The sequence below is a fragment of the Collimonas sp. OK607 genome, assembly GCF_900111995.1.
Taxonomy (GTDB): Bacteria; Pseudomonadota; Gammaproteobacteria; order Burkholderiales; family Burkholderiaceae_D; genus Collimonas.
The window spans coordinates 1-45010 of sequence record NZ_FOKF01000038.1 but is presented as its reverse complement, the minus strand read 5'-3'; the positions used below and the strand labels follow the sequence as shown (position 1 = coordinate 45010).

The following is a 45010-nucleotide window of genomic DNA, read 5'->3' as shown; positions in this document are numbered from 1 at the left end:
ACGAAAGGCACCTGAGAGTCCGGCAACGCCAAGCCGAGATCATCGAGTACTTCACTGATGGACTTGTGACGATATAGCGCCAATGCCACCATGAGCCAGACCACTTGCTCGGCAGGCAGGCGGCGATGGCGGATGCTCGTTGCGTCGGTGCGCTGCACGGCCTGTTCAATCCATTCGACAGGCAAATGCTCTCCTAGCCGACGCCAGTCAGGCGCTTCGAGGTGGTTTGCAAGGAAATGGAGAGTGTCATCGAGCATCGACACGCAGGTTAACAGCTGGCCCGAACGTTTACAAGCCCAAAATAAAAATGCCGTCCAGTCTTAACTGAACGGCATTAGCTATTACGCGCCTTTTTAATAATGCCATATTGATATCCAATCCAACGCAAGAAGCGGCAAGAATCACCTATATCCAGCAATATTCAAATCCGCTTGTACATGAAACTGGTATCGGCCAACTTACCGGCCGTCGAACGGGCATAGGCGGGAATGATGCCGGCCAATTCGAAGCCGAGCGAGCCGTACAAGGATTCTGCGGCATCGCCGGTACGCGTATCCAGAACCAGCAAAGAGCGGCCGTCGGCGCGCGCGATAGCCTCAGCCCGTTGCATCAGTATCCGCGCGACGCCTTTGCGTCGGACGTCGGGGTGTACCAGCAGTTTTGAAATTTCGGCGCGATGACGGCCATTGGCCGGCGCCGCCAGCACCAGTTGCACGGTGCCGACGATCTGACCGGCGAAGCGCGCCACCAGCAGGCGACGGCCGCCGCTCACCAGCGAGCCGCTGACGCCGTACCAGAAAGAAAATGCATCTTCCGCATCCGGCTTATCCAAAAAACCGACACTGGCGCCCTGCTCTACGCAAGCCATCAGAATCTCGGCCAGCGGGCCTACTACCTGATCGAACTGATCCGCCCTGACGTCTTCGACCGTGCATGCGGTCAGGCGTTGCGGAGTAATGGTCGGGTCCAAACTGAAATCTCCTGAAACGGATATGGCAGAAAACGAAAATCCCGGGCCATCGATAACGACCCGGGATTACGTGGAACATCGCACCGGATAGCCTTGCTGCAGCTATCCGGCGCCTTTCGGTAAAACTTAATCGTGATAAGCAGATTCGCCATGGCTGGAGATGTCCAGGCCTTCGCGCTCTTCTTCTTCCGTGACACGCAAGCCCATGACGATGTCGACCAGCTTGAATGCGATCAGCGAAACCACACCGGACCAGATCAGGGTGGTCATCACGCCTTCGAACTGAATCCACAGTTGGCCAGGGATCGAGTAGTCAGGAGCCACGGCATTGGCGACGTAGTCGTAGATGCCGGTGCCGCCGAGGCTAGGCGCAGCGAACACGCCAGTCAGCAACGCACCCATGATACCGCCGACGCCATGCACGCCGAATACGTCCAGCGCATCGTCCGCACCTAGCAATTTCTTCAGACCGGTAACACCCCACAGGCAGACGAAGCCAGCCAGCAAGCCCATGATCAAGGCGCCCATCGGGCCGACAAAACCGGCGGCAGGTGTAATCGCCACCAGGCCGGCGACAGCGCCGGAAGCACCACCCAGCATGGAAGGCTTACCTTTACCGATCCATTCACCGGCGCTCCAGCTCAGTACAGCAGCAGCAGTCGCTAACAATGTATTGATGAATGCGAGTGCGGCGCTGCCGTTGGCTTCCAGGGCGGAACCGGCGTTGAAACCGAACCAGCCGAACCACAGCAGCGATGCGCCGACCATGGTCAGGGTCAGGCTATGCGGCTTGAATGCTTCCTTGCCGTAGCCGACACGCTTGCCGATGACATACGAACCAACCAGGCCAGCGATAGCAGCGTTGATATGCACCACGGTGCCGCCGGCGAAATCCAGCGCGCCCTTTTGGAACAGCCAGCCGCTTGCAGCCGTCACTTTTTCAGCAGCGGCAGCATCGGTAAAGCCATCCGGACCAGGCCAGAACCAGACCATGTGCGCCATCGGCAGGTAGGCGAAAGTGAACCACAGCACGGTGAATACCAGGATCGCGGAGAACTTGGCGCGCTCGGCGAATGCACCGATGATCAGAGCACAGGTAATCGCAGCAAATGCGCCTTGGAACACGACATAAGCAAACTCAGGCACAACCACACCCTTGCTGAAAGTGGCCGCAACCGAATCCGGTGTCATGCCATGTAAGAACAGTCGGCTGAAACCACCGAAGAAAGCATTACCCTCCGTGAACGCAATGCTGTAACCGTAGAGTATCCACAGCACGATGATCAGCGAGAACACAGTGAAACACTGCATCAGCACCGACAGCATGTTTTTGCTGCGCACCAGGCCGCCGTAGAACAAACCCAGGCCAGGCAAAGTCATCAAGATCACAAACGCGGTACACACCAGCAACCAGGCTGTGTCGCCTTTGTTTGGCACCAGTGCAGCAGGTGCTGCTGCGGCTGGAGCGCTGGCGGCAGCGGCGGCCGCTGCAGGAGCTGCAGCTGCAGTTGGTGCAGCAACCGCTGGTGCGGCCGGAGCCGGTGCAGCAGCTGAAGCATCTGCACTGGCCGACGTTGCTACGCTGGCGCTGGCAGACGCCTCGTCGGCGGCTGACGCCGGCAACATCGAAGTTGCCGCGATCAGCGCACAAGCCGCTAAAATCGTAGTAAGCATTCTGTTCATTTTTTTTATCCCCTTAGATTGCATCTTTGCCGGTTTCACCGGTACGAATACGAATAACTTCCTGTAGATCAAACACAAAGATCTTGCCGTCGCCGATCTTGCCGGTACGGGCTGCCGTTTCAATCGCCTCTACGGCCTGTTCCAGAATGCTGTCATCCACCGCCGCTTCGATTTTCGTTTTCGGCAAAAAGTCGACCACATACTCGGCGCCGCGGTACAGCTCAGTATGGCCTTTTTGACGGCCGAAACCCTTGACCTCGGTCACGGTTATGCCTTGTACGCCAATCGCCGAAAGTGCTTCACGCACTTCGTCGAGCTTAAATGGTTTGATGATCGCTGTAATCAGTTTCATGTCGGCCTCATTTATTTTGAGTGGCGGCTCGCATAGATTGCCTGGATTGCCCTAGCTCGCCGCCGTGGATACTACTGTTTTGTGTCGATTAGAAGGTCTTCGCTACAGAAAACACTACGCCGTTGCGGCCCAGGTTCTTGCCGCTCGGGCTAACGTACGCACCATCCTTGGCGTCGGTGCCGACATAGGCCAGCCCCAACGTGATACCTGCGAGTTGATCAAAGGTCTTGGTGGCACCGATTTTCCAGTCGGTGTAACTGGCAAAACTGGTGTTCTCCACTGTTTGATGGCCGAGATGCAGCCCCAGCGTGACGCCTGCACCGACATCGATATTAGCGCCGGCATCGTAGTAAGCGCTGTTCTTGCTGTTAACGGTGCCGAACAGGTTCGTCATCGCATGCGAATATTTGAAATAGGCCGGGCCGTAGCCGATCTGGCCGTACAGCTCGAAGGTATTGGCGTTTCTACCGATCTGGCTGTAGTTATTAGTTGGGTAGTAGTAGTACAGACCGCCCACGTCATACGTGAAACCGCCAGGCAGATCGCCGCGTTTGCCGCCATAGATATCCCACTCCACCGGGCCTTTGCCGCCAGTGCCGGTATTGGCGCTGTCGACCGCATCCTTGATCCACTTAATGTTGGACAACCAGGTTCCTGCATACAGGCCGGTCGGATTATTGGTGTAGTCCGCGCCACCTTGCACTGCGGGGTCGAAACGCGTTTGCGAGATACCGCGGAAGCGATAGTCGTTAACGGCGCCGATGTTGTAACTGATTTCGTTATCCGGCTTGGCTTCTTCGGGCTTGGCATCTTCTGCATAGACCAGGCTTGCTGTAAAACATGAGGCTATTGCTACGGCTAAAATCAGCTTTTTCATGGTTGTCCCTGTTGGTATGTTGAAATGAAAAACCGCTAAATCACTACTCTTCAGACTTTCCATAGCAGAACCCATGCCAACTGGTCTGGTTGCCCTTTTTCACCCGTAGCAGCCTCTTTCCGGCGCATTTTCCCGGTGCTTTTTACCGATTGTTGGCGAGTCGATAATGAAAACACGTTCCCCCACGGAAAATTCGGGCAAACGAATGCACCACAATAAAGCGAGCATTTAAATCGGCTCTAGTTTGGTGCAAAAAATGCCAGGAGAAACTACATGACAGCCTGTAGTCAACTACAAACCAGCTCCAGGCAAGGCCTTTGCCTCAGTCGAGTGCAATGCCGGCAAGACCCGGATTTATCGAAAGTGGCGGCACGAGCGTCACAGTGGACCTATAAATTTAATCAATACTGGATCTTTGGCGATACCAGCTTATAGCGCTACGATCGCGACGATATACGCTGCTTTCGTCTCTCCCCCGCCTATCGTCGCCGTACTCTCACAGGAGGCTATCTTGGTTTCAGAATCAACATCACACCCGCAAACGCATATCAAACCGCTCAGCGAGCAGGGTTTTGCCGTTTGGCAACAGCAATGGCAGGGCTATCAGGACTTTTATGAAGTTGACATTCCGCAGGCCACACGCCTGGTAACCTGGCAGCGCTTGCTGGATCCCAAGGAACCGATATTCGGCGCACTGGCGCTGGTAGATGGCGAGGCGGTCGGCCTGGTCCACTGGATTTTCCACCGCTCTTGCTGGACGGTGGAAAACTCCTGCTACCTGCAAGACTTGTACGTCTCGCCGCAACAGCGCGGCACCGGCGCCGGCCGGCAACTGATCGAACACGTGTACAAAGAAGCCAAAGCCGCCGGCAGCACCCGCGTGCACTGGCTGACGCATGAGACCAACGAGACCGCCATGCAACTGTACGATCGCATCGCGGTGCGTTCAGGCTTCGTGCAATACCGCAAACAACTCGATTAAGAACGCGTTGAATTGTCTTCGGCATGCGGGAAATTCCGGCAAAGCAGTAATGGCTTAATTTACCGCGCCGAATCGCGATTTCAATGCCGGATTTGCTTGTATCGGTTATCATTTTTTTTATTTACTGCAAAAGGGCGACCGACCATGAACAAACCCAACTTTTTTGACGACATCCAAGCCAAAATCAATCAGGCTATCGAAAATTCACCTGCCAAAGATATCGAAAAAAACGTCAAGGCAATGCTGGGCCAGGGTTTCTCCAAGCTGGATCTGGTCACACGCGAAGAATTTGACGTGCAAGCGCAGGTATTGGCCAACACACGTGAAAAACTCGAAGCACTGGAAGCCCGCGTGACCGAGCTTGAAGCACAACTGAAGCGCCCATGATGCCGCGCCGGTGACGCTGGCAGTCCTCAAAAGCCGGGCGCTGGCAGGTATGCAAGCGCCCGCCGTCACAGTTGAAGTCCACCTGGCCAACGGCCTCCCATCATTTACTATCGTCGGCCTGCCCGAAACCGAGGTCAAGGAATCCAAAGACCGGGTCCGCGCAGCGCTGCAAAATGCCCGTTTTGAATTTCCCTCGCGTCCACGGTCAATCTGGCGCCGGCCGATTTGCCGAAAGAGTCGGGCCGCTTCGATTTGCCGATCGCGCTTGGCATCCTGGCGGCATCTGGACAAATGCCAGCCAACGAACTCGATCAATACGAATTTGCCGGCGAGTTGTCTCTGTCGGGCGAATTAAGGCCGATACGTGGCGCACTGGCGATGACTTTCGCCATGACCGCAAATTGCGATGAGCGCCATGCTTTCATCCTGCCGCGTGGCAATGCCGACGAAGCTGCATTGGTCAGCGAGGCCTGCATTTTTCCCGCAGACAGCTTATTGCAAGTGTGTGCCCACTTTTCATCCAGGCAACAAGAAACCAGGCTGGTGCGCCACACTGCGGAACCATTACGGCAGCCGCCTCCCTACCGCGATTTCAACGACGTCAAGGGACAAGTGCAGGCCAAACGCGCACTGGAAGTGGCTGCTGCCGGCTCGCATAGTGTGTTGCTGGTGGGTCCTCCAGGCACCGGGAAATCCATGCTGGCGGCACGTTTTCCGGGAATCCTGCCGCCCATGAGCGACCGCGAGGCACTCAAATCGGCGGCGGTGCAGTCGCTCACCAGCGGCTTCTCCAGTGCGCGCTGGAAGGTCAGGTCGTATCGGTCACCGCATCACACTGCATCTGGCGTAGCGCTGGTTGGTGGCGGCAGCCCGCCGCGCCCCGGCGAGATTTCGCTGGCGCACCGAGGCGTCTTGTTCCTGGACGAACTTCCGGAATTTGACCGGCGCGTGCTGGAAGCATTGCGTGAACCACTGGAATCCGGCCACATCACGATTTCGCGGGCGGCGCGTCAGGCTGATTTTCCAGCCCAATTCCAGTTAATCGCAGCGATGAACCCCTGCCCTTGCGGCTACCTTGGACATGCCACCAAGCAATGTCGCTGCACACCCGATTATCTTGCGCTATCAAAACAAAATCTCCGGCCCGCTGCTGGATCGTATCGACATGCAGATCCAGGTGGCGGCAGTCCCTCACGATCAATTGCTCAAGCACGCCGACGGCGAATCGTCAGCCACCATAGCGGCCAGGGTGGCGCAAGTCCACGCGGTACAGCTGGCTCGTCAAGGCAAGGAAAACAACGGCTTGTCCGCCAATGAAATCGACCAGTACTGCAAACCTGACAGTGCTGGCGAAAAGCTGTTGAGCGGCGCTATGGCGCATCTGCACTGGTCCGCGCGCGCCTATCATCGAGTGCTGAAAGTGGCGCGCACGATTGCCGATCTGGGCGCGGCCGATACTATCGGCGCGGTACATGTGGCGGAAGCAATTCAATATCGACGGGCGCTGCAGAATCCATGATCTTGCCCATTAAAAACACATTGAAACTCGCGGCGCCTTTGGCAGTCCAAAAATTAACAGGACTGGAGGTCATATGTTTGCCAAACAGAAAGGCTATAGAGCCGGTCATGATGGCTACGTCTCGGAAATCACTCAGTTCCTGGACAAGTTTCTCGAGGAACATCCAGAAGTAATCGACGAACAAAACCGGGGCTGGCACATATTCTGGGATCGTGACGTCGACCTGGGCGAATTGAAAAAGGCTGACGAGGACAGCGTGCCCGCCAAACCTTACTACTACAGCTAACTCGGCCAGAAGTAAATCCGTCATACCGTTTAGCCCAACCGGTTTAAGCTTATTTTAATTTGTGGCCGCTAAGATGGATTCCGTAGGCGCCCCAAATTTCTTCACAGTCGCGCCAACTTGCATTGTGCAATGTCGTATTTTTCCCCATTCAGCTCTTCTCCCATTGTGGGAGATGCAATTTTGGAGGAGGCATCATGAACAAGCGCACTCTTTTTGCCCTATCAATATTGATGTCGGCAAACCTGGCATTTGCTGCCGATGCTACGCAAAGTCGGCTGCAGCCAACCACCAGCGGTGTCGCCACCTATGTTTCCGGCGGTATCGGGCAAGACGAATCAACTGCCATACAGCAAGCAGCAAAAGACTATTCCCTGACCCTTGAATTTGTCATCAAGGCCGCGCCCAAGGATGAATTTACTTCTGATGTACAAGTGAAAGTGATCGACGCCAAGCAGAACAGCGTCCTGGACACCGTATCAAAGGGCCCTTTCCTTCTGGCGCAACTGCCAGCCGGGCGTTATCACATCGATGCAATCAAAAACGGCCAAACCAAGGCCCATGATGTGACAATCAAACCGGGATCGCATCAACACATCATGTTTGAATGGTCCGAGTAGCGGATCTGCAACATTATTAGCAAGAATTGGTAACAACGATTCGAGCAGGCAGTGCCTACGGAATAGATGGGCTCTGAAGGACTGGCAGGAAAAACCTTTAACCTTCATCAACATTTAGTTCGTGACAAATATCAACGCTGGCGTAGTATATAAATGAAAGAAATATTTAAATTCTTCACAAGATAAATATGTCTCATTTGAAACATGTCTCTCGGAAAAGGAGTTAAAAAATAATATTTTCATTTGCTGGCTTGAAAACTGCTTACTCGATCATTACCTTCTGTCTTAACTACCGGGAGCGCATATGAACCTGATTTATAACAGTGACCAATACAGCGTCGTCGAATTTGGTGCCGATGAACAACGCGAAGCTTTACGTTTCGGCGGCTACGAAATCGTCGATAAATCATTCAAGCGCGAGATTTTCATTGCTGGTGCTTTGGCTGAATTTTTCCGTAAAGGGGTCGAAGATTTGATTGCGACCGAGCCGAGCATCGAAGATATCGATGCCTTTTTAGGCAATTATGACTCGATGATGAGTCAGCCGGTAACATTGCAGTAACTTCCTTTCCGATCCACTTCGTTTCAGTCAACCTGCTGTTGCCGACGCCGTCGACAGCCGTCAGGAAGACTGGGACGGCTTAAGCATTGTTGCCGTAGCTTCGCTTGCGGCGCATTTCCCACGTCTTCCCCCATGTACGCCAATTCCAGCCCGATTCACAGTGCCCAAAGCGGCGTTCATGACCAGCTTGCAGCGACCGTCGCCAAACACGCGGCGCACACTTTTCAAAAACCGGTCAGCGCTTATAACCAGCGCGCGTTTGACGACAGCATTGCCGCCTGGCGCACCGCCGGCAGCCCGCCTTTGATTTTGGATGCGGGTTGCGGCGTTGGCTTGTCGACCATGCATCTGGCAGCGCAGTATCCTGATCATTTCGTGATTGGAGTCGATCAGTCTGCAGACCGGGTTGGCCGCAATACCCTATGGCCGGGCGCGACGCCGCTGCCGGAAAATTTCCTGCGGATTCGTGCCGATCTGGTGGATTACTGGCGGCTACTGCTGGCTGCCCGGATTTTCCCGGCACGGCACTATCTGCTGTACCCGAACCCGTGGCCGAAAATTGGCCAGCTGAGCCGCCGCTGGCATGGCCATCCGGTGTTTCCTGATATCGTCGCCCTCGGGGGAATTCTGGAATGCCGCAGTAACTGGCAGATCTATGTTGAGGAATGCGCCAGCGCCTTGGGCCAGCTAAGTGGCAAGGAGATTGGCTGCGAAGCGTATCAGCCAACACTGCCGATCACTCCGTTTGAGAGTAAATACCTGGCTTCCGGCCATCATTTGTGGCGCTGCCAGGTTAACCTCGGCCAGCCATGAATTCCAGAAATCCCGCAAACCGGAACGGTCTGCGGGAATATTCCGGATAACTTAAATTTCGACCTTGGTACCCAGTTCAACCACCCGATTCACCGGGATATGGAAAAAGTCAGAAGGCTTGGCTGCATTCTGATACATCCAGGCAAAGAGCTTTTCACGCCATAACCGCATACCGGGGATCTTGCTCGGTATCACAGTATCGCGTGCCAGGAAGAAGGACGTATCCATTACGTCGAATTCAAGGCCGAACTGGCTGGTGGTCAACGCCATCACGGCCTGCACGTCCGGCGCTTCCTTGAAGCCGAACGCTGCACGCAGGATATACACGTCGTTGCCCAATTCCTTCAAGGTCAACCGCTTGCTGTCTTCGACGAAAGGCACGTCCCAGATACTGATTTTCAAGAAGAACACGCGCTTGTGCAAAATGCGGTTGTGCTTCAGGTTATGCAGCAACGCTACCGGCACGGTCGCCACATTGCCGGTCATGAACACCGCGGTGCCTTCCACCCGATGCGGCGGATGGGCCAGCAAACCTTCGACGAAAGGTTCCAGCGGAATGCCTTCGTCCTTGCTGCGCTCACGCAACAGCATGCGGCCGGCGTACCAGGTCATCAACAGGAAGAATGCAAAGCCGCCGAGCAGCAGCGGGAACCAGCCGCCGTCGACAATCTTCAGCAGATTGGCGGCGAAGAAGGCGAAGTCGACAACGAAGAAGGCGCTGATGACCAACGCCACCAGGAAGGGATTCCACTTCCATACGGTACGCATGACCACCGCTGCCAGCACGGTCGTAATCAGCATGGTGGTGGTAACGGCGACGCCGTATGCAGCAGCCAGGTTGTCGGATTTCTTAAAGGCCAGCACCACTGCCACCACCAGTATCAGCAACATCCAATTGATTACCGGCACATAGATCTGGCCACGTTCATCTTCGGAAGTATGCAGAATCCGCATGCGCGGCACGAAGCCCAGCAAGATGGCCTGGCTGGTCAACGAGAACGCACCCGAAATCACCGCTTGCGATGCGATCACGGTGGCGGCGGTCGCCAGCAGCACCATCGGCAGCAGCAAGGCGTCCGGCACCATCAGGTAAAACGGATTCTGGATCGCACTCGGATTGGTCAGCAAGTTTGCGCCCTGGCCGAAATAATTCAACATCAGGCAAGGCATGACAGTAAACAACCAGGCAAAGCGGATAGGCCGGATGCCAAAATGTCCCATGTCAGCGTACAGCGCCTCGGCGCCGGTCAGCACCAGCACTACCGAACCCAACACGACGAAAGCCTGCAGAGCATGCTGTTGCATGAATGCGAAAGCATAATAAGGATTAATCGCTACCAGGATCTCCGGAGCTTTGATGACGTTGTAGACACCTAGTACGCCCAGCGACAAGAACCAGACGAACATCACCGGACCGAATAATTTCCCCACCACCGTGGTGCCGTGTTTCTGGATCAGGAACAAGGCAATCAGGATCACCAGTGATAACGGCAACACGTAGCGCGACAGTCCCGGCGTGGCGATTTCCAGCCCCTCAACCGCCGACAGCACCGAAATGGCCGGAGTAATCACGACGTCGCCGTAAAACATGCAAGCTCCGAATACACCCAGCATCATCAACAGCTTGGCGCGGCTCGAACCGGCTTTGGCGGTACGTAGCGACAAAGCCATCAACGCCAGTACCCCGCCTTCGCCGTTATTGTCGGCACGCATCACGAACAATACGTATTTCAGCGAAACCACGATCGTGATCGCCCAGAACAGCATCGAGATAATCCCCAGCACCGCTGCCGGTGTAAACGGGATACCGTGCTCCGCGCTAAAACATTCCTTCAACGCATACAGCGGGCTGGTGCCGATATCGCCGAACACGATGCCCAACGCAGCCAGCGTAATGATGTGTAGACGGGATGACTTGAATCCGGGGCTGTTGCTGGTTTGCGTATTACTCATGTTCTCTCTCTTATTGGTAAGGGCAAGTCTGGCATACATGGCCCACTTACTTCAATTTGATAACTGCCTGAATCTTTTGCCGCATTGCACAAGGAGGCGGATTTTACTATTGAACCCCAGGCCGGAACTAATTGGGAATGTTATTGCCGTTGCTAAAATACATCGCTGCGCGCTGCAATTTGTGCCTATTCATGAATAAGTTCAGGCGGTCAGGACGATACTTACCAATGACAAAAGATTATCATATCTACCCAGTCCGGTGCCTTCAGTGTCTCTCCAGATCCTTCTCAGCGTCCATCAGTGTCTCTCAGTGTCTTTTAGTGCCAACGCTCGTTCATACAGGGCATTTTTCTTTTGCCCGGTAATTTGCGCCGCCAGGGCCGAAGCTTGCTTAATCGACAACTCCGCCAACAATATCTGCAACACCCGCTCTCCTTCAGCGCTGTCGTCGAGCGCTACCGGCGCGGCTTCGATCAGCAACACGAACTCGCCCTTCTGCCGATTGCCGTCGGCCGCCAACCAGGCTGGCGCTTCGCCCAACGGGCAACGATGCACGCTCTCGAACAGTTTGGTCAACTCGCGCGCCAGCACGATTTGGCGACTGGCCCCGAAGGCCTGCAACAAGGCATCAACGGTTTCCACGATCCGATGCGGCGCCTCATACAACACCAATGTCGCAGTGGCGCCGGCCAGGCCGGCCAGCACGATCTCGCGCTGCCTGGCTTTGCTCGGCAGGAATCCGACGAACTGAAACTGATCGTTCACCAGCCCGCTGACCGACAGCGCGGTAACCGCGGCCGATGGCCCGGGCAACGGCAAGGCGCGCAGACCGGCGCGCAGCACGGCGTCGACAATCCGCGCCCCGGGGTCCGACACTGCCGGCGTACCCGCATCGGACACCAGCGCGATGCGTTCGCCAGCCTGCAGACGCGCGACGATCTTGTCGGCTACTTCCCGTTCGTTATGCTCGTGCGCCGCCACCAGAGGCTTGGATAAACCATAGCGATTCAGCAAATGGGCGGTATTCCGGGTGTCCTCGCAAGCCACCGCATCGACCAGAGACAATACGTGCAAGGCCCGCAAGCTGATATCGCAGACATTCCCGATCGGTGTGGCCAACACATATAATGTGGAAGCGGGATACGCTTGCTGCGCCACCTCATCCAAAATCGCTGGGTTGATGAGGTTGCTGGCAGATTGATGAGTCATTGGGAGTTATGAATGTTATATAAATGGGCCAAGCTAACGCTAGCGGCGGGTATCCTGTTGAACGGATTGTGCCCGCCTGCGCTGGCAAACACAACCACAGCCGGAGCGGCCAGCCTGGATGGCGGCGCCGATACCATCCCGCTGGCTAGCATCGCCCTGTTGCTGCCCTTGCGTTCCGGCCCGCTGGGGGCCGCTGCCGACGCCGTGCGCGGGGGCTTTTTAAACGCTTACGAACGCGACAAGAGCGGCCTCGCCGTCACCGTGATCGAAGCCGCCGATACGCCTGGCGACATGCTGGCCGCCTATCTCACTGCCAGCAAGAAGTACGATATCCTGGTCGGCCCGCTGTCGCGCACCGGCCTGACCGCCATCATCCAGAGCGGAAAGGTGGAAAAACCGACGATTGCCCTGACCCAGCCGGATTTTGCCGCCAGCAAGGAAATGGCCCTGCCGGCGCAGTTGCTGCCCATCGGCTTGTCGATTGAAGCCGAGGCGCGGCAAGTCGGCAGTTGGGTCGGCTCCGACTACTCGCCTGGCACGGTATTTGTCCTGAGCACCAATGCAGCCTGGCAAAAGCGCGTCGCCAACGCCTTCATACAGCAAGTGCAAGGCAGTGGACTGCACGCCAACCTGATGACGTTAAGCCTGGAAGACGGCACCTTCAACGCCGGCGCACTGACACAATTGCAGCAACGCATACAAAGTGAAAAGCCGCGTTTGCTGTTTGCCGCGCTGAACGCCGACCAGACCAAGCAGATACGCAGCGCGATTGGCGAGGACACGCCGATTTTCGGCATTTCCCAAATGAATCCGCTGATCTCGAACGATAATAATCCGGAACATCAAATCCCTGAACTGAACGGCGTGCGGCTGCTGGATATTCCCTGGCAGGTAGAACCCGATCACCCGGCCGTCATGGCATATCCGCACCAGCCGGTGGCCGCCGACCACCGCCCTAATGCCGATCTGGAGCGCCTGTATGCGCTGGGCATCGATGCTTTTCGCATCGCCCACGAAATCGCCGCGCGCAATACCGTATTCCAGATCGACGGCGTGACCGGCCAGCTGAATATCAGTTTCGGTGCAGGCACGCCGAGCTTTGAACGCATAGAGCCGGCCGCGGCTTACCAAAATGGCATAGTCATGCCGCTTGGCGCTCCCTGATTCCGCCCGGCGCCGTGATCAAATTCCCGAAAGTGCAATCGCCGCGCCAGGTCAGCGGCCAGATTGCGGAAGACCGCGCGCTGGCTTATTTACAGCAACGCGGCTTGAAGCTGATCGAAAGGAATTTTCGGTGCAAAGGCGGCGAAATCGATTTGATCCTGGCCGAACCGGCGTCGAACCTGCTGGTTTTTGTCGAAGTCAGGCAGCGCAGCAGCCAACGCTACGGCGGCGCCGCGGCTAGCGTAACACGCGGCAAACAAGCCAAACTCATCATTGCCGCCCAGGTCTTCCTGCAGCGTTATGCCGATCTGCCGGCCTGTCGTTTCGACGTGATTGCCATCGAAGACGATGCCGTCGAATGGATCAGGCAAGCTTTCGAGGTTTGATTGATCTACCGGCCGCGGCGGCAACGCCGCTATAATCCGGTCACCATGGTCACAGTACGAGTCACAGCAAGAGTCACAGCAAGAATTCCGACACACTTATCAATCAGAAAACAATTCTGCCAATCAAACCTATATCGCTCAATAGGCTGAAGTGCAGCATTTCACACTCCATACCGACATCATGATAAATCAACGCATCCTGGCGCACTTCAACGAAAGCGCCGAACTCAAGGCCCGCGCAGCAGAGGTTCTGGCAGGGCCGATTGCCAGCGCAGTTGAACTTATGTTCTCTGCGCTGTCCAATGGCAACAAGATTCTTGCTTGCGGCAACGGCGGTTCTGCCGCCGACTGCCAGCATTTTGCTGCTGAACTGGTGGGACGCTTTGAACGTGAGCGCCTGCCGTTGCCCGCATTGGCGCTGACTACCGATACCTCGATTATCACGGCGATCGGCAACGACTACAGTTACAACGAAATCTTTTCCAAACAGGTACAAGCGTTTGGGCAAGCCGGCGATGTACTGTTGGCGTTCTCGACGTCGGGCAATTCAGCCAACGTGCTGGCCGCCATCGATGTCGCGCTGGAGCGTGACATGCGCGTCGTTGCCATGACCGGCAAAGGCGGCGGCGCCATCGGCAAGAAACTGACTGAAGCAGATGTGCATATCTGTGTGCCGCATGACCGTACCGCGCGCATCCAGGAAGTCCATCTGCTAACGATTCACTGCTTATGCGACGGCATCGATGTCGCTTTATTTGGAGGAGATGCGAATGATTGATCGGCAAAACCGGTGGCAGGCAGGTTGGAGCAACTGGCAACGTCCGTTGGCTGCAATAGCATTGTGCGGCACGGTGGTAATTGGCTTGCAAGGTTGCGTAGCGGTAGCGCTGGGCGGCGCTGCTGTCGCCGGCGGCTTTGCCGCGACGGATCGCCGCACGCTGGGCGCGCAGACCGAAGACAAGTCCATCATCGTCAAAGCCGAGACGCGGATTCCAGGCGTCGTCGGTCAGGATGGCCATGTCAACATCACCAGCTACAACCGTAAGGTGTTGCTGACCGGGGAAGTACGTGACGATGCGGCCAAGGCAGCGGCGGAACGCGAAGCGCAATCCATCGAAAACGTGCATTCCGTGGTCAATGAACTGGCAATCGGTGCGCCGTCGACTTTCTCCGCACGCTCCAATGATACGTTCATCACCAGTAAAATCATCGCCTCGCTGGTGGATGCCAAGGATGTGTTCGGCAACTCGATCAAGGTGGTGACCGAACGCGGCAATGTCTACCTGATGGGACGCGTCACCGAACGGGAAGGCAAACGTGCCGGTGAAATCGCTGCGGGTGTCAGCGGTGTACAGAAAGTGGTCAAGGTATTTGAATACATCACCGAAGACGAATTGACGAAAATGTCGTCGGCACCGAGAGAAGAAAGCAAGTAAGCCGATTTTGTCTTGAAACGCCGGAATGAGCCGGCTTGCTTTTCTGCCACTTGTCATATAACGTTGCCGCTGGACAAATTGTCCGGCGGCTTTTTTTTGGGGAAAACAATGATCGGTTTCATCATTTTTCTGGCAATTGTGCTTGGCATCGTATTTTGGGTGGTCGGTATTTATAACCGCCTGGTGAGTTTCCGCAATCGCTTCAAGAACGCATTCGCCCAGATCGACGTGCAACTGAAACGCCGCTACGACCTGATTCCGAACCTGGTGGAAACCGCCAAGGGTTACATGAAGCATGAGCGCGAAACGCTGGAAGCGGTGATCTCGGCGCGCAACCAGGCCGTCAGCGCCAATGCCAAGGTCGGCGGCAACGCTACCGATGCCGCGGCTGTGCAGCAAATGGCGGCCAGCGAAGGCGCTCTCAGCGCCAGCCTCGGAAAACTGTTTGCCTTGTCGGAAGCCTACCCCGATCTGAAGGCTAATCAAAACATGATGCAACTCACCGAAGAGTTGACCGGCACGGAAAATAAAATCGGCTTCTCACGCCAGGCCTATAACGACAGCGTGATGGAATACAACACCGCTATCGAGCAATTCCCGGGTTCGATATTCGCCAACATGTTTGCTTTCAAGCCGGCAGAATTACTGCAGGCGACCGAAGCGCCGGAAGAGCGCAAGGCAGTCAAGGTCACGTTTTGATCAAGTTCGGATTCAGCTCCCAATCCGTCTTGAACTGAACCGGCACGCATGACTTTCTTTGAACAGCAGCATCAGGCGCGGCAGGAAACCAGGAAACTGGTGCTCCTGTTCGTGTTGGCGGTGATCGCGATCGTGGTCGCCGTCAATCTGGCGATGGCGCTGGTATGGACCTTCAAGTTCGGCAGCCATCACGGCTTCCTGCGCCAGTATCCCAAAGGTTTTTTCGAGATCAATACCTTGATCACGCTGCTGCTGATTGGCGGCGGCACCCTGATCCAGACCTTCAACCTGCGCGATGGCGGCGATGCCGTCGCGCTGATGGCCGGCGGCCGCATAGTTTCGCCATCCAGTGGCGATTTGCAAGAGCGGCGGCTGTTGAACGTGGTGGAAGAAATGGCGCTGGCTTCCGGTATTGCGTGTCCCAAGGTCTACCTGCTGGAACGTGAGGATGCGATCAATGCCTTTGCCGCCGGCTACAACCAGAATGAAGCCGTAGTGGCCGTCACGCGCGGCACCCTGAACCGGCTCACGCGCGACGAATTGCAGGGCGTGGTCGGCCACGAGTTCAGCCATATCCTGAACGGCGACATGCGCTTGAATATCCATCTGATCGGCGTCTTGTTCGGTATCCAGATGATTGCCGGCTTCGGCCAGCAACTGATGAATGCCGGCCGCTACTGGGGTGGCCGCGATGACAAGGGGCCACCTTGGCAACTGGTGCTGTTCGTGGCCGGCCTGGTGCTGTTCGCGGTTGGCTACATCGGCATCTTCTTTGGCCGCCTGATCAAATCCGCGGTGTCGCGCCAGCGTGAATTCCTGGCCGACGCCAGCGCCGTCCAGTTCACCCGCAATCCTGAAGGCATTGGCGGCGCCTTGCGCAAAATCGGCGGCCTCACCGACGGCAAAAAAATCGGCTCGCAAATCAATCATCCTAAGGCGGAACAACTCTCGCACCTGTTCCTCGGCAGCGTCCGCGCCAATTTACTGGATGGCTGGTTTGCCACGCACCCGCCGCTGGCAGAGCGCTTGAAGCGTATCTACGGCCGTAACATGACGCCGCTCGATGCACCTGAATTGGCGGTACCGTATGGCTCGAACGTTGAACGCATGCCGGATCTGCCATTCGTCACTGCCGGTTTCGCGGGCGCCACGGCTGCGCCGGCGTCCTCACCGATAGCCGGCGGATTATCGACGCCGTCGCTTGAATTCGGCAATAGCAGCGGCAGATCGCCGCTGTCGCCGCAGCTCGAAAACGCGGTGCACGACCCTGTCGCGGCTTGTGCAGTGGTCTATGCGCTATTGTTGGGTGACGGCGCGGAGCGCTCCGCGGAGCGCGATGTGCAACTCTCCTTGCTCAAAAAAGAAGCTCCGCAACAAGCTGCCTTGGCCATTTTTTTGGCTGAGTCGATCAGCCAGTTGCCGCTGAGCGCCAGGCTGCCTTTGGTCGATCTGGCGACACCGGCATTGCGTCAACTGGCGCAACCTGAACGCGACAAGATGCTGGCGCTGGCAGACCAGCTGATCGCCGCCGACAGCCGCATCACACTAGCCGAATTTGTGGTGCAGACCATATTGACGCGCCGCCTGGCAGCGCGCGCCGGACGTCTGGTGCCGATCAAATACAATCGCCTGTCCGAACTGAGCAGCGAGGTCGCCGTGTTGCTTTCGCTGGTGGCGCATGTGGCGATATCGACGAGTCGTGGCGACGCTGTCGCTGCGCGCATGGCTGCTTTCCTGCGCGGTGCGCAGCTTTGCCCGGAACTCAAGCTCGCAGCCCAGGGCTATTGCGACGGCGCCAGCCTCAGCTTCCCGCAAGTGAGGCTAGCCCTGGACCACGCCAATCAACTGGCGCCGCTGGCCAAACCGCAATTGATCAAAGCTTTGCTTGCCGTCGCCGATAACGGCGCTGAATTGCCGATTGCCAGCGCCGACATCCTGCGCGCAATTTGCGCCGGCATCGAAGCCCCGATTCCGCCGGCGGTCGCTGCCACTTATCACGCCTATCCGTGGCAATTCGATAATTAATTAATAATAATTTTGCCGCTTTCGGCAAGCCCGCGAGCAGATCGTTATAATGAGCATTCTCGGGGTTTCCCGTATTGGATGCTGTCATGCAAGCTCAAGTTGAAAGTACCGCCGGTAAACGGCTTTGGATCAAGGCCGCGGCGGCCGTAGCGGTGGTAGCGTTAGCCGTGGCCGGCTATATGTCGATGTCAAACACGCATGCCGCGCCCGATGTCTCGTTTACCAACCTCAAGGGTGAACAGGTTTCGCTGAAGAGCTTGCGCGGCAAAGTGGTGATGGTGAACTTCTGGGCCACCAGCTGCACCACCTGTGTCGCCGAGATGCCGCAAATGGTACAAACCTACAACATGTACAAGGACAAGGGTCTCGACTACGTCGCCGTGGCAATGAACTACGACCCGCCAAACTACGTGTTGAATTTTGTGCAAACCCGCAGCTTGCCGTTCCAGGTGACGCTGGATACGCAAAGCAAGCTGGCCAATTCCTTCGGCGACGTCAAGCTGACACCGACCACCTTTGTCATCGACAAGCAAGGCAATATCATCAAGCGCTACGTTGGCGCACCCAAGTTTGAAGAGTTGCACGCCCTGCTCGACAAGGCACTGGCAGCGGCATAAAGGTTCTGGTAGGGTGGGCACGCACTTGTGCCCACGCGGAGTTCGGATCGGCACAGCGTGGGCAGTAAAACCTGCCCACCCTACGAATCAAAAAGGCGCATCAGGCGCCTTTTTTTATGCCTGTAGAAATCAAATCTATCTCGACGTGGCAGCACGCGAAGCCGTGTCATACAAGCCGGAGGCGGTTCGTAACAGTTTGGCCGCATCGCCCAACGCCTGGTTCGACAAACCGGTATCAGACAGCACCGTAATCAAACACTCTTCGCGCATCTCGCGATATTTGAGGCACAGCGCGTAACCGCTCTCAGTAGCGGAAAAATGCGCCTCCTTGCCTACTTTTTCGCTTTTTATATAGCCGGCTTTCACCAGTTTCTTCAATGCGTAACTGGCAATATGCGTATCTTCGATATTCAGCACGAAGCAAATGTCCGCCAGGCTCTTTTTGCGTTCACGGTGACAAACATGATGCAACAAAGAAACCTCGACCGGCGTCATATCCTTGACGCCGGCAGCCGACATGCAACGCGCCATCCAGCGATTAAACGCATTGCCGGCAATGATCAATGCGTATTCCAGCTCAGATAGTTCGACACTGCTTTCCGAAGCCAGATGGGCCGAAGACAGGATTTTAGGGGCAGCAACGTTCATACATTTCCTACAAAACGCCAAGAAAAATTAATCATACAACTAGTTTCACTAAAAACCAGAGCGAATTTATGCCTGCGTTTCTGCAACAACATAAACTATTTACACACAAATTATTGACATTTTATTTTTGATGAACGATATTGCCCCTTAATTAAGCTCTTGGTAATAAAGAGTAAGCTTGTTGGGGGTAGACTAATTCGGCACGCTGCAATGGTTGCTAACCCGACTGCTAACTTGTTTCGCCATTTCTTTGCAATTCAACGTATTGTCCAAGCAGTCGAGGACAGAGTCATACGCCGCCCTGCGGCATTCCGCTCTGCACCGCAACTGCCGACTATTCTGCCGAAGGAAGCCCGCAGTCATGACTCAAGCCGTCATACAAGCCCTTGGTGAAAGCGCCCTGATATTGAATGCAGGGGCCAGCGCTACCCTGGAATGCCAACAGCGCTTGTGGGCCATCGCTGCCAAAGCCTCGCATTGGCCGCACGTGCGCGACGTCGTCCCGGGCATGAATAACCTGACTATCCTGTTCGATCCGCTAGCGGCCGACGCCGGGCAACTGGCGGAGAAACTCCAGAATGCATGGGATGCCGCCTCGATCAGCCAGAAGACCGGACGAAAAATCGACATTCCAGTGGTCTATGGCGGCGCCAGCGGCCCTGACCTGGAAGAAGTCGCGCGGCACACCGGCTTGTCGCCGGCAGAGATCGTCAAACGCCATACGGCAGCGGAATATATCGTCTATTTCATCGGCTTCCAGCCGGGTTTTCCTTACCTCGGCGGGCTCGATCCGAGATTGGCCACACCGCGCCGCAGCGAACCGCGGCTGGTGGTGCCGGCCGGATCGGTCGGCATTGGCGGTAGCCAGACCGGGATTTATCCGGCGGCCTCGCCCGGCGGCTGGCAACTGATCGGCCATAGTGCGCTGCAGCTGTTCGATCCTGCTGCCAATCCTCCTACCATACTGCAACCGGGTGACCGCGTACGTTTCGTCGCCAGCGAGGTGATTGCATGATCAAGATCCTTCGCGCCGGACGCATCAATTCGGTCCAGGACATGGGCCGCAGCGGCTTGCGCCATCTCGGCATCTGTCAATCCGGAGCGCTGGACCGCACCGCGCTCGCCACCGCCAATCTGCTGGTAGGCAATCCGCGCGACGCTGCCGCCATCGAATTCACGCTTGGCCCGTGCCAACTTGAATTCGCGTTCGACTGCCGCATCGCCTTGGGCGGCGCCGATTTCGCGGCAACGCTGGATGGCCGCCCATTGCCGTCGTGGTGGAGCGTGCGCGTACACGCCGGACAAATTCTGAAGCTGGAAGCAGCCCGCCACGGGATGCGCGCTTACCTCGCAGTCGCCGGCGGCATCAATTCCGCAACCCAGCTAGGTTCGCGCGCCACGGATCTGCAGGCCGGCTTTGGCGGCCATGGCGGCCGTGCCTTGACTGAAGGCGATGCCCTGTCTGCCGGAGAACTGACCGACCCTGCCGCGCCGTTGCATGCTGCGGCGTCTTTCGGCGTACGCCCACCCGCCTGGTACCAGGCCGACGATACCGAAGCACTGGCGATCCGCGTCATACCCGGCCCGGAATATGACATGTTCACAGTGGCCGCACAAAAAACTTTCTGGAACAGCAGCTGGACCTTGACGCCGCAAAGCAATCGCATGGGTTTTCGGCTGAGCGGACCGGAACTGAAGATCAAGAAGGGTAACGACCTGCTGTCCCATGGCGTACTGCCGGGCGTAATCCAGGTGCCGCCTGCCGGCCAGCCTATCGTCCTGATGGCGGATGCCCAAACCACCGGCGGCTATCCAAAAATTGGCGTCGTGATCGGCGCCGATTTGGCCAAACTGGCGCAGTTGCGCTTCAATCGCACCATACAGTTTGTCGAATGCGACGCCACCCAGGCGCGCGAGGAATTGCGCCAGGAGGCGGCATACCTACAGCAAATCGAAACCGCGATGCACTGGTTGCGTCCGGCCAAATAGGAGCAGACCATGCCCACGAAAGCGAAACGACAAGATCAACGACACGGAAAACGACACCATCAGGTCGACCTTAACGCCGACCTCGGCGAACAAAGCAACGGTAGCGACGAAGCATTGCTGGCGCTGGTCAGCTCGGCCAACATCGCTTGCGGCTGGCACGCCGGCAGCGCCTTGATGATGCAGCAATGCGTAACCTGGGCGGTAGCGCAAGAAGTCGCCATCGGCGCCCATCCGAGTTTTCCCGATCGCGACAATTTCGGCCGCACCGAAATGCAGCTTCCGGCCAACGAGATATACAGCGGCGTGCAGTATCAGATCGGTGCGTTGGCGGCTATTGCCGGCGCCCACGGTGCGCAGCTGGCGCACGTCAAGCCGCACGGCGCGCTGTACAACATGGCTGCGCGCGATGCGGCACTGGCCGACACCATCGTCGCCGCGATCCGCGACGTCGATCCGGCGCTGGCCTTGTTCGGCCTGGCAGGCAGCGAGCTGATCGCCGCCGCCCATCGTGCCGGTTTGCAGGCAGTGGAAGAAGTGTTTGCCGACCGCGGCTACATGGCGGACGGCAGCCTGGTCAAGCGTGGCACGCCAGGCGCCTTGATCGAAGACGAAGATCAGGCATTGGCACAAACCATGCATATGATCCGTGACGGCAAAGTCCAAGCGACAGACGGTAGCTGGGCGCCGGTCACGGCGGATACAGTGTGCCTGCACGGCGACGGTGCGCATGCGCTGGCATTTGCGCATCGCATCCATGACGAACTGACGCAGCAAGGCATCGCCATCCGCGCGCCTCGGATAGCCAGTGCAGACAGCTTGTTTCCGCTGCTGGGCTAAAAGACAAAACAGAAAAAATCAGCACCAGGAAGTCAACAGAACCGGCGACGCAACAACGAACGCCTCAATATTAGGAGATAGCAATGACCGTAACAGAATTATTGCCGCTGATCGGCATACCGATTGTGGTGGCAGGCTTTGCCTTGAAATTCAACCCCTTGCTGGTGGTGACCGTGGCAGGCCTGGCGACCGGCCTGGCGGTTGGCATGGATATCGGCACCTTGCTGGAAACCTTTGGCGAGAAGTTTATCAACAGCCGTTCGCTGGCCGTCTATGTGTTGATCTTGCCGGTGATCGGCCTGCTTGAAAGTTACGGGCTGAAAGAACGCGCGCAAGACTGGATTTCGGGCATGGCAGCCGCCACCTCGGCGCGTATCCTGATGTTGTACTTTGTTTTGCGCCAAGGTTTCGGCGCGCTCGGCCTGACCTATATCGGCGGCCAGGCACAAACCGTGCGACCGCTGCTGGCGCCGATGGTTGAAGGTGCCGCTACCGCGCGCCACGGCGAACTGCCGCTACACATCCGCGACAAGCTGCGCGCGCATTCCGCCGCTTGCGACAACATCGCCGTGTTCTTTGGCGAAGATATTTTCATTGCCTTCGGCGCGGTGCTGCTGATGGATGCCTTCCTCAAGGAAAACGGCATTCTCGGTATCGAACCTCTACATCTCGGCTTATGGGCCATTCCTACCGCCATCTCGGCACTGATCATTCACATGTTCCGTCTGGTGCGGCTTGACGCCAGCATCGCGCGCGATGTCGCCGCCTGGAAAAAAACTGAAGGAAACGAGGTAACAGCATGAGCGCCCTGATCACCATCAATGAAATCTACTATCTGATCGGCGTCATCCTCATGCTGCTGGTTGGCATGACCTTACGCGATAAGGGCAATCCGAAACGCGTGACCACGGCATTGTTCTGGTTCTTGTTCGGCACGGTATTCCTGTTCAGCGATTTGCTGGTTTCCTCGCTCGGCAAACCGATGGCTTACCGCATCATCGGCGTAGTGGTCGTGTTGATTTCGCTAATCGCCGGTTGCGGCTTGCTGTCCATCGGCTCTTACAAGCAACGCAGCGCTGAACAACGCCAGGCATCGGCCAACACGATTGGTAACTGGATCTTCCTGCCGGCGATATTGATTCCGGTAGTGACCGTACTGTGCACGGTTTTACTGAAGGGCGTGGCGATCGGCGGCGTCTATCTGCTCGACCAGAAACAGCTGACGCTGGCGGCGCTTTGCGTAGGCTGTATCTGCGCGATCCTGGCCGGCTGGAAACTGACCGGCGGTACACCGCTGCACGCCGTGCGTGAATCGCGCCGGTTGCTCGACGCCATCGGCTGGGCCGCTGTCCTGCCGCAAATGCTGGCGATGCTCGGTGGCGTGTTCGTTGCCGCGCAAACCGGGAAATCGGTGCAAGAAGTAGTCAGCCTGTTCGTCAATCCGGACAGCCGCTTCATGCTGGTAGTGATTTACTGCGTCGGCATGGCATTGTTCACCATGATCATGGGTAACGCGTTTGCGGCTTTCCCGGTATTGACTGCCGGCATTGCCTTGCCCTTCCTGGTCGTCGGCCACCATGCCGATCCGGCGCCGTTGGTGACCATCGGCATGCTTGCCGGATATTGCGGTACATTGATGACGCCGATGGGAGCCAACTACAACATCGTGCCGGCGGCGCTGCTGGAGCTAAAGGATAAATACCTGGTGATCAAAACCCAGATTCCGACGGCATTGGTACTGTTGGGAGCGAACATACTGTTGATGTATTTCTTGATATTCCGCTAAGGAGACACCATGCACCTAACTCTTGACCAGGTTGCGGCCTTCGCGCGCTTGCCTTTGCGCTCGCTACGCCACGAATATCCGAACTACATCATGCACGCCCTGAACGGCCCGCAAGATGCGCAAACGCCGCGCGCCATGCATCCGGTGTTCTACGGCTGCTACGACTGGCACTCCGCGGTACATGGTTACTGGCTGCTGGCACGTTGCGCCCGCCTGTATCCGACGTTGCCGCAACAGGATGAAATCGCGGCGCTGTTCGACGAGCACTTCACCGTTGCCAACATGCAGCAGGAACTGGCATATTTCCTGGCGCCGGGGCGGGTTTCTTTTGAACGGCCATACGGCTGGGCCTGGATCATGGCGCTGGCGCAGGAGCTGGACACCTGGCAGCACCCCAAGGCCAAAACCTGGCTGGCAGCCATGGAACCGCTGGTGGCTGAAATCCGCAGCCGCGTGTTCAGCTATTTCGCCAAGCTGAGCTATGCGATTCGAGTCGGCACGCATTACAACAGTGCGTTTGCCCTGAAACTGATTCTCGATTTCGCCCGCCATCGCCAGGACAGCGAACTGGAAAGCGCCGTAGTCACTGCCGCCTGCCGTTACTTCATGGGCGACAGCAATTACCCGGCGCACTACGAGCCGGGCGGCGACGAGTTCCTGTCGGCAGCGCTGACCGAAGCTTTGCTGATGGCGGACGTGCTCGATGCAGACGTCTTCGTCGACTGGTTTGCCCAGTATTTGCCGGCGCTGGCCGACATCGACCGGCTGATGAATCCGGCAGAGGTCAGCGACCATAGCGATCCGAAAATCGCTCATCTGAATGGTTTGAATTTAAGTCGTGCCTGGTGCATGAAAAAGATTGCCCGGCGCCTGCCGGAAATCGACCCGGCCACCGCTACGTTGACTGCAGCGGCGCGCCGCCATATCGAGGCCGGCTTGCCGCATGTCGTCAGCGGTGAATATGCCGGTGAACACTGGCTGGCGACGTTTGCCATGCTGGCGATGGAAACGGCAAACCAGGACAGGTGACCTATGGCTCAGAAAATTCAGTGCAGCATTTTACTTACCGGCTTTGAGCCGTTCGAACAAGAACCCCTCAATCCATCATGGGAAGCCGTACGCGCGCTGGATGGCTGGCAGTGCGAAGGCGCCAGCGTGACAGCACGTCAATTGCCCTGCGTTTTCGGCACGGCGCTGGAAGTGCTGGATCAGTTGATCGATGAGCTCAAACCGGTACTGGTCATTTGCGTCGGCCAGGCCGGCGGCCGCAGCCAGCTGTCGGTGGAGAGGGTCGCCATCAATGTCGACGATGCGCGGATTGCCGACAACGCCGGCCGCCAGCCGGTCGACCAGCCGATTTATAGCGACGGCCCCGCAGCGTATTTTTCGACGCTGCCTATCAAGGGCCTGGTCAAGGCGATGCGCGCTGCCGGTGTTCCGGCGGAAGTTTCGCAAACTGCCGGCACTTTTGTCTGCAACCATGTGTTTTATGGCTTGATGCATCAGCTGGCCACACATGCGCCCAAAGTCCGCGGCGGCTTCATTCATATCCCGTATATTCCTTCACAGGCTGCGCGCCATCCAGGTCAACCAAGCCTGGCGCTGGATACGGTCATCGAGGGTTTACGGATTGCGCTGCAGAGCGCCATGACGTTGCAACAGGATGTGATCGAAGGCGGCGGACAGCTGCACTAAATCTGCTACATGCGCGAGTACATGCGCCGGGGCATACGGATTCCGCTAATTTCCTGATTTTCGGCAAGCCGATCTTGTATCATTGGTTTAACGGGGGTGTTGAAAGACGCCCGATGATGCAGTCAAGTTACAGGAACCCGTATGTCGGAAACTCAAGTCGTTGTAGTAAGCCCGGAAGGCGAGCTGTACGCCGGGAGCGCAGGATTGGTCACCCTGCCGGGCATCGCCGGCTCGCTGGGTATATTGCCCGGCCACACTCCACTGCTGACTCGCCTGAAGCCAGGCGCAGTCCATATCAAACGCCTGACAGGCGAAGATGATTTCATTTATGTCGCCGGCGGCTACGCCGAAATCCAGCCGCACTCCGTCACCATCCTGGCCGACACTGCGATCCGCGGCAAGGATCTGGACGAAGCCAAAGCCACCGCTGCAAGGCAGCAGGCCGAGGAACGTTTGCAGAATCTGGCTTCGAATATCGACTACGCGCTGGCGCAAGCCGAGTTAGCGGAAGCGACTGCACAGCTCGCCACGCTTGCGCAGATGCGACGCGCCAAATAACCTGAGCGAGGCGCCTGGCTGACGCCAGACACCTCACGGCAAATCAACGCGGTTGCAGTGTGATTCCGCCATTCGACGGCCGACCGCCACCACCCGAAGGTCTGCCACCTGATGGCCGGTTCCCGCCTGGCGGCCTGGCGCCGTGTGGCGGACGATTTCCGCCGCCGAAGCCCGGCTGCGGATGCGGTCTGCCTGGCTTGACTACCGGCGGTTTCGGATGTGGCCTTGGCGGCGGCCGCACATTTACCGGAGGACGCGGCCGGTGCGGCCGATGCGCCCAATGCGACTGCTGTCCGTACCAGGGCCGGTTGCGATAATTCTGGTTCCAATAAGCGCCAAGGGTGAAGGCGATAATCGGCAATCCGATGCTGCTGCCGTAAGTCATCACAGGTACCGGATTGCCCTGATAGGGATAATTCAGGTTTTGCGCATACACCCAACCGCGATTGCCATCCGGCAGCGATATATCGCACCATGTATAACCGTTGATACAACCTGCCACCGATACCGGAGTGCCGGGACGAAGCTGCGCCACCAGCGGATAATCACGTGCCGGACCAGCCCGCAGATTGACGTTTTTACTGGTAAATGCCTGCTGCTGGGCGATTGCGGCAACTGGAACGCTGAAGCAAGCGACTGCAATCAACGGCAACAAACGGATGCGAATCATGACCACCTCCAATGGATTGACAATCGATACTGCGCCCTGCGCGAACGCTGTTAAGAATACATCGAAATTTACTTAGTGGAAACACTGCGCTCACTGATACACGCTATCACCTGGCATGGAGATGAATGGTCGCATGAAACCATGAGTAAAAGGCAATTTTCACTGTTGAAAAGTGATTTATAAACTACAATCTCCACAAACGAAATGGCACGATCATCATTTGCTGTGTAGTGGCGATAAGGGTAAGCAAGCAAAGGACAGCAAGACGGCAAAGCGACTAGCTGCTGAATAGAGCGAATGAAATGACTAAAGAAAAAATGACAACCTACGATCCTGCCGAAGATTTAGCTTCTAGTGAAGCAATCGCGGCTTTCATGGCCGCAGCATTCGAGACCGGTGACGCTGGTTATATAGCGCATGCGCTAGGAGTTGTCGCTCGCGCGAAAGGCATGGCGGAAATTGCCGGACAGACCGGCCTTTCCCGCGAACAGCTTTACCGCTCTTTCAGCGAGAACGGTAACCCGACCTTAAAAACCACTCTTGCCGTAATGAAGGCGCTTGGCATTGATCTGACTGCCAAGGTTCACGCCTGATTATGGCCATCGGGATTCAGTATGACGAAAACCTGTCTGCCGCTGAATCCCATGGAAATGTCCCCGTCACTTACTGAGTGTTCACCACCATGCCGGCATCATGCGCCTGCTGGTCCGCATGGTAAGAACTACGCACCATGGCGCCCACGGCAGCGTGCGCAAAACCCATCTTGTAGGCTTCTTCCTCATACATCTTGAAGACATCAGGATGCACATAGCGCCGCACCGGCAAGTGATTCCCGCTTGGCATCAGGTACTGGCCGATGGTCAGCATGTCGACGTCATGGGCGCGCATGTCGCGCATGACTTGCAGTACTTCTTCATCGGTTTCGCCGAGGCCGACCATGATGCCGGATTTGGTCGGCGTGTTCGGATGCAGCGCCTTGAAGCGCTTCAGCAGGTTCAGCGAATATTCGTAGTCTGAGCCGGGCCGCGCTTCCTTGTACAGGCGCGGTGCGGTTTCCAGGTTGTGGTTCATCACATCAGGCGGCGCCAGGTTGAGGATTTCCAGCGCGCGATCCATACGGCCGCGGAAATCCGGCACCAGGATTTCAATCCGGGTATTCGGCGACAACGCCCGCACGTGGCGGATGCAATCGGCGAAATGGCCGGCGCCGCCGTCACGCAAATCGTCGCGGTCGACGCTGGTGATGACAACGTAATTCAATTTCAGCGCGGCGATGGTCTTCGCGAGGTTTTCCGGCTCGTTGACGTCGAGCGGATCCGGGCGGCCGTGGCCGACATCGCAGAACGGGCAGCGACGGGTGCATTTGTCGCCCATGATCATGAAAGTTGCCGTGCCCTTGCCGAAACACTCGCCGATATTCGGGCAGCTGGCTTCTTCGCAAACCGTGACCAGGCTATTGGCGCGCAGGATGTCTTTGATTTCGTAAAACCGCGACGATGGCGAAGCTGCCTTGACGCGTATCCAGTCCGGCTTTTTCAGAGCTTCAATCGGGATGATCTTGATTGGAATGCGCGAGGTCTTGCTGGCGCCTTTTTGCTTTTCGGACGGATTGTAGCTAGCGGTGGCGATGGTGGCTTCTGCAGGCAGCGACGGCGTGGTTTCTGTGGTCATGGTCTAGGCATTTCCTTGCTGGAGTCTCGAAAAAGGACTCAGTTAAAACGGTCTATCAATTTGTGAGCAAGCGCTAACTGCACCTCTGAGAGAGCACTATCAACGCCTAGTGTTTTCATATCGACTGTGGCGAGGCCTTCGTAGCCGCATGGATTGATCCAGGAAAAAGGCGTCAGATCCATGGCAACATTGAGCGACACACCGTGGTAAGTGCAGCCGCTGCCTCTTACTTTCAAGCCAAGCGCGGCGATCTTCGCACCCTGCCAGACGCCGTCGGCAATATAAATCCCGGGGGCGCCGGCCTTGCGTTCACCAGCCAGATTATACGCTGCCAGCGTGTCGATCACCGCCTGCTCGATACCCTGCACGAATTCACGCACAAACAGACGCGCGGCGGGACGGCGGCGGCGCAAGTCCAGCAGCAGGTAAATCACTACCTGACCCGGCCCGTGATAAGTCACTTCGCCACCGCGATCGGTCTGTATCACCGGGATCTGGTGCGGTGCCAGCACATGGCTCGGATCGGCTCCCAAACCCAGTGTAAACACTGGCGGATGTTCAACTATCCACAACTGGTCTGGCGTATCGGGGGAACGGGAGTCGGTAAACGCGCGCATCGCGTCAAAACTGACTTGATAAGGTTCTACGCCGCGCTGAATAATTTGGGGGCTAGGCAGAAGATCTGGGGAAATGAATTGCTGCGCACTGGACATACCGCAAGTGTACCGAAAATCGGCCGTGGGCGTGCGCCACCGGGGACGCCGTCAGACCGGAAGAGGGCTTAACGGCATCCAGTCATGCAATATCCGGATCGAAGCGATGTTGCAGTCGCGTCACGGTAGTGAGTGATATCCGATATCAAATCAGCAAAAATCAGCAAACTGCAGGCCTTGCGCCCAGTGGCTTGCTAAAACCGGCGCGTGCATTCGAGGCCGGCAGACGTGTCGATTGCTGTTGAATTTGCACCACGCTGTTGCCTTTGATTGCTTCGATGACGATATGGCTGTCAGCGGCGACGCTCAGGAATTGCCCGGCAGACAACCAGTAGTCATCGCCGTGCCCCGTTACGGTTACCCACACCCGGCCTTGCATGATTTGCAGGGTTTGCGCTACCGGGGCGGTTACCGACGTGGCTGTACCGGCATCTATGGTTAAAGACTCGTTAGCTAATAATTTTCGCATGATGTCACTCCTTGAAACTGCTGGTATATTGGACGCTACATCTCACTCCACACCGCTTGATATAGACGTTCCTTGTTTCTACAGAGCCATTTTAGACAATCCGCAGGCAGTAACAAAACGAGTAATTTTCTCCTCCCTTGCTAATTTTTCTCATATAAAATGGCCGATCTCCGAAAATTGCCTAACCTTTCTGCCCTACGCGCCTTCGAGGCTGCAGCACGCAATGACAGCTTTTCGCGCGCCGCCGAAGAAATCTTCGTGACGCCGGGTGCGATCAGCCATCAGATCCGGGCCTTGGAGCAGGAGCTGGGCATCATGTTGTTCAGCCGCCACGGCAAGCGCATCACGATCACCGAGCAAGGGCAGCGCTTTGCCGCCGTCATCCGTAAATCCTTGAATGAAATCGCATTTGCGGCCGAAGCCTTGAAGATGGATGCCAAGCAGAAGCGCTTGACCATTTCCGCCCTGCCCTCGTTTGCTGCACGCTGGCTGGCGCCACGGCTGTGGAAATTCATCGACCTGCATCCCGATACCGAGGTGGTGCTGCAATCGAGCAGCCACCTCAATGACCTGGAACGTGAACCGATCGATGTCGGCCTGCGCTACGGGCTGGGCCACTATCCTGGCCTGGTGGTGGAAAAACTGATGGACGATTATTACTATCCGGTGGCCAGCCCGAACTACCGTGACGGAAACCTGCCGAAAACGCCGCAGGAGCTGGAGCAGTGCAGCCTGTTGCGCATGGATACAGAGTCATCGTGGATGCCGTGGTTCGAGGCTGCAGGCATCGACCTGGTGGAACCGACTGGCGGCTTGCTGATCGAGGATGCGTCGATGCTGTTGCGCTCGGCTTCGGATGGATTGGGGATTGCTTTGACGCGGCACGCGATTGCACTACAGGAAATTGCTTCGGGGGAGTTGGTGCGTTTGTTCGATGTCGTCGCGCTCTGCCCGCTATCCTATTATTTCGCCTGCACCAGGGAAGCGCTGAGCAAACCGCAGGTGCAGGCTTTCCATCGCTGGCTGCTGGACGAGATCAGGACTTTCAAGGCGCAAAGCGAATGGCCCGGAGGACCCGAGCCATCATGATCCAATGAGGATTTAAAGCACCATCTTGACCATCGGGTGCGACGACAAGGCCCGATACAAATCATCCAGCTGTTCACGGCTTGTCGCACGAACAGTAGCAGTCAGGCCGGTATAGTTACCCTTGGACGATGGCCGCACTTCCAGCTTGTCGATATGAAAAGTCGGATCATGCTGCACCACCACGCCAACCATGGTCGGCGCAAATGCGTCGTGCGTAGGTCCCATGATCTTGATGGGAAAATCGCTTGGGTATTCGATCAGGCTTTCAGCGGGGGGGATAACCTGGTTTTCAGTGGGCTCGGTCATGATGGTTGCTCTTTAATGGTGACGCAGGATAGTAGTTTACTCCCGAAACGGATTCCTGCACTAAAAGCTTATCGGCGACCGGGAGTTTGCCGGCACAGCTTATGTAAATGGAAACAGGGCAGAAAACAATAAGATTTCTGCCCTGCAACGCCTTACAGCAATACCTGCAGCTCGCTGATTAAGTTGCCTGAGCTGCCTTGGCCGCCTGATAAGCCTCGTATAACTGCTTGTATATGGGGCCGGGTTCGCCATTTCCAATAGTCTTGCCGTCAATCGAAACCACCGGCAACACTTCCTTGGTGGCTGACGAAAGCAGCACTTCATCGGCGGCAAACACCTCTTCGCGCGTAATCCGGCGAGCTTCGAACGGAATGCCGCCGGCAGCGCACAATTCCTCGATCAGGCGGTAGCGGATCCCTTCCAGGATCAGATTATCCTTAGGCGGCGCCATCAGTTTGCCGTTTTTGACGATCCAGACGTTGGAAGACGACGCTTCGGTCAGCCAGCCATCGCGGAACTGGATCGCCTCCACCACGCCATGCTCGGCAGCATTTTGCGCCGCCAGTACATTCCCCAGCAGGGAAATCGACTTGATCTCGCAATGCAGCCAGCGTTGATCCTCCATCGACACGCAAGGCACGCCGCTAGCGCGCAATGCCGCGCTCGGCAACACCAGCGGGTTGGTCATGATGAACACCGTCGGCGTCAGCGCCTCTTTCGGGAACGCATGGCCGCGCTTGGCGACGCCGCGGGTGACGTGGATGTAGACCATCTGGTCATCCGCCGGATGGGCATCGATCACACCTTGGATCAGCGCCAGCCACTGTTCTTTGTCATGCGGATTTGTAATACTGATCTTTGCCAGGCTGCGAAACAGGCGCGCCAGATGATGCTCGGAACGGAATAATTTACGGCCGTAGATAGGAATCACCTCATACACGCCATCACCGAAAATGAAGCCGCGGTCGAGTACGGGGATGCGCGCTTCGGACAGCGGCGTCATGCTGCCATTGAGATAGACCAGCGGGTCTTGCATGATCGGATTCCTAAAAAAGTAGAGAGTCCAATTCTGGCACAGCACCGGACCATGGGGTATGCAAAAAAAGTATGCGAACGACCTGGAAAGCATCGCGCCAAGATGTTGGCGTGCGATGTCGACGTGATGCGGTAGCATACACATACCTCAACTTCGAGGAACCGCCAAAGTTCCTCCTGCGCCTGACCATGACCACCATCGTTACCCGTTGCGCCTGGGCCAATCCCGCCAATCCCCGTTACCTGGCCTACCACGACGAGGAATGGGGCAAACCCTGCCACGATGAGGTGCAACTGTTCGAAATGCTGAACCTGGAAGGTGCGCAAGCCGGCCTGAGCTGGGAAACCATCCTCAACAAGCGCGACAACTACCGCCGCGCCTTCGACGGCTGGGACGCGAAAAAAATCGCCCGCTATGACGAGGTCAAAGTGGCGTCCCTGCTGGCCGACGCCGGCATCGTCCGCAATCGCCTGAAGATTGCCGCCACGATCAGCAACGCCCAGGCTTATCTGCGCCTGCGTACCGAAGTCGGCGGTCTTGATGCTTTCTTATGGGCCTACGTCGATGGCGAGCCGATCCAGAATCAATGGACATTACTAGGCGGCAATCCTGCCAAAACGCCTTTGTCCGACCGCATTTCCAAGGATTTGGGCAAACGCGGCTTCAAATTTGTCGGCTCCACCATCATTTACGCTTATATGCAGGCGATCGGCATGGTCAATGACCACTGCATCGAATGTTTCCGGCACCAGACAGTGGCAGAATAACTCCCGATCGGGATGGCTGAGTTTGTTACCCCTTAGTCAACGGTAAGGAATATAACGAATCCGGGCTGCTTTTCGCGCGTCATTAATCATTATCAGCGAACATCCGCAAAGCGCAGCCCTCTTCCCGTCCCGACACCATTCTGCTACATTCCCGCCATGCCTAAACTGACCTTAGACCGAATCCTGCAATCGCAGGGCTTCGGCAGCCGAAAATATTGCCGCGAGTTAATTGAAGATGGCGAAGTCGTCATCGACGGCGTCGCTGTTACCGACTATAAATCTATGCCCGACACCGACGGCCTGGTGTTCACCCTGTTCGATGAAGAATGGATTTACCGCGAACATGTCTATATCGTGCTCAACAAACCGGCCGATATCGAGTGCTCCCGCAAACCCAGCCATCACCCGGGGGTATTAAGCATCTTGCCGGAACAATTCAGCTGGCGTGACGTGCAGCCGGTAGGACGGCTCGACCACGACACCACCGGTTTGCTGCTGATGTCGGACGACGGCAGCTTCATCCATGCCCAGTCTTCACCCAAACGACACGTGCCGAAGTTGTACGTTGCCACCACGCATGATCCTGTGACCGAGGAACTGGTGCAAAGTTTGCTGGCCGGCGTGAAATTGCACGATGAGCCGCAAACCCTTGCTGCTATCAGTTGCCGCATGCTCGGCACGCACGAAATCGAGATCGTGCTGGAACAGGGGAAGTACCATCAGGTCAAGCGCATGCTGGTTGCGGCCGGCAATCATTGCACGGCGTTGCGCCGCACCGCTATTGGTGGCCTGACGCTGGACGCGCTGGAGCTGGAACTTGGGGAATGGTGCTATCTGGAGCCGGAACACCTGGCGTTGCTGGTGCCGGCGGCCTAGCACAAAAAAAAACGCAAGACCGAAGTCTTGCGCTTTACTGATCCTGGCTTTCCCGGAAAATCAGTGCGAGCGGATCATGGTGCCGAACGCCTGTTCGGTCAACACTTCCAGCAGCAACGAATGCTCGATACGGCCATCAATGATGTGCACCGTATTGACACCCGACTTGGCCGCATCCAGTGCCGATGAAATCTTAGGCAGCATGCCGCCGGAGATGGTGCCGTCCTTGAACATTTCATCGATTTCGCGTGCCGACAAGTCAGTCACCAGATTGCCTTGCTTATCTTGCACGCCAGCAATATTGGTCATCATGATCAGCTTTTCAGCGTGCAGGATTTCTGCGATCTTGCCTGCCACGACGTCGGCATTGATGTTGTAAGCCTGGCCGTCGGCGCCAAAGCCGATAGGCGAAATGATAGGAATGAACGCATCGTCCTGCAACGCTTTGACCACCGCCGGATTGATGGCTTCGATTTCGCCGACAAAGCCGATATCGAGGAATTCACCCGGATGCTCACGGTCCGGCATGCGGTATTTGCGCGCACGGATCAGGCCGCCATCCTTGCCGGTCAGGCCGACAGCCTGGCCACCGTAGTGGTTGATCAGCATCACGATATCCTGCTGCACTTCGCCGCCCAGCACCCACTCCACTACTTCCATGGTTTCTTCGTCGGTAATCCGCATGCCTTGCACGAAGGTGCCTTGCTTGCCGATTTTCTTCAGGGCATTGTCGATTTGCGGGCCGCCGCCATGCACCACCACCGGGTTCATGCCGACCAGTTTCAACAAAATCACGTCGCGCGCGAAGCCGTGCTTCAGGCGCTCTTCGGTCATTGCATTGCCGCCGTATTTGACGACAATGGTTTTACCGTGGAATTGACGGATGTACGGTAACGCCTCGGCCAGAATTTCAGCTTTGATTCCTGGGGCAACGTTGGCTAGATCGTTGGTCAAATCGGCCATGAACAGTCCTACAAGAGAGGTTCTGAGCTTGTCAGAAGAAAGTAAAAAAGTGCAAAGACTGCAACTCGGGGGGAGTTAAAAATCGCTGCGAGAAGGATCAGCGCGATTTTACATGGAAATGCGCTTGCTTAGGTGCGGCAAGCGCGCCAATAATCTCCTGATGTTGCGTAGCGATGTTGCATAGATACGTCAATGTACGTTTGATGGCTATTATGAAGCCCGTTTTCCCCTGCACAACACGCACCGACTTACAAAGGATAAGCAGAATGGCGCAATGCCCCGCCTGCCAGCAACAGTTTTCGTGTGGCGCCGGCCAGCATGCGGATCAGCCTTGCTGGTGCAGCCTGCTGCCGCCGCTGGCCAACGCCGGGCCGGCAGCCACGGAATGCTATTGCCCGGACTGCCTGGAACGCCTGGTGCTGCAACAACAAACAGTTGGCGAGCACCCGATCGCTAAGGACCAGCGCAGCTGCGTACTTCCTGGCCAGGAAAATCCAGCTTGATCTTGTCGAACGCAATCTTGGCGTCGCCACCCAGATCACGCAGCTGGAATGCCACTTTACTGGAGCTCACCGTGCGCGTACTGATCTTGGCGCCGCCCAGGCCACGCTTGGCCAGGCTGGCGACTTGCTTTTGCGCAGCTTCATCGGTTCTGAAAATGCCCAGTGAAATGCCATAGCGCAGCGCGCCGGAATCCTGTATTACGAAGAAATCGCTGATCCCGAGCCGGCGTATTTCGTCAGCCTTTTTATCGGCCGCGTCCTTGCTGCCCAGCGACGGCAGGTACACCATGTGGCTGGCCACTTCCTGCGTTTCGCGACGGACAAATTTGACGTTCGGCGCGCGCTCCGCCAGCTTGCTCGAAAAACGCCGTGCTTCCGCCGCAGCGAAATTGCCGATTTCGGTGCAAGCCACCACCGGTGCCGGGTCCGCCGCCGCAGCTGGCGCTGCCGGCGCCGTACTGGCAACCGCAGCCGATGCGGCCTGAGCGGCCTCTGCCACCGTCATTTTGATTTTATCCGCCTGCAACTGCTTGCTGATACGAGTCGGCTCCCGGCCATCGCTGTAGAGCGCGCCGAGATAGCCTTTTTGCATGGCGAACAACGTCGCATTCGCCAATAACAGCAGCCAGAAAATGATTTTCAACATGATGTTTTTATAGTGTTGCTGCAGCGGTTTGCAGACCGATCAATACCAGATTATCAACTGTTTCATGCGCTATGGACAGGTACGGCGCAACTAAAGCCGCCGAGCCCCCGGCCACGATACAACCTATGCGTTTGCCCGGCGATTGCTGGCTGTGCAAGGCAAATGCCCGTTCGATGGCGCCAACCTGTGCATTGATGCAGCCGCTGATGATAGCGTCATCGGTATTATCGGCAAACAAGGTATTTACATGCACGTGATCGGTAATGTGCGGCAATTGCGCGGTACTGCGCGCCAGCGAGGTCGCCATCAAACCCAGGCCCGGCAAGATCATGCCGCCGGTAAATACGCCGTCGGCGCTGACCGCATCAATCGTGGTGGCGGTACCGCAGGTGGCTACAATCAAGGCTTGCTGCGGAAATAGCCGTTGCGCCCCCAGCGCCGCAGCAAACCGGTCGCATCCCAATTGTGCAGGATCGCGATAGGCATTGCGCAGACCCGCCAGTTGCGGCAACGAGGCAAACCAGTGAAGCTGCATGCTGCTGCCAAAAACTGTTTCCAGCAACGTCTGCAAACGCTCATGCGTACGCTCGCCAGCCACATTGGAAACCAGAATGCGCGTCACCTTCGCTGTCAGCTTGCGCCAGCGCGCACTCAGCGTCACCAGCTCGCTATGCGTCGCCGAGCCGCTTTCCAGCCACTCGCCGGGCAAGCCGCCGCTGCCCATCTCGGGCAGCGCTGCAAGCGCCCATTTGATACGGGTATTGCCGACATCGATCAACAACATGGCCATGGCTCAGTCTTCCTTCGGGCGTAATGAAATATCGCCGGCCATGATGGCTATCGGGCTGTTGCCAGCGTCCGTTTGCAACAACAAGCGGCCGATCTGGTCAATGCCCAGCGCCCGGCCCTCGTGCAATGTCTTGCCTTGGTCCAGGATCAGCACCTGCTGACCGGCAAATGCATGCAGCCGATTCCAGCGTTCGACAAAAGCCGCCAGGCCCTCGCTTTCGAATTGGCGCATGTTTTGCGCCAGTCCGCTCAATAATGCGCCAAGCAACAGCGCCCGATCCTGCGCTGCCGTCACCGGCAGATTGGCGGTAGGACGGCCGATTTGTTCTTGCAACTGTTCCGGCATGGCGAGATTGATGCCGATGCCGATTACGGCCCACAATTGCTGATCAGGCGCAGTGGCGGTTTCAATCAGGATGCCGGCCAGCTTACGGCCCTTGTGCAATACGTCGTTCGGCCATTTCAATTGCACTTCAACCCCGAAGTCGGCCAGGATCTCGGCAATCGTCACGCCCACCGCCAGCGGCAAACCGACCAATGCCTGCAACGGTGCGGCAAACGGCCAGGCCAGCGAAAAGGTCAACGCCGCCGACGGCGCCGTCAGCCAGGCACGGCCGGCGCGGCCGCGGCCAGCAGTTTGCGTCAGCGCCACCAGCAAGGTCGGCGCGTTCAACGTACGGGAATCCACGCCGCCGGCGATACGCGCCAGCAGATCAGCGTTGGTAGAACCGGTTTCGGCCACTACTTCGATCCGGCATTGCTCGGCGTGATGGCCGGCAAATGCAGCGATGCGAGCGGCGGACATATGGCTGGTAAGCGAAGTTGGTGCAATAGATTGTGCAGTCATGCCGCGCATTGTAGCGGGAGTTATAGAGAAATGCGGCGCGCCACCCGTGGGATTACACGCAAAAACACAATAAAAAACAACGTGCGGGCAATCCCTATGGCATATTTCTCCGGGAAACGTTACCGCGAGACGCTACCGTGAGACGTCAATTCACTTATCCGATTGCCCACTAGACTGGTTTTATCATTACTACAATAGTGCTAATGGCAATTCTCCCTTAAACTGATGCGATGCCGAACCCAGACTCCACCACCCCCGCTCTCGATATCAAAGATGGCAGCCTGGTTGCCGCACGCGGCGACTGGCAAGTGCATGCCTTGACGCAACCGGGGGTGATCAAGACGCTGCAAGCCAAATTGAGAGCACTCTCCAGGCAAACTGATCCGCTGCGCTGGGATCTGTCGGATATCGGCACGCTGGATCATATCGGCGCGCAATTATTGTGGAACGCCTGGGGTAAAACGCGTCCGGAACAATTGACCGTAGCGCCGCAACACCGCGATTTCTTCCAGCGCCTGGCCAGCGCCGGTACGTTGGCATTGCCGCCCAAGCCACCGCGGCGCCGCATGTTCAATGCAATCTACGACATGGGCAGGGAAGCGCTGAATCACGTGACCGGCTTTATCACCCTGCTGGGACAACTGGTGCTGGATTTCCTGCGCATGATGCAAGTACCCCAACGGGCGCCATGGAAAGAGATTTCCGCCAATATCTATCATGTCGGCTACCAGGCATTGGGAATTACTGCGCTGGTCGGCTTCCTGATCGGCGTGGTGCTGTCGTTTTTGTCGGCACAACAATTGCATACCTTCGGCGGCGATATCTACCTGGTGAACATTCTCGGCATGAGTATCATCCGCGAACTGGGGCCGTTGCTGGCAGCGATCCTGGTGGCCGGCCGTTCCGGCTCGGCAATCACCGCGCAACTGGGCGTGATGCGCGTTACCGAAGAGCTCGATGCGATGCTGGTGATGGGCTTGCCGCATGGCTTCAGGCTGGTTTTGCCGCGGGTGCTGGCATTGCTGGTGGCAATGCCTTTGCTGGTGATCTGGACCGATGCGATTGCACTCCTGGGCGGGATGGTAGCCGCGCAATTGCAACTAGGGTTGTCGCCCACCTATTTCCTGCAGCAGTTGCCGAATGCGGTACCGTTACCCAATTATCTGATCGGCCTCGGCAAAGGTGCAGTGTTCGGCGGCTTGATTGCGATGGTGGCCTGCTATTTCGGCCTGCGCATCGAACCGAACACCGAAAGCCTCGGACATGGCACCACCACTTCAGTGGTGACCGCGATCACCATCGTCATCGTCGCCGACGCTGTGTTTGCGATTATTTTCAGCGGCGTGGGATTCTGATGGCCGAGCAGACACCCGTCATCGAAATCGACAAGCTCTGGACCCAGTTCGGCCAGACCGTGATTCACGAGGATCTTGATCTGCGCATCGACGCCGGCGAAATCGTCGGCCTTGTGGGCGGCTCCGGTTCCGGCAAGACCACACTGGTGCGGCAGATATTGGGGCTGAACCGGCCGACCAAAGGTAAGGTGACCGTGTTCGGCATCGATGTCAGCCAGGCCGACGTCGATCAAATGTATACGCTGCAAAATCGCTGGGGCATGCTGTTTCAGCAAGGCGCCTTGTTTTCGGCATTGACGGTGCTGGACAACGTGGCGTTGCCGATGCGCGAGCTGCGCGCCTTGCCGGATCAACTGATCAAGGACGCGGCGCTGCTCAAGCTGCAGATGGCCGGGATCGGCCCTGAACACGCGCTGAAAATGCCGTCCGACCTCTCCGGCGGCATGATCAAGCGGGTGGCGCTGGCACGGGCGCTGGCGCTGGAGCCGGAATTGCTGTTTCTCGATGAACCCACGGCCGGGCTCGATCCGGCATCGTCGGCCGCCTTTATCGAGCTGATCCGGTCGCTGCACAAGGACATGCGGCTGACCGTGGTGATGATCACCCACGATCTGGAACCATTATTGGCTTTGTCCACCAAAATTGCAGTACTGGCAGACAAACACGTGATCGCCTACGACACGCCGGAGCGCGTCATGAAAGTACGCCATCCGTTTATCGAAACATTTTTTCTCGCCGCTAACCGTTTCGAACACGACACTTGCGGATGATATGCAAACAAGATGCAGAAAGCGTAAATAGGAAGTCTTATGGAAAATAAAGCGCATGCCCTGATTGCCGGACTGTTCACCGTGGTCTTGCTGATCGCGGCGCTGTTCGGCGTCATGTGGTTCAACAGCGACCGCGTGGAACGGGTGCCTTACGAGATCGCCACCAAGTTGTCGGTACCGGGACTGAATCCGCAAGCCGATGTCCGCTATCGCGGCCTGGATGCCGGCAAGGTCGATGCGATCACCTTCGATCCTAAATCGCCGGGTCAGATCCTGATCAAGATCAAGATCAATCCGGACACGCCCATGACCCAATCCACCTTTGCCACCCTGGGTTATCAGGGAGTGACTGGAATTGCTTATATCCAGCTGGACGACGATGGCAGCAAGCCGCTCAAACTCACCAGCAGCCCGCAACATCTGGCGCGCATAGAATTGCGCCCGAGCCTGTTCGACAACCTGCAGACTAAAGGTGCGGTAATCTTGTCGCGCGCCAACGACATGGTCGACAAACTGAATAGCTTGCTGGATCCCGATAATCAGAAAACCATGCTGAAAGCATTCAGCGATGTCAGCCAGACCGCCGTTGAATACCGCGGCATTCCGCAGCAGTTGCAGCCGACCTTGCGCCAGCTGCCGGAACTGACCACGCAAATGAACCAGGCGCTGGCATCCATTACGGCACTCTCCAACAACATGACCGTGCTCAGCAAGAACCTGAATACCCTGACCGCCAGCCTGCAAGGGCCCAACGGCGCTATCGCCAATCTGGGCGGTGCAGTGCAAAACATCAGCTCGGTCGCCAACGGCGTCGAATACGATACGCTGCCGCGTTTCAATACCCTGACCACGGAAGCGCGCTCGTCGATGCGCACGCTGAACCAGACGCTGGACCATTTCAACCAGCAGCCGCAAAGCATTTTGTTTGGCAGTAAGGCCCTGCCTCCCGGCCCCGGGGAAGCGGGTTTTGTCGCTCCAGGAAAATAAAACCATTAAAGGCCCGCCATGACCATGACCGCTATCCTGAAAACCCTGTCGACTTTAGTTGCGATTGCCCTGGTCGCCGGCTGCGCCAGCAAGGTCGACGCGCCGACCCAATTCGACCTGGGCCTGTTGCCGGCCACTGCAACAAGCACGAGCACCGCAGCCACAGCATTGCCGGCCATCAGCCTGGCCGATGTCAATGCGCCGGCCTGGCTGGACAACAACATGATGTACTTCCGCCTGGCCTACGCCAACCAGCAGCAACCGCGTCCCTACGCCAACAGCCGCTGGACCATGCCGCCGGCGCAACTGTTTCAGCAGCGCCTGAAAACGCGCGTGGCCCAGGCCGGCGGCACGGTGTTGGCAATGTCGGATGCGGCGCTTAATATTCCGGTGCTGCGGATCGACCTGGACGACTACACGCAAACCTTCGATACGCCTTCACACAGCCTGGCGACACTGCAGATACGCGCATCGCTGTTCAATGGCCGGGTACTGCTGGCGCAAAAGAGTTTTAGCCGCCAGATGGCGACACCCAGCGCCGACGCTGCCGGCGCCGCCAGCGCTTTTGTCGCCGCGAACGATGGCGTGATTGACGATCTGATGAGCTGGCTGGCAACAGTAGCTCCGAAAAAACAATGAACCAACAATGACCCAACAAGCAACCTCAACAAATGCCTCTACCGCATCATCGTTTGCTCGTGTCAGCCTGCTGATTTACCTGCTGCTGATCGTCTACGCCAGCTGGTATCCGTTTGCCGGCTGGCGCGATCTCGGCCTGACAGCCTTCGCCTATCTGGACGCGCCATTGCCGCACTACTGGACCGTGTTCGATGTATGGACCAATGTCGCCGGCTATCTGCCGCTGGGCATGCTGATGGTGCTGTCGTTGCCACGCTGGCGTCGCTGGTCGCCGTATTGGGCGGTGCTGCTGGCGACGTTGGCGGGGATCCTGATCTCCGGCACCATGGAAGCGGTACAGACTTTCTTGCCGACGCGTGTCGCCTCCAACCTGGATCTGATGACCAATAGCGCCGGCGCCTTGCTCGGCGCGGTGCTGGGCGCCATCCTGCGGCCACGCTTCGGGCCTGACAACCGTTTATTACAACTGCGCGAGCACTGGTTCAACCGTGAAGCCAGCCAGGGCATGGTAGTTGTTGCGCTATGGCCTCTGGCGCAAATTTATCCGCTCAGCCATCTGTTCGGCTTTGGCCAGTTCACCTCCATGTTATCCACCTGGCTCTCCGACCTGTTGGAAGAACCGGTCGATCTGCAGGCATGGTTTACCAATGACGTGCAATTCAGCGCCGCCCAATACTGGCTGACCGAAACCATCATCACGGCCTGCGGCCTGACCGGCGCCGCCTTGACCTTCATGATCCTGCTGCGCAAGCAAGCGCCGAAGCTGCCGCTGACCTTGCTGCTGGTGTTTGTCACGCTGATGACCAAGGCACTGGCGACAGCGCTGTTGTTCGCGCCGGACAATACCTTCGTCTGGCTGACCCCGGGTTCGTTCGGCGGCTTGCTGATCGGCGCACTCATGCTGAGCGGCCTGGCCTACGCGCCGCAACTGGCGCAACGCCGGCTGGCCGGGCTGACCCTGATCATGGCTTTATTGCTGGTCAATATCATGCCCGACAATCCGTATTACACCGAAACGGTGCAAACCTGGACACAGGGAAAATTCCTGAATTTCAACGGCGTTGCCCAGTTCCTGGCCTTGTTATGGCCGTTCTGCACGCTGTGGTTCTTGTTTCATCCGATGCATAAGCGGCGTCGCCAGCTGCCCCCGCGCGATTCCCGTTAGCCCGTCCGCCGGAACCGAAAAACGCCGGCGGTGTATGATTCCTGCTTATCTCCAACGCAAAACCGCACAAAACAACCCATAAGCACCCCTGACCAACCTATTCCAGAATATTGCAATGAGCGATAAACCGTTTTACGAACACCATGTATTTTTTTGCCTGAACCAGCGCGCACCGGGCGAACGGGTTTGTTGCGCTAACAGCGGCGCCCAGGCCGCACAGGAACATGCCAAGCGCCGCATCAAGCAACTGGGCCTGGCCGGCGAAGGCAAGGTGCGGATCAATAAAGCCGGCTGCCTTGAGCGCTGCGAACAAGGACCGGCAATGGTGATTTATCCGGAAGGTGTCTGGTACACCTACGTCGACAATGAAGATATCGACGAAATCATCGACGTCCATATAGTCGGCGGGAAGATTGTCGAACGCCTGAAAATCTGATCAGTTTAAGCAAAATCCAAGCAAAGTATCTTCAGCCTTTATTCCCCGAATCGATTCAATGAACGCCCAAACGCTCCCCTTCTTCATCGCCGGCGCTGTCGGCCAACTCGAATGTGCACTCGACCTGCCTGATCCCGAAACCTTTGCCGTGCCGCGCGGACTGGCGCTGGTCGCCCATCCTCATCCGCTGTTCGGCGGCACCATGGACAACAAGGTGGTGCATACGCTGGCGCGCGGTTTCCTGGCGCTGGGCTATGTCACGGTGCGCATGAATTTCCGCGGTGTCGGCAAATCCGACGGCGTACACGACGAGGGTCGCGGCGAGACCGACGACATGGCCTTGCTGCTCACTCACATGCGCCAGCAATATCCCGATCTGCCGCTAGCCCTCGGCGGCTTTTCATTCGGCACTTTCGTGCAAGCGCAATTGCAGCAGCGCCTGATCGAGGCCAATGCCGGAGCTGGCGCAGCCGCCGAACGGCTGGTGCTGGTGGGCACTGCCGCCGGCAAGTGGCCAATGCCGACCGTGCCGGCCAACAGTATCCTGATTCATGGCGAACTGGACGATACGATTCCGCTTACCGCCGTGTTCGAATGGGCGCGCCCGCAAGACATCCCGGTGATCGTGATTCCTGGCGCCGACCATTTTTTTCATCGCCGACTGCAACATATCAAGAATCTCATGGTCGAAATGTGGCATCGCTGAACGGCCGCGATTTGAACCCGCTGCAAGCATGTTTGCAGCATTCATAAGCCGGTTGGGACGGCGGTGGCGCTATAATTCGGTCGGTATGGTTGTATGCGGTGATTTGCTGGTGGACTGTAACTAACCCGCTAGCCGCCTCCGTTTACGCATTTTTTCAATCCACTTCGCACATAAAATTGCTCATTGTCTACATTCGTTGTTCGCAAGATGCAGGTTTATTGCCACTGATTTCATTACTAGATACTCCATGAAAAAAATATTCGCGGCGCTCGCTGCAACTGTCTTCTCCATATCCGTAGCCTTTGCCCAGACATTGCCGTCGCCGACAGTGGCCGCCAAAACGTGGCTGCTGCTCGATGCCACCAGCAACCAGGTGATCGCATCGCAAGATCCCGACATGCGCGTCGAACCGGCGTCGCTGGCCAAGATCATGACCGCGTATGTGGTTTTCGAAGCGCTCAAGGATAAGAAAATTACCCTCGACCAGATGGTTAACGTGTCAGTGCGCGCCTGGAAGGTCGATCCGAGCAGCTCCAAAATGTTTATCGATCCGGCAACGCCGGTATCGATCAATGATTTGCTGTACGGCTTGATGGTGGTATCGGGTAACGACGCCGCGGTAGCGTTGGCAGAAGCAGTGGCAGGCACAGAGGATTCCTTCGTTGCGCTGATGAACCACGAAGCCGAGCGCATGGGCATGAAAAACACCCATTTCGGCAATCCGCACGGTTTGCCAAGCGCCGACACGTATTCCACAGCGCGCGATCTGGCGACGCTGGCATCCCGTGTGATCATCGATTTCCCTGAGTTCTACAAAATCGACTCGACCAAAAAATACACCTACAACAAGATCACCCAGCCTAACCGCAACCGCCTGTTGTGGTCGGACCCGACCGTCGACGGCATGAAGACCGGCCACACCAGCAGCGCCGGCTACTCCATCATCGCCAGCGCCAAACGTCCGAATGTCGGCGGCGACCGCCGCTTGCTGGCCGTTGTGATCGGCACCAATTCCGATGGCACCCGTACCCAGGAAGCGCAAAAGCTGCTGAACTGGGGCTACCAGAATTTCGACGCTGTCAAACTGTACTCCAAGGGCCAGGCTGTAGATACACCGAAAGTATGGAAAGGCGCCAAGAACCAGATCAAGATCGGCTTCACGCATGATGTTTACGTGACCGTGCCTAAGGGCATCGCCGACAAGATCAAGCCAGTGCTGGAACGTACCGACCCGCTGATCGCTCCGATCCAGCAAAACGCCAAGGTCGGCACAGTCAAGGTGAACGCCGACGGCAAGACCATTGCCGAGTTCCCGGTAGTAGCGCTGGAAGATGTGAACCAGGCCACCATCTTCGGCCGCGCGTGGGATTCGATCCGTTTGCTGTTTAAATAAAATTTAAATCAGGTTTAAATAAGCGCGACGAACCTGATGGTTTCATCAAAAAAATGACAGCTGTGGCTGTAATGCCGTTCAGTTAAGACTGGACGGCATTTTTATTTTGGGCTTGTAAACGTTCGGGCCAGCTGTTAACCTGCGTGTCGATGCTCGATGACACT

At 57.0% G+C, this 45010-nt stretch carries 52 protein-coding genes and 1 pseudogene; 35 read left to right on the top strand and 18 right to left on the bottom strand.

Annotation, left to right across the window (positions count from 1 at the left end; genetic code table 11):
- From BM029_RS20725 to BM029_RS20705, 5 genes are all read right to left on the bottom strand, one after another.
- Positions 1–257, bottom strand: a 257-nt coding sequence (locus tag BM029_RS20725) for a transposase domain-containing protein (protein ID WP_170851161.1), incomplete at its 3' end; no start/stop codon positions are given.
- A 164-nt stretch (positions 258–421) separates the two neighbouring features.
- A complete protein-coding gene (locus BM029_RS20720; RefSeq protein ID WP_244545151.1) occupies positions 422–970 on the bottom strand; it encodes a GNAT family N-acetyltransferase in 549 nt (182 codons plus the stop codon).
- Positions 971–1096: 126 nt separating this feature from the next.
- Positions 1097–2653 (bottom strand): ammonium transporter, encoded by a 1557-nt coding sequence (locus tag BM029_RS20715; RefSeq protein WP_092439287.1) that lies wholly within the window; start codon positions 2651–2653, stop codon positions 1097–1099.
- A gap of 13 nt (positions 2654–2666) precedes the next feature.
- The gene (locus tag BM029_RS20710; RefSeq protein WP_038493850.1) at positions 2667–3005 is read right to left on the bottom strand and encodes a P-II family nitrogen regulator; all 339 of its coding nucleotides are present in this window, start codon (positions 3003–3005) and stop codon (positions 2667–2669) included.
- Between the two features lie 88 nt (positions 3006–3093).
- Positions 3094–3882 (bottom strand): TorF family putative porin, encoded by a 789-nt coding sequence (locus tag BM029_RS20705; protein WP_092439285.1) that lies wholly within the window; start codon positions 3880–3882, stop codon positions 3094–3096.
- Between the two features lie 511 nt (positions 3883–4393).
- Here BM029_RS20705 and BM029_RS20700 point away from each other — a divergent pair.
- The 7 genes and pseudogenes from BM029_RS20700 (at position 4394) to BM029_RS20670 (ending at position 9048) form a co-directional block, all read left to right on the top strand.
- Positions 4394–4864 (top strand): GNAT family N-acetyltransferase, encoded by a 471-nt coding sequence (locus BM029_RS20700; RefSeq protein WP_371329149.1) that lies wholly within the window; start codon positions 4394–4396, stop codon positions 4862–4864.
- Between the two features lie 144 nt (positions 4865–5008).
- Positions 5009–5251 carry an accessory factor UbiK family protein gene (locus tag BM029_RS20695; RefSeq protein WP_092413962.1) on the top strand — a complete coding sequence of 81 codons (243 nt, stop codon included), beginning with the start codon at positions 5009–5011 and terminating at the stop codon, positions 5249–5251.
- Between the two features lie 10 nt (positions 5252–5261).
- Positions 5262–6770 (top strand): annotated as a pseudogene (locus BM029_RS20690) (YifB family Mg chelatase-like AAA ATPase).
- Positions 6771–6843: 73 nt separating this feature from the next.
- Entirely contained in the window at positions 6844–7056 is a 213-nt protein-coding gene (locus BM029_RS20685; protein ID WP_092439283.1) for a DUF3460 family protein, read from the top strand.
- A 194-nt stretch (positions 7057–7250) separates the two neighbouring features.
- Positions 7251–7673 carry a hypothetical protein gene (locus tag BM029_RS20680; RefSeq protein WP_092439281.1) on the top strand — a complete coding sequence of 141 codons (423 nt, stop codon included), beginning with the start codon at positions 7251–7253 and terminating at the stop codon, positions 7671–7673.
- Positions 7674–7977: 304 nt separating this feature from the next.
- Positions 7978–8235, top strand: a complete 258-nt coding sequence (locus BM029_RS20675) for a BTH_I0359 family protein (protein WP_014008142.1) — start codon at positions 7978–7980, stop codon at positions 8233–8235.
- A gap of 132 nt (positions 8236–8367) precedes the next feature.
- A complete protein-coding gene (locus BM029_RS20670; protein WP_092439279.1) occupies positions 8368–9048 on the top strand; it encodes a tRNA (guanine(46)-N(7))-methyltransferase TrmB in 681 nt (226 codons plus the stop codon).
- Between the two features lie 51 nt (positions 9049–9099).
- Here BM029_RS20670 and BM029_RS20665 read toward each other — a convergent pair whose 3' ends face one another.
- Positions 9100–11001, bottom strand: coding sequence for a potassium transporter Kup (locus BM029_RS20665; RefSeq protein WP_092439277.1), 1902 nt, complete (start codon positions 10999–11001; stop codon positions 9100–9102).
- Positions 11002–11298: 297 nt separating this feature from the next.
- Positions 11299–12210 (bottom strand): 16S rRNA (cytidine(1402)-2'-O)-methyltransferase, encoded by a 912-nt coding sequence (gene rsmI / locus BM029_RS20660; RefSeq protein ID WP_092439275.1) that lies wholly within the window; start codon positions 12208–12210, stop codon positions 11299–11301.
- 12 nt (positions 12211–12222) lie between these two features.
- Here rsmI and BM029_RS20655 point away from each other — a divergent pair, with 12 nt between their 5' ends.
- From BM029_RS20655 to BM029_RS20625, 7 genes are all read left to right on the top strand, one after another.
- Entirely contained in the window at positions 12223–13374 is a 1152-nt protein-coding gene (locus BM029_RS20655; RefSeq protein ID WP_092439273.1) for a penicillin-binding protein activator, read from the top strand.
- A 17-nt stretch (positions 13375–13391) separates the two neighbouring features.
- A complete protein-coding gene (locus tag BM029_RS20650) occupies positions 13392–13760 on the top strand; it encodes a YraN family protein (RefSeq protein ID WP_092439299.1) in 369 nt (122 codons plus the stop codon).
- A gap of 181 nt (positions 13761–13941) precedes the next feature.
- On the top strand, positions 13942–14538 hold the full coding sequence (locus BM029_RS20645) for a phosphoheptose isomerase (RefSeq protein WP_092439297.1): 597 nt from the start codon (positions 13942–13944) through the stop codon (positions 14536–14538).
- On the top strand, positions 14531–15196 hold the full coding sequence (locus BM029_RS20640; protein ID WP_092439271.1) for a BON domain-containing protein: 666 nt from the start codon (positions 14531–14533) through the stop codon (positions 15194–15196). Before BM029_RS20645 ends, BM029_RS20640 begins: the two co-directional genes overlap by 8 nt.
- A gap of 108 nt (positions 15197–15304) precedes the next feature.
- The gene (locus BM029_RS20635) at positions 15305–15895 is read left to right on the top strand and encodes a LemA family protein (RefSeq protein WP_170851160.1); all 591 of its coding nucleotides are present in this window, start codon (positions 15305–15307) and stop codon (positions 15893–15895) included.
- 48 nt (positions 15896–15943) lie between these two features.
- Positions 15944–17920, top strand: a complete 1977-nt coding sequence (locus BM029_RS20630) for a M48 family metallopeptidase (protein ID WP_092439270.1) — start codon at positions 15944–15946, stop codon at positions 17918–17920.
- Between the two features lie 86 nt (positions 17921–18006).
- Positions 18007–18537: a TlpA disulfide reductase family protein gene (locus tag BM029_RS20625; protein WP_092439295.1), complete on the top strand. Its 531-nt coding sequence runs from the start codon at positions 18007–18009 to the stop codon at positions 18535–18537.
- A gap of 135 nt (positions 18538–18672) precedes the next feature.
- Here BM029_RS20625 and BM029_RS20620 read toward each other — a convergent pair whose 3' ends face one another.
- Complete coding sequence (locus tag BM029_RS20620; RefSeq protein WP_092439268.1) at positions 18673–19185, bottom strand: winged helix DNA-binding protein; 513 nt, start codon at positions 19183–19185, stop codon at positions 18673–18675.
- A 361-nt stretch (positions 19186–19546) separates the two neighbouring features.
- Here BM029_RS20620 and pxpB point away from each other — a divergent pair, with 361 nt between their 5' ends.
- From pxpB to BM029_RS20580, 8 genes are all read left to right on the top strand, one after another.
- Positions 19547–20200 carry a 5-oxoprolinase subunit PxpB gene (gene pxpB / locus BM029_RS20615; protein ID WP_092439266.1) on the top strand — a complete coding sequence of 218 codons (654 nt, stop codon included), beginning with the start codon at positions 19547–19549 and terminating at the stop codon, positions 20198–20200.
- A complete protein-coding gene (locus BM029_RS20610) occupies positions 20197–21174 on the top strand; it encodes a 5-oxoprolinase subunit C family protein (protein WP_092439264.1) in 978 nt (325 codons plus the stop codon). The genes pxpB and BM029_RS20610 overlap by 4 nt, the downstream gene beginning before the upstream one ends.
- 9 nt (positions 21175–21183) lie before the next feature.
- The gene (gene pxpA / locus BM029_RS20605; RefSeq protein ID WP_092439262.1) at positions 21184–22011 is read left to right on the top strand and encodes a 5-oxoprolinase subunit PxpA; all 828 of its coding nucleotides are present in this window, start codon (positions 21184–21186) and stop codon (positions 22009–22011) included.
- 83 nt (positions 22012–22094) lie between these two features.
- Positions 22095–22814 carry a DUF969 domain-containing protein gene (locus BM029_RS20600; protein WP_092439260.1) on the top strand — a complete coding sequence of 240 codons (720 nt, stop codon included), beginning with the start codon at positions 22095–22097 and terminating at the stop codon, positions 22812–22814.
- Positions 22811–23797 (top strand): DUF979 domain-containing protein, encoded by a 987-nt coding sequence (locus BM029_RS20595; RefSeq protein WP_092439259.1) that lies wholly within the window; start codon positions 22811–22813, stop codon positions 23795–23797. The genes BM029_RS20600 and BM029_RS20595 overlap by 4 nt, the downstream gene beginning before the upstream one ends.
- 9 nt (positions 23798–23806) lie before the next feature.
- A complete protein-coding gene (locus BM029_RS20590; protein ID WP_092439257.1) occupies positions 23807–24826 on the top strand; it encodes a DUF2891 domain-containing protein in 1020 nt (339 codons plus the stop codon).
- Positions 24827–24829: 3 nt separating this feature from the next.
- Complete coding sequence (gene pcp / locus BM029_RS20585; protein WP_092439255.1) at positions 24830–25492, top strand: pyroglutamyl-peptidase I; 663 nt, start codon at positions 24830–24832, stop codon at positions 25490–25492.
- 141 nt (positions 25493–25633) lie between these two features.
- Entirely contained in the window at positions 25634–26050 is a 417-nt protein-coding gene (locus tag BM029_RS20580; protein ID WP_092439253.1) for a F0F1 ATP synthase subunit epsilon, read from the top strand.
- A 43-nt stretch (positions 26051–26093) separates the two neighbouring features.
- Here BM029_RS20580 and BM029_RS20575 read toward each other — a convergent pair whose 3' ends face one another.
- The gene (locus tag BM029_RS20575) at positions 26094–26720 is read right to left on the bottom strand and encodes an SH3 domain-containing protein (protein WP_092439251.1); all 627 of its coding nucleotides are present in this window, start codon (positions 26718–26720) and stop codon (positions 26094–26096) included.
- 302 nt (positions 26721–27022) lie between these two features.
- Between BM029_RS20575 and BM029_RS20570 the strand changes: the two genes are divergently transcribed.
- Complete coding sequence (locus BM029_RS20570) at positions 27023–27313, top strand: addiction module antidote protein (protein ID WP_092439249.1); 291 nt, start codon at positions 27023–27025, stop codon at positions 27311–27313.
- A gap of 70 nt (positions 27314–27383) precedes the next feature.
- On the opposite strand, the gene lipA is transcribed toward BM029_RS20570, so the two are convergent.
- The 3 genes from lipA to BM029_RS20555 form a co-directional block, all read right to left on the bottom strand.
- Positions 27384–28391, bottom strand: coding sequence for a lipoyl synthase (gene lipA, locus BM029_RS20565; RefSeq protein ID WP_092439247.1), 1008 nt, complete (start codon positions 28389–28391; stop codon positions 27384–27386).
- 38 nt (positions 28392–28429) lie between these two features.
- Positions 28430–29104 carry a lipoyl(octanoyl) transferase LipB gene (gene lipB, locus BM029_RS20560; RefSeq protein ID WP_092439245.1) on the bottom strand — a complete coding sequence of 225 codons (675 nt, stop codon included), beginning with the start codon at positions 29102–29104 and terminating at the stop codon, positions 28430–28432.
- Between the two features lie 160 nt (positions 29105–29264).
- Positions 29265–29573, bottom strand: coding sequence for a DUF2917 domain-containing protein (locus tag BM029_RS20555; protein WP_092439243.1), 309 nt, complete (start codon positions 29571–29573; stop codon positions 29265–29267).
- A gap of 159 nt (positions 29574–29732) precedes the next feature.
- On the opposite strand from BM029_RS20555, the gene gcvA reads away from it, so the two are divergent.
- Complete coding sequence (gene gcvA, locus BM029_RS20550) at positions 29733–30662, top strand: transcriptional regulator GcvA (RefSeq protein ID WP_092439241.1); 930 nt, start codon at positions 29733–29735, stop codon at positions 30660–30662.
- Between the two features lie 12 nt (positions 30663–30674).
- On the opposite strand, the gene BM029_RS20545 is transcribed toward gcvA, so the two are convergent.
- Both BM029_RS20545 and BM029_RS20540 read right to left on the bottom strand, forming a co-directional pair.
- Positions 30675–30968 carry a DUF493 family protein gene (locus BM029_RS20545; protein ID WP_092413991.1) on the bottom strand — a complete coding sequence of 98 codons (294 nt, stop codon included), beginning with the start codon at positions 30966–30968 and terminating at the stop codon, positions 30675–30677.
- Positions 30969–31146: 178 nt separating this feature from the next.
- The gene (locus BM029_RS20540) at positions 31147–32004 is read right to left on the bottom strand and encodes a D-amino acid aminotransferase (RefSeq protein WP_092439239.1); all 858 of its coding nucleotides are present in this window, start codon (positions 32002–32004) and stop codon (positions 31147–31149) included.
- Positions 32005–32192: 188 nt separating this feature from the next.
- Here BM029_RS20540 and BM029_RS20535 point away from each other — a divergent pair, with 188 nt between their 5' ends.
- Together BM029_RS20535 and BM029_RS20530 are read left to right on the top strand one after the other, a co-directional pair.
- Entirely contained in the window at positions 32193–32771 is a 579-nt protein-coding gene (locus BM029_RS20535; RefSeq protein ID WP_092439293.1) for a DNA-3-methyladenine glycosylase I, read from the top strand.
- Between the two features lie 156 nt (positions 32772–32927).
- A complete protein-coding gene (locus BM029_RS20530) occupies positions 32928–33647 on the top strand; it encodes a pseudouridine synthase (protein ID WP_092439237.1) in 720 nt (239 codons plus the stop codon).
- Positions 33648–33707: 60 nt separating this feature from the next.
- Here the strand turns inward: BM029_RS20530 and argB are convergent, their stop codons facing one another.
- The gene (gene argB / locus BM029_RS20525; protein ID WP_038493964.1) at positions 33708–34610 is read right to left on the bottom strand and encodes an acetylglutamate kinase; all 903 of its coding nucleotides are present in this window, start codon (positions 34608–34610) and stop codon (positions 33708–33710) included.
- Positions 34611–34876: 266 nt separating this feature from the next.
- Here argB and BM029_RS20520 point away from each other — a divergent pair, with 266 nt between their 5' ends.
- Positions 34877–35113: a cysteine-rich CWC family protein gene (locus BM029_RS20520; RefSeq protein WP_092439235.1), complete on the top strand. Its 237-nt coding sequence runs from the start codon at positions 34877–34879 to the stop codon at positions 35111–35113.
- Here the strand turns inward: BM029_RS20520 and BM029_RS20515 are convergent.
- From BM029_RS20515 to BM029_RS20505, 3 genes are read right to left on the bottom strand one after another with little or no spacing between them, the layout of a single operon-like run.
- The gene (locus BM029_RS20515) at positions 35064–35759 is read right to left on the bottom strand and encodes an SPOR domain-containing protein (protein ID WP_170851159.1); all 696 of its coding nucleotides are present in this window, start codon (positions 35757–35759) and stop codon (positions 35064–35066) included. The two genes, BM029_RS20520 and BM029_RS20515, sit on opposite strands and share 50 nt — an antisense overlap.
- A 7-nt stretch (positions 35760–35766) precedes the next feature.
- Positions 35767–36549, bottom strand: coding sequence for a type III pantothenate kinase (locus BM029_RS20510; RefSeq protein ID WP_092439232.1), 783 nt, complete (start codon positions 36547–36549; stop codon positions 35767–35769).
- A 3-nt stretch (positions 36550–36552) separates the two neighbouring features.
- Positions 36553–37395: a biotin--[acetyl-CoA-carboxylase] ligase gene (locus BM029_RS20505; RefSeq protein ID WP_092439291.1), complete on the bottom strand. Its 843-nt coding sequence runs from the start codon at positions 37393–37395 to the stop codon at positions 36553–36555.
- A gap of 230 nt (positions 37396–37625) precedes the next feature.
- On the opposite strand from BM029_RS20505, the gene BM029_RS20500 reads away from it, so the two are divergent.
- From BM029_RS20500 to BM029_RS20465, 8 genes are all read left to right on the top strand, one after another.
- Positions 37626–38750 (top strand): MlaE family ABC transporter permease, encoded by a 1125-nt coding sequence (locus tag BM029_RS20500; RefSeq protein WP_092439230.1) that lies wholly within the window; start codon positions 37626–37628, stop codon positions 38748–38750.
- A complete protein-coding gene (locus BM029_RS20495) occupies positions 38750–39520 on the top strand; it encodes an ABC transporter ATP-binding protein (RefSeq protein ID WP_092439228.1) in 771 nt (256 codons plus the stop codon). The genes BM029_RS20500 and BM029_RS20495 overlap by 1 nt, the downstream gene beginning before the upstream one ends.
- A gap of 39 nt (positions 39521–39559) precedes the next feature.
- Positions 39560–40507, top strand: a complete 948-nt coding sequence (locus BM029_RS20490; RefSeq protein WP_092439226.1) for an MlaD family protein — start codon at positions 39560–39562, stop codon at positions 40505–40507.
- 18 nt (positions 40508–40525) lie between these two features.
- Entirely contained in the window at positions 40526–41146 is a 621-nt protein-coding gene (locus BM029_RS20485) for an ABC-type transport auxiliary lipoprotein family protein (protein WP_244545148.1), read from the top strand.
- A 7-nt stretch (positions 41147–41153) separates the two neighbouring features.
- Complete coding sequence (locus BM029_RS20480; protein ID WP_092439224.1) at positions 41154–42311, top strand: VanZ family protein; 1158 nt, start codon at positions 41154–41156, stop codon at positions 42309–42311.
- A 115-nt stretch (positions 42312–42426) separates the two neighbouring features.
- Positions 42427–42747 carry a (2Fe-2S) ferredoxin domain-containing protein gene (locus BM029_RS20475; protein ID WP_092439222.1) on the top strand — a complete coding sequence of 107 codons (321 nt, stop codon included), beginning with the start codon at positions 42427–42429 and terminating at the stop codon, positions 42745–42747.
- A 58-nt stretch (positions 42748–42805) separates the two neighbouring features.
- On the top strand, positions 42806–43453 hold the full coding sequence (locus tag BM029_RS20470; protein ID WP_092439220.1) for an alpha/beta hydrolase: 648 nt from the start codon (positions 42806–42808) through the stop codon (positions 43451–43453).
- A gap of 247 nt (positions 43454–43700) precedes the next feature.
- On the top strand, positions 43701–44846 hold the full coding sequence (locus BM029_RS20465; RefSeq protein ID WP_092439218.1) for a D-alanyl-D-alanine carboxypeptidase family protein: 1146 nt from the start codon (positions 43701–43703) through the stop codon (positions 44844–44846).
- Positions 44847–45010: the final 164 nt, after the last annotated feature.

Excerpts from the sequence above, each read along its gene's own strand:
- rsmI (WP_092439275.1), bottom strand. The coding sequence starts at position 12,210 with ATGACTCATCAATCTGCCAGCAACCTCATCAACCCAGCGATTTTGGAT.
- BM029_RS20625 (WP_092439295.1), top strand. The coding sequence starts at position 18,007 with ATGCAAGCTCAAGTTGAAAGTACCGCCGGTAAACGGCTTTGGATCAAG.
- BM029_RS20480 (WP_092439224.1), top strand. The coding sequence starts at position 41,154 with ATGACCCAACAAGCAACCTCAACAAATGCCTCTACCGCATCATCGTTT.
- BM029_RS20695 (WP_092413962.1), top strand. The coding sequence starts at position 5,009 with ATGAACAAACCCAACTTTTTTGACGACATCCAAGCCAAAATCAATCAG.
- BM029_RS20495 (WP_092439228.1), top strand. The coding sequence starts at position 38,750 with ATGGCCGAGCAGACACCCGTCATCGAAATCGACAAGCTCTGGACCCAG.
- BM029_RS20485 (WP_244545148.1), top strand. The coding sequence starts at position 40,526 with ATGACCATGACCGCTATCCTGAAAACCCTGTCGACTTTAGTTGCGATT.
- argB (WP_038493964.1), bottom strand. The coding sequence starts at position 34,610 with ATGGCCGATTTGACCAACGATCTAGCCAACGTTGCCCCAGGAATCAAA.
- BM029_RS20530 (WP_092439237.1), top strand. The coding sequence starts at position 32,928 with ATGCCTAAACTGACCTTAGACCGAATCCTGCAATCGCAGGGCTTCGGC.
- BM029_RS20600 (WP_092439260.1), top strand. The coding sequence starts at position 22,095 with ATGACCGTAACAGAATTATTGCCGCTGATCGGCATACCGATTGTGGTG.
- BM029_RS20685 (WP_092439283.1), top strand. The coding sequence starts at position 6,844 with ATGTTTGCCAAACAGAAAGGCTATAGAGCCGGTCATGATGGCTACGTC.
- BM029_RS20490 (WP_092439226.1), top strand. The coding sequence starts at position 39,560 with ATGGAAAATAAAGCGCATGCCCTGATTGCCGGACTGTTCACCGTGGTC.
- BM029_RS20630 (WP_092439270.1), top strand. The coding sequence starts at position 15,944 with ATGACTTTCTTTGAACAGCAGCATCAGGCGCGGCAGGAAACCAGGAAA.
- BM029_RS20590 (WP_092439257.1), top strand. The coding sequence starts at position 23,807 with ATGCACCTAACTCTTGACCAGGTTGCGGCCTTCGCGCGCTTGCCTTTG.
- BM029_RS20655 (WP_092439273.1), top strand. The coding sequence starts at position 12,223 with ATGTTATATAAATGGGCCAAGCTAACGCTAGCGGCGGGTATCCTGTTG.
- pcp (WP_092439255.1), top strand. The coding sequence starts at position 24,830 with ATGGCTCAGAAAATTCAGTGCAGCATTTTACTTACCGGCTTTGAGCCG.
- BM029_RS20610 (WP_092439264.1), top strand. The coding sequence starts at position 20,197 with ATGATCAAGATCCTTCGCGCCGGACGCATCAATTCGGTCCAGGACATG.
- BM029_RS20580 (WP_092439253.1), top strand. The coding sequence starts at position 25,634 with ATGTCGGAAACTCAAGTCGTTGTAGTAAGCCCGGAAGGCGAGCTGTAC.
- BM029_RS20535 (WP_092439293.1), top strand. The coding sequence starts at position 32,193 with ATGACCACCATCGTTACCCGTTGCGCCTGGGCCAATCCCGCCAATCCC.
- BM029_RS20575 (WP_092439251.1), bottom strand. The coding sequence starts at position 26,720 with ATGATTCGCATCCGTTTGTTGCCGTTGATTGCAGTCGCTTGCTTCAGC.
- BM029_RS20520 (WP_092439235.1), top strand. The coding sequence starts at position 34,877 with ATGGCGCAATGCCCCGCCTGCCAGCAACAGTTTTCGTGTGGCGCCGGC.
- BM029_RS20665 (WP_092439277.1), bottom strand. The coding sequence starts at position 11,001 with ATGAGTAATACGCAAACCAGCAACAGCCCCGGATTCAAGTCATCCCGT.
- BM029_RS20620 (WP_092439268.1), bottom strand. The coding sequence starts at position 19,185 with ATGAACGTTGCTGCCCCTAAAATCCTGTCTTCGGCCCATCTGGCTTCG.
- pxpA (WP_092439262.1), top strand. The coding sequence starts at position 21,184 with ATGCCCACGAAAGCGAAACGACAAGATCAACGACACGGAAAACGACAC.
- BM029_RS20470 (WP_092439220.1), top strand. The coding sequence starts at position 42,806 with ATGAACGCCCAAACGCTCCCCTTCTTCATCGCCGGCGCTGTCGGCCAA.
- BM029_RS20680 (WP_092439281.1), top strand. The coding sequence starts at position 7,251 with ATGAACAAGCGCACTCTTTTTGCCCTATCAATATTGATGTCGGCAAAC.
- lipB (WP_092439245.1), bottom strand. The coding sequence starts at position 29,104 with ATGTCCAGTGCGCAGCAATTCATTTCCCCAGATCTTCTGCCTAGCCCC.
- BM029_RS20555 (WP_092439243.1), bottom strand. The coding sequence starts at position 29,573 with ATGCGAAAATTATTAGCTAACGAGTCTTTAACCATAGATGCCGGTACA.
- BM029_RS20545 (WP_092413991.1), bottom strand. The coding sequence starts at position 30,968 with ATGACCGAGCCCACTGAAAACCAGGTTATCCCCCCCGCTGAAAGCCTG.
- BM029_RS20540 (WP_092439239.1), bottom strand. The coding sequence starts at position 32,004 with ATGCAAGACCCGCTGGTCTATCTCAATGGCAGCATGACGCCGCTGTCC.
- BM029_RS20705 (WP_092439285.1), bottom strand. The coding sequence starts at position 3,882 with ATGAAAAAGCTGATTTTAGCCGTAGCAATAGCCTCATGTTTTACAGCA.
- pxpB (WP_092439266.1), top strand. The coding sequence starts at position 19,547 with ATGACTCAAGCCGTCATACAAGCCCTTGGTGAAAGCGCCCTGATATTG.
- BM029_RS20465 (WP_092439218.1), top strand. The coding sequence starts at position 43,701 with ATGAAAAAAATATTCGCGGCGCTCGCTGCAACTGTCTTCTCCATATCC.
- BM029_RS20640 (WP_092439271.1), top strand. The coding sequence starts at position 14,531 with ATGATTGATCGGCAAAACCGGTGGCAGGCAGGTTGGAGCAACTGGCAA.
- BM029_RS20570 (WP_092439249.1), top strand. The coding sequence starts at position 27,023 with ATGACTAAAGAAAAAATGACAACCTACGATCCTGCCGAAGATTTAGCT.
- gcvA (WP_092439241.1), top strand. The coding sequence starts at position 29,733 with ATGGCCGATCTCCGAAAATTGCCTAACCTTTCTGCCCTACGCGCCTTC.
- BM029_RS20670 (WP_092439279.1), top strand. The coding sequence starts at position 8,368 with ATGTACGCCAATTCCAGCCCGATTCACAGTGCCCAAAGCGGCGTTCAT.
- BM029_RS20635 (WP_170851160.1), top strand. The coding sequence starts at position 15,305 with ATGATCGGTTTCATCATTTTTCTGGCAATTGTGCTTGGCATCGTATTT.
- BM029_RS20500 (WP_092439230.1), top strand. The coding sequence starts at position 37,626 with ATGCCGAACCCAGACTCCACCACCCCCGCTCTCGATATCAAAGATGGC.
- BM029_RS20645 (WP_092439297.1), top strand. The coding sequence starts at position 13,942 with ATGATAAATCAACGCATCCTGGCGCACTTCAACGAAAGCGCCGAACTC.
- BM029_RS20475 (WP_092439222.1), top strand. The coding sequence starts at position 42,427 with ATGAGCGATAAACCGTTTTACGAACACCATGTATTTTTTTGCCTGAAC.
- BM029_RS20595 (WP_092439259.1), top strand. The coding sequence starts at position 22,811 with ATGAGCGCCCTGATCACCATCAATGAAATCTACTATCTGATCGGCGTC.
- BM029_RS20715 (WP_092439287.1), bottom strand. The coding sequence starts at position 2,653 with ATGAACAGAATGCTTACTACGATTTTAGCGGCTTGTGCGCTGATCGCG.
- BM029_RS20510 (WP_092439232.1), bottom strand. The coding sequence starts at position 36,549 with ATGGCCATGTTGTTGATCGATGTCGGCAATACCCGTATCAAATGGGCG.
- BM029_RS20710 (WP_038493850.1), bottom strand. The coding sequence starts at position 3,005 with ATGAAACTGATTACAGCGATCATCAAACCATTTAAGCTCGACGAAGTG.
- BM029_RS20515 (WP_170851159.1), bottom strand. The coding sequence starts at position 35,759 with ATGTTGAAAATCATTTTCTGGCTGCTGTTATTGGCGAATGCGACGTTG.
- BM029_RS20505 (WP_092439291.1), bottom strand. The coding sequence starts at position 37,395 with ATGACTGCACAATCTATTGCACCAACTTCGCTTACCAGCCATATGTCC.
- BM029_RS20675 (WP_014008142.1), top strand. The coding sequence starts at position 7,978 with ATGAACCTGATTTATAACAGTGACCAATACAGCGTCGTCGAATTTGGT.
- lipA (WP_092439247.1), bottom strand. The coding sequence starts at position 28,391 with ATGACCACAGAAACCACGCCGTCGCTGCCTGCAGAAGCCACCATCGCC.